The 56581-nt window shown below is 40.9% G+C and carries 69 protein-coding genes and 1 tRNA gene (2 of these 70 running past the window's edge); 17 read left to right on the top strand and 53 right to left on the bottom strand.

Translation table 11 applies throughout. From position 1 onward, the window contains the following. The 4 genes from QRN39_RS08925 to sinR all read left to right on the top strand — a co-directional run. Positions 1-122, top strand: partial view of a DEAD/DEAH box helicase gene (locus QRN39_RS08925; protein WP_106033136.1) — the 3' portion only. It extends 1549 nt beyond the left edge of the window; 122 of the gene's 1671 nt are visible here — the last part of the coding sequence; its start codon lies beyond the left edge, outside the window; it ends in the stop codon at positions 120-122. Between the two features lie 14 nt (positions 123-136). Next, complete coding sequence (locus tag QRN39_RS08920; protein WP_284906908.1) at positions 137-934, top strand: YqhG family protein; 798 nt, start codon at positions 137-139, stop codon at positions 932-934. Positions 935-1116: 182 nt separating this feature from the next. Further along, on the top strand, positions 1117-1281 hold the full coding sequence (locus tag QRN39_RS08915) for an anti-repressor SinI family protein (RefSeq protein ID WP_003217357.1): 165 nt from the start codon (positions 1117-1119) through the stop codon (positions 1279-1281). Positions 1282-1314: 33 nt separating this feature from the next. After that, positions 1315-1650 carry a transcriptional regulator SinR gene (gene sinR, locus QRN39_RS08910; RefSeq protein WP_012010555.1) on the top strand — a complete coding sequence of 112 codons (336 nt, stop codon included), beginning with the start codon at positions 1315-1317 and terminating at the stop codon, positions 1648-1650. A 67-nt stretch (positions 1651-1717) separates the two neighbouring features. Here the strand turns inward: sinR and tasA are convergent, their stop codons facing one another. The 3 genes from tasA to tapA are packed head-to-tail and all read right to left on the bottom strand — an operon-like array spanning position 1718 to position 3727. Further along, positions 1718-2518, bottom strand: a complete 801-nt coding sequence (gene tasA / locus QRN39_RS08905; protein WP_003217403.1) for a biofilm matrix protein TasA — start codon at positions 2516-2518, stop codon at positions 1718-1720. A 57-nt stretch (positions 2519-2575) separates the two neighbouring features. Continuing rightward, complete coding sequence (gene sipW, locus QRN39_RS08900) at positions 2576-3148, bottom strand: signal peptidase I SipW (protein ID WP_284906907.1); 573 nt, start codon at positions 3146-3148, stop codon at positions 2576-2578. 51 nt (positions 3149-3199) lie between these two features. Beyond that, positions 3200-3727 carry an amyloid fiber anchoring/assembly protein TapA gene (gene tapA / locus QRN39_RS08895; protein ID WP_284906905.1) on the bottom strand — a complete coding sequence of 176 codons (528 nt, stop codon included), beginning with the start codon at positions 3725-3727 and terminating at the stop codon, positions 3200-3202. 299 nt (positions 3728-4026) lie between these two features. Between tapA and QRN39_RS08890 the strand changes: the two genes are divergently transcribed. After that, a complete protein-coding gene (locus QRN39_RS08890) occupies positions 4027-4305 on the top strand; it encodes a DUF3889 domain-containing protein (RefSeq protein WP_003217457.1) in 279 nt (92 codons plus the stop codon). Positions 4306-4338: 33 nt separating this feature from the next. Here the strand turns inward: QRN39_RS08890 and QRN39_RS08885 are convergent, their stop codons facing one another. The 9 genes from QRN39_RS08885 to QRN39_RS08845 form a co-directional block, all read right to left on the bottom strand. Continuing rightward, entirely contained in the window at positions 4339-4533 is a 195-nt protein-coding gene (locus tag QRN39_RS08885) for a YqzE family protein (protein WP_034620826.1), read from the bottom strand. A 59-nt stretch (positions 4534-4592) separates the two neighbouring features. Next, positions 4593-4976, bottom strand: coding sequence for a competence type IV pilus minor pilin ComGG (locus tag QRN39_RS08880; RefSeq protein ID WP_253622433.1), 384 nt, complete (start codon positions 4974-4976; stop codon positions 4593-4595). Then, positions 4973-5473 carry a competence type IV pilus minor pilin ComGF gene (comGF, locus tag QRN39_RS08875; protein WP_137054978.1) on the bottom strand — a complete coding sequence of 167 codons (501 nt, stop codon included), beginning with the start codon at positions 5471-5473 and terminating at the stop codon, positions 4973-4975. The genes QRN39_RS08880 and comGF overlap by 4 nt, the downstream gene beginning before the upstream one ends. Next, on the bottom strand, positions 5412-5729 hold the full coding sequence (gene comGE / locus QRN39_RS08870) for a competence type IV pilus minor pilin ComGE (RefSeq protein ID WP_003217390.1): 318 nt from the start codon (positions 5727-5729) through the stop codon (positions 5412-5414). The genes comGF and comGE overlap by 62 nt, the downstream gene beginning before the upstream one ends. Further along, entirely contained in the window at positions 5713-6159 is a 447-nt protein-coding gene (gene comGD / locus QRN39_RS08865) for a competence type IV pilus minor pilin ComGD (protein ID WP_284906903.1), read from the bottom strand. The genes comGE and comGD overlap by 17 nt, the downstream gene beginning before the upstream one ends. Then, positions 6152-6445: a competence type IV pilus major pilin ComGC gene (comGC, locus tag QRN39_RS08860; RefSeq protein ID WP_003217322.1), complete on the bottom strand. Its 294-nt coding sequence runs from the start codon at positions 6443-6445 to the stop codon at positions 6152-6154. The genes comGD and comGC overlap by 8 nt, the downstream gene beginning before the upstream one ends. 16 nt (positions 6446-6461) lie before the next feature. Continuing rightward, positions 6462-7502, bottom strand: a complete 1041-nt coding sequence (gene comGB / locus QRN39_RS08855; RefSeq protein WP_137054977.1) for a competence type IV pilus assembly protein ComGB — start codon at positions 7500-7502, stop codon at positions 6462-6464. Further along, on the bottom strand, positions 7483-8553 hold the full coding sequence (gene comGA / locus QRN39_RS08850) for a competence type IV pilus ATPase ComGA (RefSeq protein ID WP_137054976.1): 1071 nt from the start codon (positions 8551-8553) through the stop codon (positions 7483-7485). The genes comGB and comGA overlap by 20 nt, the downstream gene beginning before the upstream one ends. Before the next feature lie 177 nt (positions 8554-8730). Further along, complete coding sequence (locus QRN39_RS08845; RefSeq protein ID WP_003217438.1) at positions 8731-9603, bottom strand: STAS domain-containing protein; 873 nt, start codon at positions 9601-9603, stop codon at positions 8731-8733. Positions 9604-9701: 98 nt separating this feature from the next. Between QRN39_RS08845 and QRN39_RS08840 the strand changes: the two genes are divergently transcribed. Further along, positions 9702-9772, top strand: a tRNA-Gln gene (locus tag QRN39_RS08840). A gap of 54 nt (positions 9773-9826) precedes the next feature. On the opposite strand, the gene QRN39_RS08835 is transcribed toward QRN39_RS08840, so the two are convergent. Continuing rightward, a complete protein-coding gene (locus tag QRN39_RS08835) occupies positions 9827-10207 on the bottom strand; it encodes a Spx/MgsR family RNA polymerase-binding regulatory protein (protein WP_003217382.1) in 381 nt (126 codons plus the stop codon). A gap of 212 nt (positions 10208-10419) precedes the next feature. On the opposite strand from QRN39_RS08835, the gene QRN39_RS08830 reads away from it, so the two are divergent. Beyond that, positions 10420-10662 carry a DUF2626 domain-containing protein gene (locus QRN39_RS08830; RefSeq protein WP_003217440.1) on the top strand — a complete coding sequence of 81 codons (243 nt, stop codon included), beginning with the start codon at positions 10420-10422 and terminating at the stop codon, positions 10660-10662. A gap of 244 nt (positions 10663-10906) precedes the next feature. On the opposite strand, the gene QRN39_RS08825 is transcribed toward QRN39_RS08830, so the two are convergent. Further along, complete coding sequence (locus QRN39_RS08825; RefSeq protein WP_003217463.1) at positions 10907-11545, bottom strand: MBL fold metallo-hydrolase; 639 nt, start codon at positions 11543-11545, stop codon at positions 10907-10909. 157 nt (positions 11546-11702) lie between these two features. Between QRN39_RS08825 and QRN39_RS08820 the strand changes: the two genes are divergently transcribed. After that, positions 11703-11876, top strand: coding sequence for a DUF2759 domain-containing protein (locus tag QRN39_RS08820; RefSeq protein WP_003217333.1), 174 nt, complete (start codon positions 11703-11705; stop codon positions 11874-11876). Positions 11877-11901: 25 nt separating this feature from the next. Here QRN39_RS08820 and QRN39_RS08815 read toward each other — a convergent pair whose 3' ends face one another. The 11 genes from QRN39_RS08815 to rpmG form a co-directional block, all read right to left on the bottom strand. Then, on the bottom strand, positions 11902-12216 hold the full coding sequence (locus tag QRN39_RS08815; RefSeq protein ID WP_003217504.1) for an MTH1187 family thiamine-binding protein: 315 nt from the start codon (positions 12214-12216) through the stop codon (positions 11902-11904). Positions 12217-12294: 78 nt separating this feature from the next. Next, the gene (locus tag QRN39_RS08810; protein WP_003217413.1) at positions 12295-13548 is read right to left on the bottom strand and encodes an MFS transporter; all 1254 of its coding nucleotides are present in this window, start codon (positions 13546-13548) and stop codon (positions 12295-12297) included. Positions 13549-13703: 155 nt separating this feature from the next. After that, positions 13704-14828, bottom strand: coding sequence for a M14 family metallopeptidase (locus tag QRN39_RS08805; protein ID WP_284906896.1), 1125 nt, complete (start codon positions 14826-14828; stop codon positions 13704-13706). An 86-nt stretch (positions 14829-14914) separates the two neighbouring features. Then, a complete protein-coding gene (locus QRN39_RS08800) occupies positions 14915-16834 on the bottom strand; it encodes an LTA synthase family protein (RefSeq protein ID WP_284906894.1) in 1920 nt (639 codons plus the stop codon). A 213-nt stretch (positions 16835-17047) separates the two neighbouring features. Beyond that, entirely contained in the window at positions 17048-18001 is a 954-nt protein-coding gene (locus QRN39_RS08795) for an ROK family glucokinase (protein WP_003217302.1), read from the bottom strand. A gap of 13 nt (positions 18002-18014) precedes the next feature. Beyond that, positions 18015-18218, bottom strand: a complete 204-nt coding sequence (locus QRN39_RS08790; protein WP_008342322.1) for a YqgQ family protein — start codon at positions 18216-18218, stop codon at positions 18015-18017. 70 nt (positions 18219-18288) lie between these two features. After that, on the bottom strand, positions 18289-19827 hold the full coding sequence (locus tag QRN39_RS08785) for a rhomboid family protein (RefSeq protein ID WP_226803665.1): 1539 nt from the start codon (positions 19825-19827) through the stop codon (positions 18289-18291). 86 nt (positions 19828-19913) lie between these two features. Next, positions 19914-20087, bottom strand: a complete 174-nt coding sequence (locus QRN39_RS08780; protein ID WP_017367602.1) for a hypothetical protein — start codon at positions 20085-20087, stop codon at positions 19914-19916. Positions 20088-20176: 89 nt separating this feature from the next. Further along, positions 20177-20641 (bottom strand): hypothetical protein, encoded by a 465-nt coding sequence (locus tag QRN39_RS08775; protein WP_284906891.1) that lies wholly within the window; start codon positions 20639-20641, stop codon positions 20177-20179. Positions 20642-20719: 78 nt separating this feature from the next. Beyond that, positions 20720-21280 carry a 5-formyltetrahydrofolate cyclo-ligase gene (locus QRN39_RS08770; protein ID WP_284906890.1) on the bottom strand — a complete coding sequence of 187 codons (561 nt, stop codon included), beginning with the start codon at positions 21278-21280 and terminating at the stop codon, positions 20720-20722. Between the two features lie 48 nt (positions 21281-21328). Next, complete coding sequence (gene rpmG, locus QRN39_RS08765; RefSeq protein ID WP_012010579.1) at positions 21329-21478, bottom strand: 50S ribosomal protein L33; 150 nt, start codon at positions 21476-21478, stop codon at positions 21329-21331. A 421-nt stretch (positions 21479-21899) separates the two neighbouring features. Between rpmG and QRN39_RS08760 the strand changes: the two genes are divergently transcribed. After that, the gene (locus QRN39_RS08760) at positions 21900-22247 is read left to right on the top strand and encodes a hypothetical protein (protein WP_003217285.1); all 348 of its coding nucleotides are present in this window, start codon (positions 21900-21902) and stop codon (positions 22245-22247) included. After that, the gene (locus QRN39_RS08755; RefSeq protein WP_003217472.1) at positions 22244-22744 is read left to right on the top strand and encodes an endolytic transglycosylase MltG; all 501 of its coding nucleotides are present in this window, start codon (positions 22244-22246) and stop codon (positions 22742-22744) included. Before QRN39_RS08760 ends, QRN39_RS08755 begins: the two co-directional genes overlap by 4 nt. A 43-nt stretch (positions 22745-22787) precedes the next feature. On the opposite strand, the gene pstB (QRN39_RS08750) is transcribed toward QRN39_RS08755, so the two are convergent. The 9 genes from pstB (QRN39_RS08750) to QRN39_RS08710 all read right to left on the bottom strand — a co-directional run bounded on the left by pstB (QRN39_RS08750) (position 22788) and on the right by QRN39_RS08710 (position 32391). Beyond that, positions 22788-23570, bottom strand: coding sequence for a phosphate ABC transporter ATP-binding protein PstB (gene pstB / locus QRN39_RS08750; protein WP_034620853.1), 783 nt, complete (start codon positions 23568-23570; stop codon positions 22788-22790). A 14-nt stretch (positions 23571-23584) separates the two neighbouring features. Next, the gene (gene pstB / locus QRN39_RS08745) at positions 23585-24397 is read right to left on the bottom strand and encodes a phosphate ABC transporter ATP-binding protein PstB (protein WP_034620835.1); all 813 of its coding nucleotides are present in this window, start codon (positions 24395-24397) and stop codon (positions 23585-23587) included. A 23-nt stretch (positions 24398-24420) separates the two neighbouring features. After that, the gene (gene pstA / locus QRN39_RS08740; protein ID WP_003217489.1) at positions 24421-25305 is read right to left on the bottom strand and encodes a phosphate ABC transporter permease PstA; all 885 of its coding nucleotides are present in this window, start codon (positions 25303-25305) and stop codon (positions 24421-24423) included. After that, a complete protein-coding gene (pstC, locus tag QRN39_RS08735) occupies positions 25305-26231 on the bottom strand; it encodes a phosphate ABC transporter permease subunit PstC (RefSeq protein ID WP_284906882.1) in 927 nt (308 codons plus the stop codon). Before pstC ends, pstA begins: the two co-directional genes overlap by 1 nt. 79 nt (positions 26232-26310) lie before the next feature. After that, positions 26311-27228 carry a phosphate ABC transporter substrate-binding protein gene (locus QRN39_RS08730; RefSeq protein ID WP_003217324.1) on the bottom strand — a complete coding sequence of 306 codons (918 nt, stop codon included), beginning with the start codon at positions 27226-27228 and terminating at the stop codon, positions 26311-26313. Positions 27229-27442: 214 nt separating this feature from the next. Beyond that, the gene (locus QRN39_RS08725) at positions 27443-29578 is read right to left on the bottom strand and encodes a peptidoglycan D,D-transpeptidase FtsI family protein (RefSeq protein ID WP_284906872.1); all 2136 of its coding nucleotides are present in this window, start codon (positions 29576-29578) and stop codon (positions 27443-27445) included. Positions 29579-29700: 122 nt separating this feature from the next. Continuing rightward, positions 29701-30987, bottom strand: a complete 1287-nt coding sequence (locus QRN39_RS08720; protein WP_003217361.1) for an MFS transporter — start codon at positions 30985-30987, stop codon at positions 29701-29703. Between the two features lie 122 nt (positions 30988-31109). Continuing rightward, positions 31110-31718 carry a superoxide dismutase SodA gene (sodA, locus tag QRN39_RS08715; protein WP_003217313.1) on the bottom strand — a complete coding sequence of 203 codons (609 nt, stop codon included), beginning with the start codon at positions 31716-31718 and terminating at the stop codon, positions 31110-31112. 187 nt (positions 31719-31905) lie between these two features. After that, complete coding sequence (locus QRN39_RS08710) at positions 31906-32391, bottom strand: DUF456 domain-containing protein (protein ID WP_003217408.1); 486 nt, start codon at positions 32389-32391, stop codon at positions 31906-31908. Between the two features lie 143 nt (positions 32392-32534). Here QRN39_RS08710 and QRN39_RS08705 point away from each other — a divergent pair, with 143 nt between their 5' ends. After that, complete coding sequence (locus tag QRN39_RS08705) at positions 32535-33305, top strand: DUF1189 domain-containing protein (RefSeq protein ID WP_003217320.1); 771 nt, start codon at positions 32535-32537, stop codon at positions 33303-33305. Between the two features lie 55 nt (positions 33306-33360). Here QRN39_RS08705 and QRN39_RS08700 read toward each other — a convergent pair whose 3' ends face one another. Beyond that, positions 33361-33906: a GNAT family N-acetyltransferase gene (locus QRN39_RS08700; RefSeq protein WP_284906871.1), complete on the bottom strand. Its 546-nt coding sequence runs from the start codon at positions 33904-33906 to the stop codon at positions 33361-33363. Positions 33907-34098: 192 nt separating this feature from the next. On the opposite strand from QRN39_RS08700, the gene QRN39_RS08695 reads away from it, so the two are divergent. After that, positions 34099-34401 (top strand): hypothetical protein, encoded by a 303-nt coding sequence (locus QRN39_RS08695; protein ID WP_137054965.1) that lies wholly within the window; start codon positions 34099-34101, stop codon positions 34399-34401. A 105-nt stretch (positions 34402-34506) separates the two neighbouring features. Beyond that, entirely contained in the window at positions 34507-35619 is a 1113-nt protein-coding gene (gene ispG / locus QRN39_RS08690) for a flavodoxin-dependent (E)-4-hydroxy-3-methylbut-2-enyl-diphosphate synthase (protein ID WP_003217392.1), read from the top strand. A 43-nt stretch (positions 35620-35662) separates the two neighbouring features. Here the strand turns inward: ispG and QRN39_RS08685 are convergent, their stop codons facing one another. Next, a complete protein-coding gene (locus QRN39_RS08685; protein WP_003217474.1) occupies positions 35663-36025 on the bottom strand; it encodes a DUF308 domain-containing protein in 363 nt (120 codons plus the stop codon). 139 nt (positions 36026-36164) lie between these two features. Between QRN39_RS08685 and QRN39_RS08680 the strand changes: the two genes are divergently transcribed. After that, positions 36165-36743 carry a 5' nucleotidase, NT5C type gene (locus QRN39_RS08680; RefSeq protein WP_284906870.1) on the top strand — a complete coding sequence of 193 codons (579 nt, stop codon included), beginning with the start codon at positions 36165-36167 and terminating at the stop codon, positions 36741-36743. Positions 36744-36761: 18 nt separating this feature from the next. Here QRN39_RS08680 and QRN39_RS08675 read toward each other — a convergent pair whose 3' ends face one another. From QRN39_RS08675 to QRN39_RS08655, 5 genes are all read right to left on the bottom strand, one after another. Beyond that, positions 36762-37679 carry an ROK family protein gene (locus QRN39_RS08675; protein ID WP_137054963.1) on the bottom strand — a complete coding sequence of 306 codons (918 nt, stop codon included), beginning with the start codon at positions 37677-37679 and terminating at the stop codon, positions 36762-36764. A 131-nt stretch (positions 37680-37810) separates the two neighbouring features. Continuing rightward, a complete protein-coding gene (gene zur / locus QRN39_RS08670) occupies positions 37811-38239 on the bottom strand; it encodes a zinc uptake transcriptional repressor Zur (RefSeq protein WP_003217433.1) in 429 nt (142 codons plus the stop codon). After that, positions 38217-39077, bottom strand: coding sequence for a metal ABC transporter permease (locus QRN39_RS08665; protein ID WP_003217436.1), 861 nt, complete (start codon positions 39075-39077; stop codon positions 38217-38219). Before QRN39_RS08665 ends, zur begins: the two co-directional genes overlap by 23 nt. Continuing rightward, positions 39077-39853, bottom strand: a complete 777-nt coding sequence (locus tag QRN39_RS08660) for a metal ABC transporter ATP-binding protein (RefSeq protein WP_050943751.1) — start codon at positions 39851-39853, stop codon at positions 39077-39079. The genes QRN39_RS08665 and QRN39_RS08660 overlap by 1 nt, the downstream gene beginning before the upstream one ends. Positions 39854-39988: 135 nt before the next feature. Continuing rightward, positions 39989-40870 (bottom strand): YitT family protein, encoded by an 882-nt coding sequence (locus tag QRN39_RS08655; protein ID WP_003217308.1) that lies wholly within the window; start codon positions 40868-40870, stop codon positions 39989-39991. A gap of 140 nt (positions 40871-41010) precedes the next feature. Here QRN39_RS08655 and QRN39_RS08650 point away from each other — a divergent pair, with 140 nt between their 5' ends. Beyond that, positions 41011-41265 carry a DUF2624 domain-containing protein gene (locus QRN39_RS08650; protein ID WP_284906869.1) on the top strand — a complete coding sequence of 85 codons (255 nt, stop codon included), beginning with the start codon at positions 41011-41013 and terminating at the stop codon, positions 41263-41265. Positions 41266-41313: 48 nt separating this feature from the next. Here the strand turns inward: QRN39_RS08650 and QRN39_RS08645 are convergent, their stop codons facing one another. Beyond that, on the bottom strand, positions 41314-42207 hold the full coding sequence (locus QRN39_RS08645) for a deoxyribonuclease IV (RefSeq protein WP_113387151.1): 894 nt from the start codon (positions 42205-42207) through the stop codon (positions 41314-41316). A 9-nt stretch (positions 42208-42216) separates the two neighbouring features. After that, positions 42217-43536, bottom strand: a complete 1320-nt coding sequence (locus QRN39_RS08640) for a DEAD/DEAH box helicase (RefSeq protein WP_003217519.1) — start codon at positions 43534-43536, stop codon at positions 42217-42219. Between the two features lie 155 nt (positions 43537-43691). Here QRN39_RS08640 and vrrA point away from each other — a divergent pair, with 155 nt between their 5' ends. Further along, the gene (gene vrrA / locus QRN39_RS08635; protein WP_284906868.1) at positions 43692-44390 is read left to right on the top strand and encodes a VrrA/YqfQ family protein; all 699 of its coding nucleotides are present in this window, start codon (positions 43692-43694) and stop codon (positions 44388-44390) included. 158 nt (positions 44391-44548) lie between these two features. Continuing rightward, the gene (locus QRN39_RS08630; RefSeq protein ID WP_003217509.1) at positions 44549-45493 is read left to right on the top strand and encodes a 4-hydroxy-3-methylbut-2-enyl diphosphate reductase; all 945 of its coding nucleotides are present in this window, start codon (positions 44549-44551) and stop codon (positions 45491-45493) included. A gap of 34 nt (positions 45494-45527) precedes the next feature. Here QRN39_RS08630 and QRN39_RS08625 read toward each other — a convergent pair whose 3' ends face one another. From QRN39_RS08625 to glyQ, 10 genes are all read right to left on the bottom strand, one after another. Further along, positions 45528-46649, bottom strand: coding sequence for a Nif3-like dinuclear metal center hexameric protein (locus QRN39_RS08625; protein WP_050943748.1), 1122 nt, complete (start codon positions 46647-46649; stop codon positions 45528-45530). Next, entirely contained in the window at positions 46642-47358 is a 717-nt protein-coding gene (locus QRN39_RS08620) for a tRNA (adenine(22)-N(1))-methyltransferase (protein WP_106029136.1), read from the bottom strand. The genes QRN39_RS08625 and QRN39_RS08620 overlap by 8 nt, the downstream gene beginning before the upstream one ends. Before the next feature lie 120 nt (positions 47359-47478). Further along, complete coding sequence (cccA, locus tag QRN39_RS08615) at positions 47479-47838, bottom strand: cytochrome c550 (RefSeq protein WP_003217503.1); 360 nt, start codon at positions 47836-47838, stop codon at positions 47479-47481. 303 nt (positions 47839-48141) lie between these two features. Beyond that, positions 48142-49263 carry an RNA polymerase sigma factor RpoD gene (rpoD, locus tag QRN39_RS08610; RefSeq protein ID WP_008342392.1) on the bottom strand — a complete coding sequence of 374 codons (1122 nt, stop codon included), beginning with the start codon at positions 49261-49263 and terminating at the stop codon, positions 48142-48144. Positions 49264-49464: 201 nt separating this feature from the next. Continuing rightward, positions 49465-51294 (bottom strand): DNA primase, encoded by a 1830-nt coding sequence (gene dnaG, locus QRN39_RS08605; RefSeq protein WP_251190307.1) that lies wholly within the window; start codon positions 51292-51294, stop codon positions 49465-49467. Between the two features lie 33 nt (positions 51295-51327). Then, positions 51328-51828 carry a YaiI/YqxD family protein gene (locus tag QRN39_RS08600; RefSeq protein ID WP_003217513.1) on the bottom strand — a complete coding sequence of 167 codons (501 nt, stop codon included), beginning with the start codon at positions 51826-51828 and terminating at the stop codon, positions 51328-51330. A 261-nt stretch (positions 51829-52089) separates the two neighbouring features. After that, a complete protein-coding gene (locus tag QRN39_RS08595) occupies positions 52090-52911 on the bottom strand; it encodes a pyruvate, water dikinase regulatory protein (RefSeq protein ID WP_008342399.1) in 822 nt (273 codons plus the stop codon). 25 nt (positions 52912-52936) lie between these two features. Then, positions 52937-53575 (bottom strand): transcriptional regulator CcpN, encoded by a 639-nt coding sequence (gene ccpN / locus QRN39_RS08590; protein ID WP_034620854.1) that lies wholly within the window; start codon positions 53573-53575, stop codon positions 52937-52939. A 166-nt stretch (positions 53576-53741) separates the two neighbouring features. Next, positions 53742-55787 carry a glycine--tRNA ligase subunit beta gene (gene glyS, locus QRN39_RS08585; protein ID WP_284906867.1) on the bottom strand — a complete coding sequence of 682 codons (2046 nt, stop codon included), beginning with the start codon at positions 55785-55787 and terminating at the stop codon, positions 53742-53744. Beyond that, on the bottom strand, positions 55780-56581 hold the 3' portion of the coding sequence (gene glyQ / locus QRN39_RS08580) for a glycine--tRNA ligase subunit alpha (RefSeq protein ID WP_003217487.1). It continues 86 nt past the right edge of the window; only the last 802 of its 888 coding nucleotides appear in the window; its start codon lies off the right edge, out of view; it ends in the stop codon at positions 55780-55782. The genes glyS and glyQ overlap by 8 nt, the downstream gene beginning before the upstream one ends.

Here is a 56581-nt window from a genome sequence, read left to right as displayed (position 1 = left end):
TGCATCAGATTCTCTTTCAGCACGAATCAGACGGTGACATGAAAAAGAAATTAACTCAGTTTGCTTCCTATTTAACAGAAGCAAAAACACCGCTTTTAGAAAAAAGACAGCAAGGCTCATAAAGGAGAGTTGATCAATGAAGCAGCGTGACATACATACCTTTCTTCTCCGTTTCTTTCAGGCAAATCAATGCGACATACTAGAAGAAAGTGCTGGACATATGACCGTACAACTAACCATCGATATGGATAAATTGATTATGAACCGCCCTTTTTATTGGCACTGGCTTGAAAAAACTGGTGGTGTTCCGGAGCCGCGGCAATTGACCCTCATCACCGATCAAAAAAAAGTGGATGATACCATTGAGGGTGAATTTATCCACTTCGGCTCCCCTCGTTTATTCCAAATTTTTGAAGCCACCAAACAGCAGGGCCGATTTATCCGTCTCTATGAACGAGTCACCCCGCTCATGGCCAACCAGATCGCACTCGAGCCCTGGCTTGGTCTCAATGTGAAAATTTCTTATCTCGCAGATCGAAAGAAGGATAAGCTTTTATCACTAGGACTTCACCTAATACGCGGAGAAGTCGTGGAACAATTTCAAGAAAAGCTGGAAACCCGTGAGCTGTCATCTCAAATTCCCGATTACTGCTTTACGATGAGTACAATGATCAAGCCAGAAAGCGGCGTCAAACGGCTCTACAGTTTAATGGAGCATTACGCCCATGAGGAACCAGATGATTGGGCGGTAAGAGCTGTTCAAAAATGGAAAGAAGACACTGAACTTTTAAACCAATTTTATGAAGGGACTTCAGACACGTCTGTAGAATATGAAATAGAAAGACAAGCACTCAAAACTTTATACGAACCAAAAATCAGTCTAACGATTGAAAATGGCGGACTTTTTTACTTACAGCAAAAAAGAGGAGGTTGACCTATAGGTCCCCTCCCTTTCATGTGACGTACAATTTTCGATCAGCCAAAAGCAACGTTTGTCTGTTTGTATTGGGCGGAAAAATGACGCAAGCAAACTATGAGGTCTTACCACCTGTGTCTTTCCATTTCATGCGTTAAGTGCCTGAAATACATGATTCAGTATTTTAGGAGGGTATTTGTATGGAAAAGAAAACGAACATATTAGACAGTGAATGGGTTCAATTATTACTTGAAGCTCGTAAAGCAGGGCTAACAGTAGAAGAAGTCCGTCAATTCCTCAAATCAAGTGAAAAGTCCTCTGAGTCTCACCCTCTGGTAAGAAGTCATTCTATCAAACCTTTCTGAATGTGCTATAATATCGAAAGGAAGGTGATGACATTGATTGGCCAGCGTATTAAACAATACCGCAATGAAAAAGGCTACTCACTATCAGAACTGGCCGAAAAGGCTGGGGTAGCGAAGTCTTATTTAAGCTCAATAGAAAGAAACTTGCAAACAAACCCCTCCATTCAATTTCTTGAAAAAGTCTCCGCTGTTCTGGACGTCTCGGTTCATACACTGTTACACGAAAAAGATGAAACCGAATACGATGGTCAATTAGATAGTGAATGGGAAAAACTAGTTCGAGATGCAATGACATCAGGGGTTTCGAAAAAGCAATTTCGTGAATTTTTAGATTATCAAATCTGGAGAAAAAAGCAAGAAGAGGAGTAAAGCGCACATTTTAGCGCATACTCCTCCAATTGCTATGCAGAACTTGATATCAGTCTAAAGACTGACTTTATTTTTTATCTTCGCTGTGTGCTTTTTCGTTTTCTTTCACGTAGCCTTTTTCATCCGTATGCTTTTTGGGATTGATCGTTAAACCATTCCACTGAGTCGCTTCGAAGGAAAGATCAATTTGAATCGCATCGCCTTGGTATTTATTTTGGATATAGTGACCAGCTTTATCCTTCGTCTGGTCATTGACAAATTCAATGATCATTTCCATTTTATCGTAATCAAACGGGTTCTTTGGTATGCCGTCATACTCTGGAGCCACTGTTCCATCAACAGTTGCTACATTAATCTTCCCACTTTCATGTAAAAACTTCTCATCGACGGCATGACGAAGCTTTTCAAATGCAGTCTGATCCTGTTTTGCCGTTAGTTCATGCAAGTCAAGCAGGTTTGCAGCATCTAAGATAATATTTTTCGGATAACCATTTCCACCTTCGGCTCCAACCGTCAGAACACTCACCTGAAACTGACTGAGAAATTCTTCAGCTGTATTCTTACCGCCATTTTTCGAGGAAGCTCCATCTTGAAACTGGCTGTAATCAAGACTCATCAGCACTTGATTGATCGCAAGTGATCCTTTATTTTCAAAATTAAATTCTTTCTTGATGCGATCACCAGGTTTTAAGTTTGAAAGGTTGATGGCGCCGGAGTTCTCTTTTGCAGATAAATCCAGCTCTCCTGTCGAGTAGACCGCATTTGCCGTTTCTACATCGTTAAACGCCGCCCATGTCCCCCCACCAATTAATGCCAGGCCTAAAGCCCCTGATAATACACCTAAACGAATTGATCTTTTCTTTGCCATGAATGAACCCCCTAATAAATTGTTTTATTGAAACCTAATTAGGTTACAAACGAAAATTTAAGCTTGTTCCTCTGACATCTGTAAATCGGCCGTGTGTCTTCGATGTTTTGCAGCGCCTACAAAATGAAGAGTCGAATAAACGAGCAGCATCACACCTGGTATAATGAGCAGCAACGCGGTTCCAGCCGAAGTCCCTGCATACGAAAGAAGCTTTCCTGCATATGGAATGGTCACACCCGTATACTGCGCAGCCACCTGATCCGCTTTTACTAGCGTGCCGTCCTGATACATATTGTGGTCACCTTTCGTCTCAAAGGCTTTATTTACTCCCTTTCCTTTCACCCCAACAATTCGGTGGGTCACATAAGACTGGTCCTGCTTCGTTTGAAATGTGATAATATCCCCTTTTTTAAGTGCCTCCGGTGAAGTCACTTCTTTTACGACAATGAGTGAGCCAGTCGAAAATTCTGGTTCCATTGAGCCAGATAATACTTGCTTGAATTGATAACCGAAAATTTGAGGATCTCCCCCTGTAGTTCTTGATGACAATACGACAATAATACATGCAATCATCACCGTGAACACCACCACATAAAGAATACTTCCAGACATCTTCATCCATTTTTTCATGACCTCTTCTCCCCTTCGCCTATCATTGTTTCATTTAGAAGACAGCTCCATTTAGGATGCCTTTTCTTGACACTTTGCGAGCTGCATATGTTTAGACCATATAAATGCTTCTCCAGATCCTTCAAAACCTTTAGGGTAATAGATTTTAAACACATAGATTCCATTCGTTTTTGCTTTATCTGTCGTGACAGTCGTTGTTTCTTGAGAAAGAAGGGACTGTATAGAGCCTTTTTCAAGAATATGACCATCTTGTAACGGCTTCTGCTCATTTTTCACTTTATGTAATTCCCATTTCCATTCAGAGTGTGCAATAGGTTGTCCACTATTTTTTAGTGTCATGCTCAAGCTTTGAGGCGCGCAGACTGTTCCTTTGATCATCGTTTGATCAATGAGCTCCAAATGACTTCTATCCCATTTGGAAGGCTGACAATGCTGGTCCGTCTGTTCAAAATTTTCGCATGTTTTCATGACAAAATTTGAGTGCTCAATATCGTTAAAAGAAGCGTTCGTTGTTGAGATCAAGAGTGACGTGAAAATCAAACAAATGGCACAAAAAAGTACAAAGAACGACTGTTTCATTCATTCTCCAACTCCTTGAACGATTGTTCTTTAATAAGAACGATTACATACAGTATAAGGAAATACCTATAAAACCCAAAACGTCAAATTAGTCCATTTTGTTCTTAAACAAGAATGATTACGAGAAAATTCTTCCATTTTCTCATTCTTTCGCCGTATTCAATATTTTTTTGTGTGACATTTGTACTTCTTAAAAATTTACATAAAAGTGCAGCATTTGGTCAGAATAATAGCAGGTGAGGTGATGTGAAGTGAAATATGGAAAGATGATAATCATGCTCAGTTTACTGTTGGGTCCTATGATACAAGACGCCAATCCTGCGGATGCGAGAGGTTTCACTGCCGCCGCAGATCAATGGGAAACGCGGGCAGTCAAAGAAGCAAAGAAACGATATCCGCTAACGCAAGTCTTATTCAAACAAAAAGTATGGGACCGTCATCGTGAGAAGGAATCTGTGAAACAGTATCATATTACGTTAAAAGACCACACCAAAGAATTTGGGGTATTTGTCACTATTTCTTATAACCCTTACTCAAACAAGGTCAATAAAGTGATTGTTGTGGAAGAATACAGCTAAAGGGGCATAAAAAAACCGCCTACTGGCGGCTTTTTACTTTTGTCGATGTCGCTTACGTTTTTTTAGCATCATTGAAAACCCAAACGGCAGAACCCCAAATAAACGCTGTGAAAATGGCGGTTTCGTTTCCATTCTCTCTTGTTTATGTTCTTTCCGTTCGTCACGTGGTGTATTCATATATTTAATGATTTCCTGTGTCATATATTTTACATAGTCATTGGTTTTCAAGCACATTCACCTCTTCTTTCTTCAAGTGTTACCAGGAAGAGGATCATTTTATACACTGGCTATTCACGGTTTGCCCATTTCATGATTTCACGGGTCTTCCAATTCAGCACGAGTTCCCGTTCATCTGATAAACCATCTTTTGTTTTCACCCTGACTAACATGTGGATACGCTTTTTCTTTTGATCGCATGTTATCTTCTTTAATGTCACGCGGCCTTCTTCAGTGTGAATATGAGTTTGCTGCTGTTCACACAAACGATGGAATGTACGGGCAGCTTCACTCGCACCCACCCTGAAAAGCTGCTGTTTTTTATAAAACGAAATCGTCAGCTCTGCACTTCTCAGCTCTTTTTGAAACCCTATCGTCATCGCCCCTAGGATCACGAGAAAAAATAGAATTGCAGCCAGTACATGCGGATAGATAAATCCTCCTTCCCTTTTCACGATGTAGGAACCATCCCTTTATATATGAAAAAAACAGCTTCATACACCTTACCAGACTCATCTGTGACTTTAAGGATAGCTCTATGCTGATTTGTTCTCACGCGAAATTCTTTCACCTTTTGCAATAAAGGGAGATGGCCTGCTTGATCCATTCGCTTCCGAAGCATCTCTTGATATGGCTCAATCGTTACGACTCGCCCTTGATCAGATACATACTCTAACGCTTTACCTCCTTGCACCGATCGAACAGCCGTTGCTCGGCTTAATTCCTCATCTAATTGCAGAACAGTCTGTTTCCACTCCATTTGCGAAAATCGGTTAATCTCTTCAAAAGGACGGGCTTTCTCAGCTGTAGAAAAGATCAGTACACAGCCAAAAGAAAGGAACAAAAATAGCTGCAATTGCCATAAAGCCTGGACAAAGGTAAAACCTTGTTCACCGTTCAGCAACCTGATGAAAGCATATGGTCTGCTTTTTTTGTATGTTGTATGATACACATCCCTTCTCTTTACTCCAATTGAATACATATGTGATGTCGCCTCGCTTCTTTTTGACAGAAGATTTTGTACCCTCTATGAACGATTCATTCATCTGTTCATGCAAAATTTGATAAGCCTCAAGTTTGGCTCTTACTTCATTTTTCCCTATTATGATTTTTTCATAGGCCGGCATAAGCACAAGGGCTGCAAATAGGAAGATATGACAAGCAAACAGCGCTTCTATCGTACTAAACCCTCTATTGCTTTTGAACATGGATTCGCCCGCTTCCTAAATAGATCGTGAGCTTATACGTTTGACTGCCAAATTGAATGATGAGAGACCCGCCGCTGCTTGGATGTCCGTTTACATTAAAATAGATACCTTGTGGAAATGTAGAAGCCTGAATGCTTCCCTTTTGTTGCTGAAAAGAAGCAATGACTTCGCCATCCTTTTGATCGATTACTTGATACGATACATGTGGCGGATGGAATTCAACATATACACGTGTTTTTTTGACAAATGCAGTATTAGCAGCCAATTGAAAATCTTGTTTCATGATGTTCAATTGTTTTTTGGCTTCAGCGTCTTCTATTAAATTTGGGATTTTTACTCCTATGATCGACAATAGAATCGATAGAACCAGTAAGATCATTAGCTGTTCTATGAGGGTAAAACCCTTTTCATGAAAAATTAATTTATTCATGCTTCACATGGCCGTTTTGAATGACAATCGCTTTTCCATTAGGACACGTTAATCCCTTTTTAACATAGCCTTCTTTTTCTAATTCAGCTAAAGATGGTGTCTTGCCATCGTGCTCTAATTCATATGCCATCACCTGAGTGCTCACCATTGATTTAAGCCCTTCACAGCCCTTTGCTTGAATCGTTTGGTGGTGACGAGTAATATTCGGAATGGTAATAAGTAAAAGAATCGAAATCACAAGCATGACAATTAACATTTCTAACAGAGTAAATCCTTTATCATTCATGTCTTTGCCCTCCTCCTTACACTTGCTCCATCAGTTGATACATTGGTAAAAGAATAGATAAATACACAATGAGTATAAGAATTGCCGTCAGTCCATAGATAACCGGCTGCAGCCACGACATCCATTTTTCAATTTTCAGCTCTGCATTCTCTAATAGAAATTGACTGTACGTGTACATTTCTCTTGCAAGCATCCCGCTCGCTTCACCATGCTCGATGACGGCTGCAAAACGTTTTTCAAAAAAAGGAGACAGGCTCACTTGATGTGCCATTCTCTCTCCTTTTCTTAACTCTTTAATCATCTGTTCTGATATTTCTTGAAGAAAGGGTAAGTAGCTTTGCTGCTTAAAAGCTAGCAAGCTCTCGTACATCGATAATCCAGCCTGAAGCAGTCCGCTTAACTGTAGAGAGAAAAGGTACGTATGCATCAGCCGCATTCCTTTATATAAAAAAGGAAACCTGCTGATCACCCTCAGCTTCTCAAGGGTAGATTTTTTCCTAAAAAAGAAGGCATAGTATCCAGTCAGACAAATACACACACAGCCGATGAGGAGGAGAGATACATAAAGCAATTGAAAAATTCCAAACATACCTTGAATCAGCCATGACATTCGGGTATCCATCGAGGAGTACAAGAGAGAAAATTGAGGAATGATCATTTGCTGAACGAGTATGAGCACGATCAAAACCGTAAAGATGAGGAAAATTGGGTAACGTAATATGCGTTTAAACGTGTCTACCTGTTTAATTTTTTTCTCTAAAAACCGTGCGCTTTGTTCAAGTGCTTTTGCTAGACTTCCATGCTTTTCGGAGAAACTTAAAATGGCGATGACTTCCCGCTGAAAATGGAGTCTTTCTAGCACCACATAAAAAGGCTCCCCTTCGAGCAGCCACTGAATGCCCGGTGCTAATTGTTGCTGCTGCTTGTTCGACAACTGGATATTCAACATCGTTAATGCCTCAATCAATGTATATCCAGCCTGAATCAATTGAGCAAGTTTTGATAGACATTCCGCTTGATCCTTTTTAGACCATGCTTTAGAGGCTTGCTTCTTCATAAACCCAGCGATGATAGGTGTTTTTCGATAAATAGCCTAGTGCCACTCCTTTACGAATTAATCTTTGCAATGTTTCATATGACGAGTGAGCATATTCTCCTTTAGCCTCCTTGATACACTCACCAAGCTCCTTTCCGAACAGCAGTTCAAATACATTTGTTCGTCTGACCGGTCGATTTAATTTACAGTAAAGCTGGCATGTTTCTCCGCAAAAAGGACAGGTGAGCTCGATTAATCGCTGCGCAGCAATCGCCACCATCGTTTGTTCGAGTTCATTCATCGTGACACCAAATTCAAGCATACGATAAAGGGCTCCTTTTGCATTTTTCGCATGGAGTGTACTCATCACTAAATGGCCTGTCAGTGCTGCTCTAATTGCCGTTCGAGCCGTTTCAGCATCTCTTATTTCTCCTAGCACAATCATATCTGGATCATGTCTTAAAATAGCGCGTAATCCTGCCGCATATGTGATACCGGCTTTTTCATTTACTTGAACCTGCAGCACTTCTTCATTTCTCGTTTCCACAGGATCTTCAAGTGTAATAATATTTCTGTTGAAATTCTTTTTTGCAAACTGGATCAATGAATAAAGGGTTGTTGTTTTCCCTGAATTGGTTGGACCGGTAAATAAAATGAGCCCATGCGAATGATTCAAAAATGATAATAACCTGGTGGATGCTTTCGGAAATAGTGACAGATGTTTTATTTTTGGAACATGATCCTGCGGCAATATTCTAATCACTAAGCTCTCATCATTTACAGTTGGTAGGGTAGACATCCGAATAAACACCTGACCCCTTCTTAGCATCACAGCTAATGACCCATTTTGCGGTCTCCGTTTTTCTCCGATATCCATGGATGATAAAAATTTAAAATGAGCAATGAGCCGCTCGCCGCTTTTTTTATCAATGGTTCGCTGCTGAATTAAATCTGAGTCTACGCGGAAAGATACCGACGCTTTCTTTTCCTTTGGAACAATGTGCACATCAGATGCTCTCATGCGGCATGCTTCTTCTAGCAGCTCTTGTCCCAAGTATTCAATCCCATACAAATGGTCCACTCCCTTCTCTGACCATATTGTAAGTCAGAGGAACCAGTATGACAAAAGAGCAATTTATCATTTTAATGCCTAATCAATCGAAAAAATCATCAGCTTGCGATGGAAAACGTGGTTTTTTAAAAAAGTGCATATAAAAAAACCTGACTTTTACAAGTGCAGGTTTTTTAGTCATGTGGCTTCTTGCGGCTGTTCTTCAAAAATACGAAATCCTCTTTTTTCCAAGGCTTTTGCAAGGCTGTGTTCTGTATTTACTTTTGAGAAATCAATGCCGAGTTTCACAACGGTTTGAGCAATTTCTGGGCGGATGCCTGAAATAATCGTCTCAATGCCTAGAAGCTTCGCACTATCCACCACTTTAAACAGCTGATAAGCAACCATCGTATCAACGATCGGTACGCCTGATATATCAATAAACAAATGCGTTAGACGCAGTCTTGAAGCCTGTTCTAGCACGGATTCCAAAATAATTTTGGCCCGGTACGTATCAATCTCCCCGATGAGCGGCAAAATTCCGATTTCCTTTGAAACTGGAATAACAGGAGCACTCAGTTCCTGAATCATCTCTCTTTGTGCATTGAGCTGACTCAGTGTCACGCGGTCGTATTCCTCTGATAAACGCTCGATCATATCATCAAACGTTGAATGAAAATGCTGATTCCACCCGCATACATCTTGGAGCGTCACTTCAAGCTCAGTTTCTAGTATGAATTTCTCGATTCTCGAACAGAAAATCTGACGAAATATCTTAAATTGTCCAATGATTTCATATAAAGGCACTTCGTGAACGGCTCGATCACGTGCGATATCAACAGACCACTTTTTCAAATGATTTTCTACTTTGTCTGACAGCGTCACAAGCGTTGCTGCAATGGTTTGAATAAACGCTGTGTTCTGTTCCTTCAACTTCATTTCCGTTTCCTCTGAAGCATGTTTGGAATATAATGAGCCTTCTTCTGTTCTTGTTTTCAGCCATTCTTCGGTCATGACGGGGGCTTCTTTTAGGATAAATTCATATAATTGCTTCGATTTTTCATTTTTCATTTACTTCTTCCGCTCCTTTTTCACTTAAAACTCGTGACATACAACTTTTATGTATAAATGACCGCAGATGGTGAACAATATCATTACACGTTTGATATTGGGCTATAGCCAAGTGGTAAGGCAATGGACTTTGACTCCGTGATCGTTGGTTCGAACCCAGCTAGCCCAGTTCAGCACAAAAACGAAGACGGCTGAAGCATGTTTCAGCTGATCTTCGTTTTTATTAGGAAACTGATTGATGTATCGCTTTCTTTTTTGATAATTTCATGAGTTCGCCTGGATTATAGCCTACTACTAATTTATTTCCATCAATGATAATTGGTCTTCGGAGCAGTTTTGGTTTTTCAATAAGAAGCTGAAGAACCTCGTTTACTTTTAAATCATTAATATTTAAATTTAAGCTTTTAAAAGCCTGACTTCGTGTGGCTAAAATTTCATCCATTCCTTCTGTTGTTAAGGAAAGGATCTTTTTTAATTCTTCTAGTGTTGGCGTTTCTCTGAAAAGGTGACGCTCTTTAAAATCAATTTGATTCGCCTTTAACCAATGTTTTGTTTTGCGGCAAGACGTGCAGCTCGGGTATGAATAAAAAGTAATGTCACTCATTAGTCTTCCTCCTTAGGTCGTTAACCTTTTCTCTTATGGAGTAAGTACCCTCATGTATTTCAGCATAAACACATTTTGATCACTTTTTCAAAAAAATTTTTCTACTCGTAAAATTAATGTTCACACGTTGTCAAAAATGTAAATGTTTACATAACAAGTGGTGATCAGCTATAATATGAATCAAAGGGGTTTTTTTAAGGGGAGGGAAAGAAATGAATCGCATGTTCCGCGTGCTTGGCTTTTGGACGGGTATTTTTGCTGTCATGTTCTATTTAGGGCATATGAAAGATGCATCGTTGCTGTTCTTCGGTCAAACCGTTCTTTTTGTATTTTTATCCTACTTGAATTTATCCGAAAGAATGTATATTTACATTTTCGGAGCGTACTTGACGATTTTCTTTGCCGGATTTACATATTATTCGATTTTCATCATGGTTCCCGGTACCGGACATTAATTGAAAAAAAGCATCGCTATAAAAAGAGATGCTCAGATTGTTGACAAAGGGCTAAAATGATTTTATTTTAGCCCTTTGTCTTCTTTTCAGCGTGATAGAAAACCTTTGAAGTCTAGGAAGGACGAGCATCGGAGCGGAGCGAATTTGACATTCGTGAGCACCGGAGCGCAGACCTGACAACGAATGCGAGGGTTTGTCTACACGCTGAGCATCTCTATAAAAAGAGATGCTTTTTTTCATACGTTTAAAGAGAAAAGCCATTGATAAATGGATTTTGTTCCTGCTCCGTAAGTACAGTGGTTTCTCCGCCATGTCCACTTAAAACAAGAGTTGATTCTGGTAAAGACAATAATTTGTTATGAATTGATTGAAGCAGCACTTCTTGACTGCCCCCTACTAAATCTGTTCTCCCGATGCCGCCTTCAAATAGCGTGTCACCAGAAATCACAAATCCTTCTTCCGCCGAATAGTAAGACACACTGCCTGGTGAATGCCCAGGAGTGTGGAACATCTCTAATGTAAACGATCCAATTTGAAGAGTTCCTTCTGACGTAATTAATTTTTCAGCTTCTTTGACCGTAATTCCATTTCCAATCAATCGAGCTGAACCGTTTAATTCAGCGTTCGTGAGCCATTCTTTTTCATTCTCGTGTACATAGAGTGGCACTCCCCACTCTGCGCGCACTTCATCTGCGGCACCGATATGATCAAAATGAGCATGTGTCAGTAAGACCGCAAGCGGTGTGAGCTGTTTTTCTTTTACATAGGAAATTAGCTTTTGTGCTTCACCGCCTGGATCAAAGATTAAACATTCTCCGTGCTCATTTTTCCAAATATACGCATTCGCTTGTACATAGCCTAGTGGCATTCTTCTCCAATTCATTTTCATCACCTACTTTATTCATTCTTTTTTATTATGAAGGCTACACAATAAAAATTCAAACAATCGTCAACTGGAATCTACTCGACAAGCTTTATGAAAACGGTTAAAATGAAAAGAAAGGAAATCAAGGGGATTGATGACAAAGGGGGACTTTCACATGATGCTCGTCATTATTTTTGGTCTAGTCACGATTTTAGCTGCACTCGGGATCTATCGCTCACTTAAAAAAGTGAACGTACTTGCCATCGCTTTTGCTGGCGCGACATTTTTGGTTTTTGGCTGGTTTACTGTCATGACCATCATCTATAGCGGTTATCCAACTGCACATTAAAAAGCCTGCATTTAGCAGGCTTTTTTTATTGATTCAAGTGCTTATTCACGCTTTCTATTTTACTTGTAAGCGTTGTGGTTTGATCCCGCCTGTCATCAATGCGGATATTGGTCGCTACGCGGTGCAGTCCCTTTTCAAAAGGTGCTTCATGAATGTGCTGAATGACTTCAAATAAAACGGATAATTCACCTTCAATTAATGTATTCATTGGTGTTAGTTGATAATTAATTTTCCCTTCTTTTTGAAAGCCTTCTAAAATTCTTTGTACATCTGCTACATAAGCACTGACACTTGGTGTTTCCGTACCTATTGGAATGATAGTGACATCTGCTATAGCCATGTTTATTGCCCCTTTCCACTCAAATCCTCATGTTTTCTCGTCCTCATTGTAACCTATTCGCAATCCATCATGCCATGCTCAAGTTGCATTTAAAGAAGGTTTGTCCCGTTCTATCGTCAAATCCGCCCTCTCTACCTTCCCAATTTTTGTGAATAGCAGCAGGCATATCCCTGATACAGCTTCAATGATGCCTCCAGCCGCAATGACATATCCGGAACCAAATAATGTCGCCATATAGCCGCCAATGAGAGCGCCTAACGGGATCATGAAGAAGGAGATCATATTGATAATTGCATACACTTGCGGCTGATCCTCTGCTTTTACTGACAATTGAATCATTGTATGTTCAGGCACGTTGACTGCACTGATGGCGGCACCTAATGCAAAAGCTGATATAAATACAAGTGGTAAAAATGCGTTCATGCCTGTGATGAAAAACGAGATTCCATCAACAATCCCGGCACCTATAAACAGCAGCCCATACCGGTTCACTTTTACCTTTGTCAAAACAAACCCCATCAAGAATGCACCTAGTGCCGTTGTGACTTTAATAAATGAATAGATCACGGGTCCACTATGTAAATCCTCTGTTAAATAAATAACAGACAATGCTTCCCATGGTGCGGCAGCAAAGTTTGAGCAGACACAAAAAATCGCCAATGGGAACAAAATATGATGCCTTCTCACAAGTGAAAATCCCCGAATCAATCTTTTGCCGTATGATACCCCTTTTTTGGCTTTATCAATGATGATTTCTGTTTCATATGTAATGATTAATACAAGTAAAGCGGACAAGAGATAAAGAGGAATAATCACAAGCATTGTATATCCTACCCCTACAAACGCAATCATGACACCACAAACTGTGACCGTCACAAGCCTGACTACATGACTTGCTGATTGAATAGTTGCATTCGCTTTTTGTATGAGGTCCTCATGGACAAGCTTTGGAATAATTGATACAGACGCCGGTTCGTAGGAGCCACCAGTTGCCGAATGAAGCAGCATACACCCAATAACAAGTGCTAATGGCGTGAAACCATAAAAGTAACTGACCACAATCACAAGAATTATCGCTCCTCTTGTTAAATCAGCAAAACACATCCAAAATTTCAATTGATGCGGCTTCATCATTGGGGTAATTAGTGGCCCAACAATGGCTTGCGGAACAAAGCTGACCGCAATAAAAAAGGCTGTTCCAATTGCCCCTTTTCCGCCTAGTACTAAAAGCCACAAGATGGTGTTGAAAGATAAACTATCAGCTGTTATTTTGCACATTTTAGACATAAATAAGTAAGTGAAATTCCTTTTCCACAGGCTTTGAGCACTCAATGATCGACATCTCCCTAAAACATATCCTTTTTTTTACATCCATACCTTTCACAATAGCTCACAATTCAGCCTTCGTCAATTGCCCTAACATTATTTTTATTGACAATAAGAAATTGCTTCATGTTCAAATGTAAAAAGCACCTGACAGGTGCTTTTTAACACTTACATGCTTCCCATAACAACCGCTTTGTTTTCTCATAGATCGTGTCAAATTGATTCATGGAAAGAGGATTTTTTCCTAGGCCAAGCTCGACTGTATAGCCCTCATTGTGACATTGATAAATAAACCAATCGCGATAGCCTGCATAGCTGTCAAGATATTGAACCGGTTTATAGCCGCTTACTTGTTCGAATCGTTTGACCGTTTCTTTTGAGATGGCTGGTTCATGACCAAGAAACCCCCAGTATATCTCTTCCCCTTGTGTATGGAGAGCAACAAGCCTGTCAAAGCGTTTTCGTAACGCTAGATTTGCCATCGCTTTCGCTTCTGGCTCTGTTAGCGGCTGATACCCAGGAAAACCTCGATTGGACGGAGCCTTAGTCTCATGACGGTAGTATTCGATCTCCCAATAAGCAGGAAATTGATTGTTCAAATCCATCCCTCGTATATTTGCTTTCCACTCCTGATAGTCAGCATATCCATCATGTAGCGGTGTGAATTCTTCACTGCTCAGACCAAGTGACTCTGGTCCATTTCGTACGAGGTCCACACCATCTGGATTCACCAATGGTACGATAGAGAGAGCTGTGGTTCTCAGAATATGAACGGCTTCATGATGCCTTGCTTGCACCGGGTCAGATGCAGCCAAACACAGCGATTTCAGCCATTTTATTAAAACAGACGTCGTGATCCATTCATTTGCATGAAAAGAGGCATTCAAATGAATAGAATGTAAATGCTGAACAGGCTCTGTTCGGATTTCATAAATAGGTGTATCAAGCACTGAATGACCTATGATGCTCATTTGAAGAAAAGGAAATGCGGCTTTCAAGTGGCTCAACTCTTCTTCTAATTGAGCACTATCATATTCAAAGGTTCCATTGATCCAATCATCGGATTGCTGCAGCCTGTATGGCGCAATAAATTTCTGCAGCTCACCTATGGAAGAAAATGAATGGATGCCTTCCGGAAGTCGATATCCCGGTAAAAGGAGGTACTCATTGCTGATTTGATTGGATAAATGGAAAGCTGCATTCCCTATCCCTAACTGCTTTGCTACATGATCCTTTTCCTCTCCATCTAGCTGCCATTCAATTTTCCCAAACGACGTTGTCTTCATTTACATCCCTCCTCTCATACTATATGAGCCGGCAGACCAAAAAAGAAAACCTCTGCATGTAAAAATAACAGAGGTTTTCTCGTATGTTAGGACGCCTTTTTTAGCTGAGTTTCATCTTCTTTTTTGGATGGAGAATGGTCCGGGCTATTCCGGTCATAAAATCTAAGGAGATCCCCATAGATGATTTGATCAGAGAATTGGAGCTCTTGCTTTGCCTTCTCTTCATAAGACTGACACACAGTCTCATCATCTCTTGGCTCACCCGTTTTTTTATTGTAGCAAACACCATCTGTGAAAACACTGTCCTTCGTAATAAAACTGCCATCACGAAGCACGGTAAAATCATTCGTATCTTTCGATAAAAGATCATGGCCAAATTGAATTTGTTTACTTGTATCAATTCCTAATAGATTGAGTACAGTTGGGCGGAGATCGACCTGACCACCTACCGTATCAATTTCTTTTGGATGTTGGTCTGTGATCCCTGGAATGTGTACAACAAACGGGACTTTTTGAAGCTGTACTTCTTCAAATGGCGTAATCTCTTTATTTAAAAATTGCCCCATGGCTTCGTTATGGTTTTCAGAAATTCCGTAATGATCCCCATACAAAACAAAAATGGAGTTATCGTATAACCCAGCTTCCTTCATCTTCTTAAAGAAAAGCTTAAGTGCTTCATCTTGATAACGCACTGTAGGGAAATATTTGTTTAGCGTTTTGCTCTTAGAATCATATTCATCAATGAGCTTATCTTCTTCATCTAGATCAAACGGAAAGTGATTCGTTAATGTAATCAATCTCGTATAGAAAGGCTGCGGGATCGATTTCATCAATTCCGCTGACTGTTCGAAGAATGGACCATCTTTCAGCCCCCAGCCAACTGAATTTTCTTCATTTACATCAAATGATTTAATATCAAAAAACTTATCGTAGCCAAAGCTATCGTAGATCAGGTCACGGTTCCAGAAACTTTTGTTATTCGCATGAATGACAGAAGAATGGTACCCCTCATCCTTTAACAGCTCAGGTGTGGCTGTAAACTCATTGCTTGGATTTGTGAAGAACACAGCCCCTCTTCCAAGTGGATAGAGAGAGTTATCAACAATAAACTCTGAGTCAGATGTTTTCCCTTGACCTGTTTGATGATAGAAATTAGTAAAGTTGTAGCTTTTCTTGATTAATTTGTTTAAAAACGGGGTGATTTCTTTCCCGTTTAGTTTTTCATTGATCACGAAACTTTGTGTAGATTCAAGTGAGACAAGAATGACATTTCGTCCTTTTGCTTGACCAAACGTCTTTTCATTACGGTCGGTTTGATTTGCACTTATATAGTTTTCAATTTCTGTTAAGCTATTGCTGTCAGCAAGGGCTCGTTGAGCAGACTGCTTCGATTGCAGCACTCCATCATAAATATGGAAATTATATAAGCTGATATTTTTTACCAGCATCTCACGGTCAAATGAGCGAGTGAGCAGTTCTGGTCTCTCTGTTTCAGCCAAACCAAGGTTAAAGAAGAAAGTCGCTGCCACAAATAAATAATAGGCTGCTCGTTCTTTTCGTGAAGTGGTGACATCCGTTCTAAAAGAAGGCTGCTTTTTATAGAGCCACATTAAAATGATAATATCAACGAACATTAGAAAATCGACTGGTTCAATTAAAGAGGTAATACTTGACCCGAGGTCACCCATATTGTTTGTTTGAAATAGGACGGGGATGGTTAAAAAGTCACTATAGAATCGGTAAAACACAATGTTAGCTAACAAAATAAATGTCAGAATAAAGCTCGTCACGATGATATATCGATTGCGATTTTTTTCTTTCATAAATAAACCGATTCCGAAGATAAACAAGATAAAGCTAAGCGGATTAATAAACAGGATGAACTCCTGCATGAAATTTTCTATTTTAATATTGAAGCTAGATTTATAGATAACATAGGTTTTGACCCACATGAGCAATGTCGCAATCAGTAAAAATGAAATCGCCTTTAATCTTTTCTTTCGCATTGTAACCTCCTTATGCTAAGCGAGCACTCAAGCTAGGGATACACCCTAATTATTGGTGCTTCTTCAAAAATAACTAAACTATATCTTATCCTGTATGTGCTGGAAAATCAATGTCTTTTTCCTCATGACAAACTTATGAATATGCTAAACATTTCATTTCATGCCCATCTATCGCTTTTTTTAATAAAAATGACATCATGATGACTTTTTTGTTTAAGACAACCATTTGTTTTTTGCCATCCATGCACCGCCGATGACTCCTGCATCGTTTCCGAGAGAGGCAATCACGACTTCGACATCATCAGCGCAAGGCGGAAATGCGTGATGCTTAACAACGCGCTCTACTTTACTGCGAAGGAGCTCACCTGCTTTTGAAACACCGCCGCCAATCACGATTTTTGTTGGGTTTAACGCACTGGCAAGATTCGCTAACACAAGCCCAAGATGAGTCGTCACTTCTTCTACGACACGCATGGCAAGATCATCTCCACTTTCAGCGGCCTTAAACACTTCCTTTGCAGTCAGTGAAGTGAGCGTGCCAAGTGAAGATGTATGCTGCTCTGTTACTAATTTATCCTTTGCAAGCCGGACGATGCCAGTCGCAGATGCAATGGTTTCAATACAGCCTGTTCTCCCGCAATTACAAGGTGCTCCTTGGAATGGAACGGCACAAATATGGCCAATTTCTCCGCCAGCCCCTGTCTCACCTTGAACAACTTCACCATTTACAATAATGCCGCCGCCAACACCTGTGCCAAGTGTGACCATCAGGATGTTTTTTGCGCCATCGCCTGCACCCTTCCACATTTCACCGAGTGCAGCAATATTCGCATCATTTTCGATGACAGATGGAAGTCCGGTCTCTGCCTCTAGGTGATCTTTGAGTGGATAGTTTGTCCAGCCGAGATTCGTTGTTTTATAGACAATCCCAGATACTTTATCTACAGGCCCAGGTGCACCCATTCCAATCCCAATTAGCGCTGATTTGGGCATACTGATTTCGACTAGTTTGTGGTCAATTGATTTGGCAATATCGACTGTGATCGTCTGCCCTGATTTATCCGTAGGAATCTCCCACTTATGCTGAATTTCACCATATAGATTAATGAACGCAAGCTTAATTGTCGTACCGCCAAGATCAACTCCTACAAACCAATCCCCGATCATATGCCCTCCACCTTCACATTGTTTTTCGATTTAATTTGGCTAGTTCCATTTGAAGAATCGTCATTGCGTTTGACCATTCTGTCCGGTCAATAATGCCCGATGTATACATTTCCTTCAGTTCATCTGCCATAAATTCTAATTCCACTTCACGATCTCCGAAATACACATAATTTCCAAATCTCATGAGCAGCTGCTGTACATCATATAACGTTTTCATTGTTTCCACCATTTCTTCTCATCAACAGATAGAATAAGCGTATTCATAAATGCGCTTTCAGTCAAGTCATTCAATGTGTTTGCGTGTTTTCAATATATTGTTTCAGCTTTAAAAATTGATCATTTTTTGGATCTTGGTCTAACCCTTTTTCTATTAGATCCTCTGCTTTCGCTGTCTCTCCTTTTTCTACGTACAACAACGATAAATGATACAGTTTATTTGGATCATCTGGATTTTTTTTAAGCGACTTTTGTAAAAATCCAATCGCTTTGTCAAGGTGTCCGAGCTGGGCTTCCGATAGTGCATATATATGTAGAGCCTCAGCTGATGCATCCTTTTGATGTACATATTCCTCTAGACGTTTACTTGCTTCGTTATAGTTCTTGTCATCAAATAAACTTGCTGCCTCACTTACTGCTGCCGCTTCCTTTTGATCGTCTGAATGAAACCCTGTATACAATCCAAAACCACCAATCAACAGTAGAACAATACTAGCAAGAAACATTTTGACAGGCTTCACTTGTTTAGGAAGCCGGACAGCTAAAGCCGCTAAAAAACCGCCAACCAGACCGCCAAGGTGCCCTGCGTTATCAATACCTGATACGGTAAAGCCGATCCCTAAATTGATGAGGATGATCACAATAATATTTGTCCCCATCGTCCGGAAGAAGAGCTTGCGGTTAGAAATTGCCAAATATAATAGTGCACCTAAGCATCCAAAGATCGCGCCTGATGCACCGGCTGCGATGGCCGTATTAAAGACAAAGCTCGCTATGGAACCAAAAATGCCGGAAATGAAATAGATGAGCAAAAATCTCCATGAGCCATAAATTTTCTCAACAGCCGCTCCGACAGACCAAAGAGCAAATGTATTAAAGAGTAAGTGTGTCAAGCCAATATGCAAAAACATTGGTGTAATCAGACGCCACCATTCTCCATCTAAGATCAGCCCATTATTTTTAGCACCAAACGCTGTCAAAGTTGCCGTATTGGTACTTCCGCCAAATAGTTCAAGTAAAAGAAACATCACCACTTGAACAGCGATGAACAGGTAGGTGAAAATCGGTCTGCCATTTTGAAAAACGGCCCGTTCTCGTTCACGCTGCTTTTCCTGATCATCAAATGCTTGAAGTACGCTCACTTTAAGCTGGATGACATCTTCAGCTGTGTCTCTTTTTGCCTCTTCTACATCCACTGTCAGCGATGTATTGAGCCATTTTTGCAGCTCATTTACGTCGTGTTGAAGAGTGTCTGCATTCAGTAATACAGGTGTAACCGTCACCTTTTGCTTTTTTTGCGGTTGACCGTTTAGGTCCTCCCAATCATCTACAGGGTCGTCAGCTGTAAATTGGAGCTGTAAGAGATGCAGAGAACGTTTACGCATGGCCTCTCTCAGCTGATCCATCCGATACGTCTGTTCTTCGATATCTCGAACGATCTCCTGTTTAAAATTCACATCTTTTCTATATAGACGGATGAGATCATACCCTGAGTTTCGTGGTGCTTCAAAAAATATTTCATCTTCTGGAAACGGACTTTGAATCATCTCGTACCCTTTTTGTCTTAATTCATCAACAACTCGCCAAAATAAACTATCTATGACATTCATTCATTCGCGCTCCATTTTTTACATTATTATAACAAGAATCGTTCTGATCCGCATTTCTGAACAAAAAAATCCCGGCGTCTGCGGGATTAGAATGCTTGGCGAATAAATTTCGTCCGAAAATATGGGATTTTCATCAGCCACTTAATAAAAAAGTGACGCACTTGATTTTGACCTAAGATCAAATTCATCAGCCGGTAACGATTTTGCACGAGAACGAATGCAAACAATGTGAACACAATGCTCCAAATCATTTTATTCATCATATTCCCTCCTATGTTCGTATCGTGGCTTAAATAGGATGTGTTTATGCATGAACCATCATTTTTATCGCTTACCATGCGATATGCTTTCACACTCTAATCCCTTGTTCTTTTGATTGAATATAATAGACCTCTTCACACTCAGATTGATCATAAGAAACGTCAAATTGATGAAGATCGATTAAATCCTTGAACGTATGAGGCAGCTTATAATTCTGCTCTACCTCTTCCATCTTGTGAGGGAAGTAACTGTCGTATGGATTTGGTGTATGAACATATACAGCGTCTAAACCAGGGTCATGTTCGTGAATACAAATCCATGTTTGGTATGGCTTTTCAAAGCCTTCAAGCTGTTTTAACAGCCTATGATATAAAGCGATATGGGCTTTGATATGCTCTCTTCTTATTTTTAAGCTATTTTCCCCGACCCCAAAAAAATCAAGGTGTGTATGCCAAAAATAAAACCATGAATCCTGATCAAGTTTGAGGTCACAAGTATTCACTTCCTCCCACATATTGCGGAAGTATCTTTTCTTTCCACGAAATTTTTTCAAAACGGACCTCCTATCAGCTCACATGACATGACCTAATGAAACACGAAAAAGCCTGTTCTTTGGACAATGAGCGGACTTTTACTTTTGATATGACGTGCCTTTTTCACTGACAATCATAGACACCGGTATGTCGTGCGCTTCAGTCGGCACATCCCTGATTTGCTGTAAAGACAGACAAAGTGCAATGGTTACCCCGTGATAGTCAGCTAAGTAGCGGTCATAATAGCCGCCCCCAAATCCAATCCGGTAGCCTTTTTGATCGAAGCATACCCCAGGCACAATGATTAAATCAATGGTTTCTTTATGTACAGCTGTTGATACTTGAGGGTCTGGTTCCAATAGCCCAAAGTAGCTGGATGTCATCTTTGTTTCGGGTGTATATTCATAAAACATCATCTCTTTTGTTTTCGGAAAACAGGTAGGGATACATACTGTTTTTCCTTCTTCCCTCGCTTTTTCAATTAGAGGCATTGTCGGTATCTCTTTTCCTCTAGACATCGTCAAAGCGATCGTTTTCGCCTGTTTCCATGCTGGTAGCTGCAATAAGTGCTCATGAAGTAAAGCCGTGCTGCGCTCAAATTCTTCAGGGCTTATCTGATCAAGCTTGGCTAATGTTTGAAGGCGAAGCTCCTTTTTCATACAGATCATCTCCCATCATAAAAAAACAGCAGGAAAATTCCCTGCTGCTTACTTTGTTTCACGATGTACAGTTTGTTTTTTATCACGTGAGCAATACTTTTTGAATTCAACGCGATCTGGATTGTTTCGCTTATTCTTTTTAGTAATATAGTTACGCTCACCGCATTCAGTGCAAGCTAGAGTAATATTTACGCGCATATTTTTCCCTCCAAACTAAAATCAATTCACATTCAGACCTAACTATAATACCACTTCTAGCTTAGGAATGCTAGAATGTTTTTTCACCAATTTCAATTTGAGTGCATCCACTTACATATCGCATGCTTATGTCATGAAAAATCGTCTGCTCCCCTATAAAACCTGATCCTTTGTCGTACTGTATACATGAGAGACCCTCTTCTCCCCGCCGCTTTCATTTATTTTGACAGCGAGGCAAGGTTTTCATACCCGTTTTACATATAAAAAGAAAAAAGATGAAAAAAAGGTGATTTTCTTCAGCAATTCCTTTTGAAACTAGCTTTTTTATGGTATAAAAAAGAAGGGTCGAAAACTGTCTGAAACAATCTTGGAAGCCTTTTATGGCTTTCAGCATTAAAATATGAATAAAAGGTGATGAAACATGGAAATTGCAATTATCGGATTGCTTGTTGTCAGTATTGTACTGATCGCATTCTCATATTTTCAAAGAGAGCCGATTAAAGAAGTCGAGCAGGAACTTGAAACACTTCAACTATCTGCAATGCAAGAAATCTATAAACTGAAAAAGAAAATGAAAGTGCTTGAAGAAGAATTACTTGAAACAAACATCGTCGTCCGCAAGCATTCAGAAATTGATCCATCCATCGCAAGACAGATCATTTCAAAGCACCAAAATGGCATGTCTCCTGAGGCCATTGCGCGCGCTGAGCATGTATCTGTAGAAGATGTCAACATGATCATTAAAGACAACGAGAGGGTGCTTGTATGACGAAAAAAAGCATCCAAACGTTTGCAGCAGGTATGATTCTTGCAACTGGGGTTCTTGCGATTGTCTTTTTCCTCACTGGGAAAGACGAGGCAGCAGCTGATACAACAACAAAAGAAACCCTCGCACAGAAAGTAACAGACACTGACGTGAAAAACTATTTAGACTCCAAAAAAGAAGTCACTGTCAGCCGTGAAACGTACCAGCAGCTTCTTGACTATAAGGAAAAAGCGCTGAAGGCAAATGAAGACGGAGATTCTAAAAGTGATCAACAAAAAGAGGACAAGCCTAAAGGCAAATCGATCAAATTTGTGATTAAAAACGGTATGAGTACAAGTGATGTTTCAGACATGCTTGAAAAGGACGGCATCATCAACTCGTCTAAAGATTTTAATGATTACGTAATTGACGCCGGCTACCATAAAGAAATTCGTGCAGGCAAGTTCAATTTAAAAACAGGAATGACATTCAAACAGATTGTCAAAGCCTTAACAAAATAACAACAAAACCCCCCTGGCGGCACTGACCTCCAGGGGGGTTTTCTTATCCAAATCGACCAGATATATAATCATTCGTTCTTTGATCGTTTGGCTCAGAAAACATCACATTCGTATCATTGACCTCAACAAGCTCCCCCATTAAGAAGAATGCCGTTCGGTCTGATACCCGAGCCGCTTGCTGCATGTTATGCGTCACAATGGCAATCGTATATTTCTCTTTCAATTTCATAATCAATTCTTCAATCTTTAATGTTGAGACAGGATCAAGCGCTGATGTTGGTTCATCCATTAATAAGATGTCTGGGCTTGTAGCAATGGCTCTTGCAATACAAAGACGCTGCTGCTGACCGCCAGAAAGGCCTAGAGCGGGAGCACTTAATCGATCTTTCACTTCATCCCAAAGTGCAACATCTCGAAGCGCTTTTTCCGCGATTTCTTTCAATTGCTGCTTGCTCTTAACTCCATGAATTCTTGGTCCGTATACGACATTATCAAAAATTGATTGAGGGAATGGATTCCCTTTTTGAAACACCATACCGACATTTTTACGCAGCTCGACTAAATCGACACGACCTTTTAAAATGTTGTCATCTTTATACATCATATCCCCGGTGATTTTCACACCTGGCACTGTTTTGACCATAAGATTTAACGTTTTAATAAACGTTGACTTTCCGCAGCCGGACGGGCCGATAATCGCTGTGACTTCATGCTCTCTGATCGCTAAGTCAATATGCTTCAATGCATGATGCTGTCCATACCAAAGATTCATATCATTCACACGAAACACTTCTTTTTTTGCTGCTTTAGTTGCTACTGCATTCATCAAATCCACCCGCCTTATCCAAATCGACCATTGATATAGTCTTCTGTTTTTTGCTGTGCAGGACGTGTAAAGATACGTTCTGTGGCATCATATTCTACTAGATCTCCGTTTAAGAAAAAAGCCGTACGATCTGATACACGGAGCGCTTGCTGCATGTTGTGTGTCACAATGACGATTGAATAATCATTTTTTAATTCGCCTAATAGCTCTTCAATTTTCGCATTTGAGATAGGGTCTAGGGCAGAAGCCGGTTCATCTAATAATAAGACACTAGGTTTCATCGCAAGTGTACGTGCAATACAAAGTCGCTGCTGCTGACCGCCTGACAATGACAAAGCAGATCGGTGCAGACGATCTTTGACCTCATCCCATAACGCCGCCTTTGTTAAGCTTTCCTCAACCGCATCATCAAGCACAGATTTTCTTTTTTCCCCGGCATACTTTAACGCATGGGTGATGTTATTGTAGATCGATTTAGGAAATGGATTTGGTTTTTGGAAGACCATGCCGATTTCTCTTCTTAAATTCACCACATTAATACGGTCATCCAAAATATTTAATCCTTCGTACATGATCGCCCCTTCACTTCTCGCACCTGAAATTAAGTCGTTCATGCGGTTAATGCTGCGTAAAAAGGTAGATTTCCCGCAGCCGGATGGGCCGATTAATGCGGTGATTGCATTCTTCTCAATCTCGAATGAAATGTGATTGACCGCTCTTTTTTCACCATAATAAATGCTTAAATCCTGCACCTGTAAAATCTGTTCTGCTTGAAGTGGAGCCTTTTTCGCTGCAATCTCTTTTTTTTCTGCTAGCATTTGAACCATATCCCCTTCACACCTCTCTCACATTATTTTGACGTAAGCTTTTTATGAATAAATGAACCAAGCCATCTAGCAGCTAAGTTGAATAATAAGACTGAAAGCACAAGTACAGCTGATGCACCATTTGCAATGGCCTCTGCATCTGGAATGATTCCTTGTGTATTGACGTTCCATATATGAACGGCTAATGTTTCTGCCGGTCTAAACACATTCAGCGGTGACGTATCAGAAAAAGGACTCCAGTTTGTGAAATCAAGGCGCGGTGTGGAGAGACCTGCTGTAAAAAGAAGAGCAGCCGCCTCACCAAAGACTCTTCCTGATGCTAAAATCGCACCAGTGATAATAGACGGAAGCGCACCTGGAATAAGGACCGTTTTGACTGTATGCCACTTCGTTACACCAAGCGCTAGTGATGCTTCCTTTTGATCCTTCGGTACAGAGCGCAGCGCATCTTCTGTCACCCTGACCATCACCGGCAGGTTAAACACAGTGAGCGCAAGAGCTCCTCCAATAATCGTATAGCCCCAGCCTGTTAAATTCACAAACATGAGTAAACCAAACATACCAATGACGATAGACGGAAGTGAAGACAACACTTCGATACATGTACGAATAAAGTCTGTGACTTTGTTTTGAGGAGCGTACTCTGCCATATACACTCCGCCGCCGACGCCAAGCGGTACTGTAATCAGCATCGTAATAAACAAAATATAAAACGAGTTAAACAGCTGATCCCTGATGCCGCCGCCAGAGCCAATCGCACTTGAGCGGGTTGTCAAAAAGTCGAAGTTTAATTCTTTTGCACCGTTGAAAATGATATAAGAAAACAAACCAACGAGAATCGCCGTAATAATGGCAGCACATAATCCAAATATAAATGTGGCAAAACGATCGGTCATTTTGCTATTCATTAAATCTTCCTCCTAGACGACAAGTATCTGATAATGAGTATGAACATAAATGATACAACTAGAAGGACAAGTCCCATTGACCAAAGTGTATTGTTCTCAACACTTCCATACGTTGTGTGACCCATGTTTAACGTAATAATGGTTGTTAATGTACCAGCTGTATCCATAATGCTTTCTGGTAAATTACGCGTGTTTCCAATGACCATCTGTACAGCAAGGGCTTCTCCAAATGCTCTAGCCATGCCAAGAACGACCGCTGTCATTAATGTTGGCAGAGCTGCTGGGACAAGCACACGTCTAATCGTTTGCCATCTTGTTGCGCCTAATGCGTACGATCCCTCACGTAAACTTTTTGGTAGTGAACCCATTGCATCAGTCGCAATGGATGTAACGGTTGGCAGGATCATAATAGACAGGACAATCGTTCCTGCTAGCACGCTATGCCCTGAGCCGCTTGACTTGAATTGTCCGATAAACGGCACCAATACTGTAAGACCTATGAATCCGTAAACAACGGATGGAATCCCTACAAGCAATTCAATGACTGGCTGGAGGATTTTACGTCCCCAAGCAGGTGCAATTTCTGTCATAAAGATTGCGCCTGCGATGCCTAGCGGCGCTGCAATGAGTGCCGATAGGAGCGTGACGGCGATTGATCCGAAGATAAAAGGAAATGCGCCGTACTGCGGGTTTTCTGCTGTTGGGTTCCAATTGATACTGGTTAAGAACTCAATTGGGCTTACACCATTTACAATGAAAGATTGTAAACCCTTAATGCCAAGGAAGATGGTAATGGCGATTGATACAGCAATCATTAAGAATGCGCAGAATCTCACCAAAATACTTCCTCTTACTTCATCCATTTGCCTATTTTTCTTCGAGCTGATCAGTCGATCGCTCGCTTCTGTATGTTCTATCTGCTTCATCTTTTTCTACACTCCTATGAATGTCATAAAAGGAAAAGTGAAAAGCTCCACTTTTCCTTCATCAGCAATTCAAGACCTCTTACTTATCTGTTTGTTTGCCTGTTGCGTCTCTTTCTACTTTCATATTAGCAACTGAGATGTAGCCTTGGTCTTTGACGATTTCTTTTTGTACTTCATCACTCATGAGGTAATCTAAGAATTGTTTTGCTAAACCATCTGGCTCACCTTTTGTATAAGAATGCTCGTATGCCCAAATTGTATATTTACCGCTTTCTACATTGCTTTCTTCCGGTTTCACACCATCAATGCTAAGCGGTGTAATTTTGTCATCTGTTAAATAAGAGAATGCTAGGTATCCAATCGCACCTGGCGTTTCTGCAATCAGTTTTTTCACTGTGTTTGAAGAATCTTCTGTGATTCCTTCTGCAGGTGTTGCACCATCAAGTGCATATTTCACAAATGTTGCACGAGTTCCTGAAGAGTCAGGTCTGTTGACAAGAGTGATTTTTTGGTCTTTCCCGCCAAGCTCTTTCCAGTTTTTGATTTTACCAGTGAAGATTTTTTTCAATTCGTCCTTTGTGATGTCCTTGACACCCACTTCAGGGTTTACAGCTGCGGCCATTCCAACAACTGCTACTTTGTGGTCTGTTAAAGCTTTTGCGTCGATTCCGTCTTTCTCTTCTGCGAATACATCTGAGTTACCAATTTGTACAGATCCTTCTGACACTTGAGAAAGTCCTGTTCCTGAACCGCCGGCTTGTACTTGAATATCGGCTTTTGGATGTTTATCCATGAATTTTTCTGCTGCCGCAAGAACTAAAGGCTGCATCGCAGATGATCCTGAGATGGTAATGGAACCTGATGCCTCATCTTTGTTTGAAGCATTTCCTTTACTGTCTTTTGAATCTCCGCTTGAGCTGCTGTTTCCGCATGCTGTGACGAATGCTAACAATGCGATAGTAAGGAAAGTAAGCAGCCATAATTTGTTCTTTTTCATTTCAAGAATACCCCCTGAATAATTTGTCCTACGAGTAATACATTAAAGGTTCTTTATTAATTTCGTTTAAATGGAATGTTAAGGTTTTGTAAATGTCGAAGTTTTGTAGAGATCTTGCGATGTTTTTTATGTATTTTGTCAATTTATCTCGAAAATTTTGAAGAAAACGTAAAAAAACGCCCACAAAAAGTGAGCGTTTTTACCTAGAAAAGGTCTAGTCATTTGTTTCTGCTTCATTTTCAATTTTATTTTTGTTCTTCGCTTGTGTATCATTGCTTTCCTGTTTTGATTTTAGCTCAAAGTATTTGTCTAATACTTGTTCACCGATATCATTTGTAATTGGATAGCGCTGATTGTAGTCTTGATACACCCATGGTACAACGACGGAAATGGCCACTTCTGGATTATCAGCAGGCGCATACGCAACAAGTGTTGTGTTATATGTTGGTGTGCCGCGTTTGCTTTTAATTGGGCCGTCATAGAATGATTGAGCGGTTCCTGTTTTGCCAGCTGGGTTATACTTTTTGTTGCCAAAGTTCGAGTAGGCCGTCCCTCTTGGGTTCTGCATGACAAGCTTGAAGCCTTGCTGAACACGCTTGATCTCATCACCTGTCATGTCTAGCTTATTCAATACGTCCGGTTTGACGGATTCTGTTACAGCACCAATGCCGCGCTGCGGATCTGGCTCTCTCACTTCTTTAACAAGCTGCGGACGTAAACGATATCCGCCATTGGCAATCGTTGAAACGTATTGCGCCATTTGCAGCGGTGTAAACGTATCATACTGTCCAATTGCATAGTCAAGCAGGAGACCAGATTGTGTAGACGTTCCCCGGTAGCCTGTCGCTTCGTTTGGCAGGTCAATCCCTGTTTTGACACCAAGACCAAATTTACTGAAATTATAACGGAATGTATCAAAAGCTTTCGGATCGATTGGGAGCGGCTGGTTCTTACGATACTCCCCTTTTCCAACGGCAATCGCTGTTTTAAACATATACACGTTAGATGAACGTTCGAGTGCCGTTAAATCATTAATGAGTCCCATATTTTGATAGGATTTCTTAGGCGGTGACTGCGCGATATACAGCGGTTCATCGTACTGGGTACTTCCAATATGAATCACGCCTGTTTTATATCCCGTCAGTACAGTGGCCCCTTTTACAGCTGAGCCCATCGCATAGGATGAAGTCATTGTTCCCAGTGCGTAGTCATCAAATTTGTATTTTCCATTTTTGTTAGAAATCTGTTTCCCCGCAACGGAGAGAACTTCTCCATTTCTAGGGTCCATCATGACAACAAACGCACGATCAAGAAGCTCTGTCCCGCCTCTTTGTTTCGCACTTCTTAAGTTCTTTTCAACGATTTTTTCTACTGCTTTTTGCAGCTGAATATCAATGGTGAGCACTAGGTCTTTCCCGCTCTTTCCTTCTGTTAGCACTTTAGAGCTTGTCACATTGCCCTCTTTATCAGTTGTACTCTGCTCTTTTTCCTTTTGGCCTTGCAGGACATCTTCATATTGATATTCTAGATAGCTTTTTCCTACACGGTCATTTCGGCTGTAGCCGAGCGATAAATAATGTTCAAGAAGTGACTGCGGAAGTCCTTCATCACTTGAGGACACGCTGCCGAGCATACTGCGAAGCAGTCCTTTATACGGATAGCTGCGTGACCAGTCTGTTGTGACATCCACACCTGGCAGCTCGTCCAAATGCTCAGAGACGTAAGCAATTTCGCTTGGCTTTACATCATCATTTTTAATGAATTGAGGCGTAAGTGCATAGCCTGCATCCATTTGTCTTTTAATCGCAAGCACTTGTAAGTCTTTTTTCGTCAGTTGATTTAATTCCTTGTCCGTGATGCGTTTCAGCTGAAGCTCATATAATTTATCATCAGCGACCTTATCGTCACCCTTTAATTCCGATTCCATTTGAACAAGCTTTTTCGCTTCATTCGGGTGCGTTAAAATCCAGAAATCTTTTTTGTCACGATCGGTGATTTTTTTCGTACTCACATGAATCATATCCGCTAATTTTGTAGCCACTTTGAGCCGCTCTTCTTGTGAAGTCGTCGAGGTTCTCGTATATGTAATGGCATTTAGCGCTTTATTGCTGACAATCGTATTATAGTTTCGATCGTAAATTTTTCCGCGCGGAGCAGATGAGCTGACATTCACATCCTCTTGTTTTTCTGCCTGCTTTTTATAATCTTCTCCATTGACAATTTGTACAAATCCGAGTCTTACAACAACACCGGTAAAAATAATAAACGCAGCTAAAAATAGTAAATTCAGCCGAAGTGGAAGTGTTTTGCGCCCTTCCTTCGCGTCTTTTTTGTTTTTCTTGTTTCTCATCACATCACCTTTTCTATCAAGAAAGAAATGGCACCCCTTTTTGTGTATAAAAGGTGCCATCATCATTTTAGCGGTTTTTCTATTATTTATCTAGAAATTTGATGTTCCATTGGTAAGAAATTTTACCTTTCTCCCTTAATAAGGTTCGTCTGAGAAACTGGCTTTTGACCGTCTGCCTCTTTCATATCAGCAGTTTTTTCTTTCAAATGAATATCTTTTACAAAGAAATAAATGAGGGTATGTCCCGCTCCAAGTACAACAAGAGATGCAGGTATCCCGAGCTCATCACCAAGTAAAGTGACAGACAGAAGAAACAACACAATGGAACAAATACGGCCAGCATTTAAAAACAGCTCCCTGACCACAATATATTCTATTCGGGCTTTCCTTGCATACCTTGCATGACCGATGACATCGTATGTTAAGGATACATATGGAACAAGCAGAAGCGGATATCCTATCGCGATGGCTACCGCATACATGAGAAGTGATACATAGGACAAGTGAAAGACGATTAAGAACAAGGCGCCGTATAAAATCAGCCCGCCAAGCATAATGGCTTTCTTACGCCATTTTTTCTTAATCAAACGCGTAGCGAAGAAATAAGCGAAAAAGGCAACACCTGAGTTCACCAAACCAAATGTCCCGAGAGCAAGCTCACTGTTTGTTGCGATAAACACAAAGACACTGATTAAGAAGACAAAGACCCCTTCACGAAGCCCTTGAAAAAAGTGAGCTGTTGTAATCTTACGCCAATTCTCGTCGGCATGGCGTTCTTTCCATATTTGCTTGATGATAAATTTTCCTTTGGACTGCCTTCTCTTGAGGAAAAAGCTCATCACAACCGCTAATGAAAACAAAATTAGCGATAAAGTAAAAATCACTGTATAGCCCGTATCATCTGTTAATTGAGAAATGACAATACCCGCGATCAGTGGACCGATCATGCCAGCTGTAGAGGTGAGGACTCCGAGAAACCCATTAAAGAAATCTCTTGTTTCAGGCTCGGTGATCTCAAAGGTAAGTACGTTAAAAGCAAGCCAGTAAAAACCATAGCCGATCCCAAGGACACTCCCTAATAAAACAAGCCGCGCGGCCGCGTGCTCTCCTGCTATTAAGACAATTAAGTAAAAAGCGGCTAAGAAGATCACGCCGAAACGAAGGACAAACGCCCGGTCTATTTTTTTAGCAAGCCGGCCTGCGAATAAAAATGTAATGGGCTGAAGCACAACAATAGCCAGATTGTAAATCGCAAGATCTGTGAATTTCCCAGACTGTTTCCATAAATACACGTTTACAAACGTATTAGAAAGTGCAATGGCAAGTGCGTATAATCCGCCAATCGTGAGGAGGAGCATTAAATCTCTTGTAACATCCATGTCCCCGAACATTTTCTTTAATCTGCTCATATATTTCATTCTCCTTTTCTACACAATAGTCTGTCTCATCAAAAGGCAGATATGTAAAAAAAGGAGGGAAAATATAAAAAGACCTGCTTCTCTAAAGAGCAGGTCTTTTCAAATCAAATGGTTTATTTAGCTTCGCTGTAAAGGCGAGCCACTTCATCCCAGTTCACAACATTCCAGAAAGCTGAAATGTAATCAGGACGACGGTTTTGGTAGTTCAGGTAGTAAGCATGCTCCCAAACGTCAAGTCCTAGAATTGGTGTTTTCCCTTCAGTTAAAGGAGAATCTTGGTTTGGCGTGCTTGTGATTTCAAGTTTGCCATTGTTCACAACAAGCCATGCCCAACCAGAACCAAAGCGTCCTGCAGCTGCTGCAGCGAAATCAGATTTGAATTTTTCAAATCCGCCTAATTCTTTTTCGATTGCATCTGCAAGTTCACCAGTTGGTGCGCCGCCACCGTTTGGTGAAAGAAGCGTCCAGAATAATGAGTGGTTAGCATGTCCTCCGCCATTGTTACGTACAGCTGTACGAACGTTTTCAGGTACAGAGTTTAGGTTAGCCACTAGCTCTTCGATTGATTGATCTTCAAGAGCTGATACACCTTCGATTGCTTTGTTTAAGTTTGTTACATATGTGTTGTGGTGTTTTGTGTGGTGAATCGTCATTGTTTCCTTGTCGATATGTGGTTCTAATGCATCGTAAGCATATGGTAATTCTGGAAGTTTAAAAGCCATGGTTAAATTCCTCCTTAGAAATGTATGTACTGAAATGCTTCCTTAGATCGTAAGCAAGCAATTCACCCTACTCAAAGAGTATCAAAAGAATTGGCTTGTTTCAACGTTATTGCTCATGATCTGAAACATTTCAGTGTTTATTTTGTATTTAGCCCTTTAGAAAGAGTTTTAAACGCCCTTTTTCTATTTATCGAAGAACATAAAATAAAAAGATGCCCAGCATCAGCGCTTGAATCAATCCTTTGGCAAATACACCTGATATAAATCCGATTAACGAGCCTAATCCTACTTTCACACTTGTCTTCACATCTTTTTGATGAACAAGGAGCTCTGCTATAACACTTCCGATAAATGGACCAATGATAATTCCTGCAATCGGAATCACAAAAGGACCGACTAATAACCCAATGGTGCTTCCCCAAATAGCTGCACGGCTGCCGCCAAAACGCTTGACCCCAATCAGGTTCGAGACATAATCTGCCGCAAATAATACCGCGGTAAATACGGCTTGAATGAGCCAAAACGTCAGTGTCAGCGGCTCGAAGCTGAAAAAGAAACCATATAGAATAAATCCGAGAACCATAAAAACCACACTAGGGATAATTGGATAAACAAGTCCAACAAATGCAATGATAAATGCACAAATGATGAGAATCCAATACAGCACGTCCAAGTCACAGCCGCCTCCTTTTTATTTGCTGTATACATTATGCCTCATTCCCTCTATCTTAACCAGCAATGAAGGCCATACTTGTACTTGTTAGATAGACATTGATACAATATGAGAAATAGAAAAGAATGTAGGAAGTGAATTGATTGAACGTATTTAAACTATTGTTAAAAGGCATTTATTCACCAAAAGATATTGCGAAAGCACGGTTTACAGGGATTGGCAAAGCGATTTTATTCATTTTTATCCTTTCGATCATCGCAGCAGTTCCACAGGGCTATCATATGAGTCAAGAGATCTCGAATGCGATGTCAGGATTTCAGCATGTGATCAAAAAAGATTTACCTGATTTCTCAATCGAAAAAGGAAAGCTTCAAGCGGATCAAAGTGAACCGATAGAAAAAGAAGAAAACGGCATTACGATCATTTTTGATCCTGCTGAAAAAATAAAAGCAAGTGAGCTTGAATCAAAGCAAACGGCCATCGCATTATTAAAAGAAAAAGCTGTGATTGCTATTGATGGGCAAATGACAGATATCCCGTATCAGCTGCTTGGTGGGACGCTGACAAAAGACGAACTTGCCCGCGTCACAAATCAGAATCAAGCGATTATTATCCCAGTCATCTGTGTGCTGTTATATCTATCAACTGCGGCTCTCATGTTCATTAGCGCAACTTTCCTTGCGATGCTTGGTACATTTATTAAACGCATGCAGCAAAAAGAGCTGTCCTTTCAAATGCTATGGAAGCTCTCTGCTTACTCACTCACATTAACAACAGTCTTTTTCGCCATCATGAGTGCATTAAACACGCCTGTTGCGAATTCATTTTTATTAAATTGGGTCATTAACTTTATCTTCTTATACCTTGTCGTAAAAGAAATACCCGCTAAACATAAACCACTTGTCAAAAATTAATTTAGTATATGAAAGCTCCCCCAACTTGGAGGAGCTTTTTATGTATGTGCATTCTCTATGATTCATCCGGATGAATGATCGCAAACAAATAATGATCTTCCCATACGTCATTAATCTTTACTTTTTTACGATTGAGTCCCTCATTTTCAAAACCTGTCTTTTCAAGCACACGAATGGAACCTATATTACTCGGCTTTACTCCAGCTTCAATACGATGCAGGTGCAGCTCATCAAAGGCATAATCGATGATTAAACGAATGGCTTCTGTCATATACCCTTTCCCGCCATGCTTTTCATCAAGTACATACCCCAGCCAAGCTCCTTCTGCCGGGCCTCTTACGACAGAATTTAATGAAATTGTCCCAATTAAGGCATCTGTTTCATTTAAGAAAATACCGTGCATGTAGGCTTCATCCTGTACGCATCTTTCCACACTGCGCTGAATTCGTTCAATTTGACGAGATAACGTGAAAAAATCATCTTTGACCAAAGGTGTAAATTGCTGAAAATAGGAGCGATTCTCAAGTTCAAGTGCGAGTAGTGATTGTGCATCTTCTTCTGTTAGCGCTCTCACATATATATGCTGACTGATTTTCTTCATAAACTCTCCCCCCCCTGCTTTTATTTTATCATAATCGTGATAGAAGCTTGAAAAAGCACCGCCGAGCGTAAATTCAATACAAGACACACTAGAACGAACTAGAATCTCCCTTTCCAGCTTTTCTCCTCATGTTGGTTCTATCATTTCGGGACATGCATAGACTGAAGTAAACTCTTAAAAGCGGTGAGTGAAATGCGACGTATTATTTTTATGCTAATCAGTTTGTTTGTCCTCTTTATTATCTTTTTTGATTTAAAAAATGGCACCATTCCCGTTGAAGAAGGTCCAGCTGTCCCTGCAAATGCCTTTCAAACACCTGAGAAAAAAGCATATAAGAACGTCACAGTGAAACAAGGTGAAACTGTCGTCTCTATCGTCCATACAAGCAAGCCACTTGATGAAGTCATTGAGGATTTTGAAGAGCTGAATCAAGGCGTCAAAGCAAACGAAATTCGGGCAGGCAGCACATATAAGTTTCCGGTATATAAGAGATAAAACGTTAATTCCTTGTCATTCATACAAAGAGACTGTTACAATATGAACTGTAAAACAAGACGTACATGGCAAAGAATTGCTTGTACACTAAGGAGCGATTGACAAGTGAGTGAAGTCACACATCGTACTAAAACACGTCCCGTCAAAGTGGGACCTTTAACTATAGGTGGAAATAATGAGGTTGTCATTCAAAGTATGGCAACAACCAAAACACATGATGTCGAAGCGACAGTAGCTGAAATTAAGCGTCTTGAAGAAGCTGGCTGTCAAATCGTGCGTGTCGCATGCCCAGACGAGCGTGCAGCAAATGCGATTGCAGACATAAAAAAACAGATCAACATCCCGCTAGTTGTCGATATTCATTTTGACTACAAGCTTGCACTGAAAGCGATTGAAGCAGGTGCAGACAAAATTCGAATCAACCCAGGAAACATCGGAAGACGAGAAAAAGTCGAAGCGGTTGTGAAAGCAGCAAAAGAAAAGGGCATTCCAATCCGTATTGGGGTAAACGCTGGTTCATTAGAGAAAAAAATTCTTGATAAATACGGCTACCCAACAGCAGATGGTATGGTCGAAAGTGCACTGCACCACATTAAAATTCTTGAAGATCTAGATTTTCATGATATCATCGTCAGCATGAAAGCATCTGATGTCAACCTAGCGATTGAGGCGTACGAAAAAGCTGCAAAAGCATTTGACTACCCTCTTCACCTTGGAATTACAGAATCAGGTACATTATTTGCAGGTACGGTTAAAAGTGCAGCTGGTCTCGGCGCTATCTTGAATATGGGGATTGGGAATACACTCCGCATCTCATTAAGTGCTGATCCAGTTGAGGAAGTAAAAGTAGCACGTGAACTGTTGAAATCATTTGGTCTTGCAGCAAATGCAGCCACACTGATCTCTTGCCCAACTTGTGGACGAATTGAAATTGACCTCATTAGCATTGCAAATGAAGTCGAAGAATATATCTCCACGATTAAAGCACCGATTAAAGTAGCTGTTCTTGGCTGTGCTGTAAACGGTCCAGGTGAAGCGCGTGAAGCTGATATCGGAATTGCCGGAGCTAGAGGCGAAGGCCTATTGTTCCGTAAAGGTGAAATTGTTCGTAAAGTGCCAGAAGAAACAATGGTCGAAGAACTGAAAAAAGAAATCGATAAAATTGCTGAAGAGCATTATGCAAAAATGGAAGCTGAAAAAGCAAAAGCCAACGCATAACAAAAAACGCCTGACGTCACTGTCAGGCGTTTTTCTGTTCTTGTTAAAAGAACGGGGTGATAAATATGCCAAGGATGACGGAAACAATTCCGATCCCGATTGACCATGCGCCAAGCGCATGTGCTCCTTTTCTTCTTGCAATATAACCAACGACGATTGCCGCTACTCCTAATAGCACCGGCAAGACAAATAACGAGATAATCGCAATCGCGAGTGCTGTATAGCCTATCCCCTTACTGCCTGAATCGTCACCTACTTGGTCACGTTCTCGTCTGTCTACTCGATCTCTTGAAGCCTGATATGGCTCTGCAATTTCAGCAGCTGTTTCCTCTAGATAGCCATCATCATTACTAAAGTGTGTGTCGATTTCACGATCATTTCTTCTGAAATCTTCGTCTCTTTCCATGATCAATTCCCCCTTTTGGTTAATAGAAAGGAGCTTTTTTAGTATGAGCAAAAATGTCTGTTTCATGTTTGCTAAAACTTGCTGGAATTGTGAATTGATTATGTTACACTTTAAGAGTATAAAAATGAGGAGTGTGGGCATGTTACGTTTAGGAATTGATATAGATGGCACAGTGACGGCGCAGGACACCTTTGTTCCCTATTTAAATGAGTCGTTCCAATGTGCCATGACACTAGATGATATGACAGAATATGATTTGACGAAGCTTTTAAATATTTCTCAAGAAGAGTTTTGGGGCTGGATGAATCAGCATGAGCCTCTTATATATAAACAGGCAAAGCCTGCTAAGGACGCAAAAGAGATGCTTGATCAAATGAAACATCAACACAGGCTGATCTATATTACAGCGAGAAGGCAGCATCATGCGGATATCACCTACGAGTGGTTTCACAAACATCACGTACACTATGATGACATTGAGCTGGTTGGCGGTCATCATAAGCTCGAAGCTGTTCAAAAGCACAAAATTGATGTGTTTTTCGAGGATCATCATGGAAATGCCACAATGATTGCAAAAGAGGCTGACATCCCGGTTATTCTTTTTAACTCCCCATATAATCAAATGCCCATTGACGAGAGGATTATACGTGTCAACAACTGGCAGGAAGCATCTCAATGGATTAAACAATACGAGCAGCATTTGGAAACTGCTTATTAATACAGAAAAGCCGATACTCTAATGTATCGGCTTTTTTGATGGAGCAAGCTTCCCTTCTGTCATGAGAAAATGGTACAGCGCTCCCTTCATGCCTGCCTGATTCAAGTAATAGCACGTTTCCACCTTCACTTGAATGTTTTTCCACGCAGGCAGAGTATGTAAATGTTTCTCAATGTTTGATAGCAAATCTGGTCTTGCGCTTACACCGCCACCAATGAGGATTTTCTCAGGATTAAGGACAGTTGCTACATTGTAAATACCAATGGCGATTCGCTTGTACCACTGATCCACTAGCTTTTCAATGGACGGATCATGCTTTGCCTTTTCAAAAATGGCTTGACCGTCTATTTGCGTGCTTTGCGGAATTCCTTGCTTTTCTTTATAGCTGCGAATTAAACCAGCTGTTGAAGCACTACTGTTGAGTGTTGTAAATTGTCCATTGTCTGTCTCTGTCAGCATCATGCCAAATTCACCGCCGCGGAAGGAAGCCCCGCGTACAAGCTGACCGCCAGCGAAAATACCACCGCCAACACCTGTGCCAAGCGTCATACAAATAAAACTGTCACACTCTTTCGCATGGCCACTGTATTTTTCTGCAAGAGCTGCACAGTTCGCATCATTTTCGACTTCAACACGAAGAGAGGTTTTCTCTTCTAAAAGAGTTTTTACATTTTGACCATTTAAGGCAATGATGGCTCCTGCAAATTCTGTATAACCTGTTTCACTGTCCACAAAGCCCGGAAGACTAATGGCGATTCCGCTGACATCTGACGTTCTCTGATATTGTTTGACCACATCCGCCATCGCTTCTAAAAACGGTTCAAGCTGACGGCAATTCGTTTCATAGTCACCGCTCGTGACCAGCCCCCCATCCCGATCCATTAATCCATGTTTTGTTCTCGTCCCGCCTACATCAAACACGACATAATACGCCACTTTTGACCCTCCCTTTACTCCAAAAGACACAAATTTCTTCAGTACCTTGTTCTCATTTTAATGAAACAGCCGCCCTTTGTAAAACGTTTTCAAAAAGACAAGAGAAAAAGCCAGCTCTGCGGCTGGCTGTTTTATGAGTGAACTTCCTTCGGTTCGCAGGAAGGACATGTTCCGTATATTTCGAATTTATGTCCGCTAATGTGATAATCCTCTAGATCGGCGTCTAACTTGTCCATAGGGCAGGCATCGATCTCCTTTGTTTTACCGCATGTCAGACAAATAAAATGATGGTGGTGATGAGAAAAGGAACATTTAAAACGAAAAAGCTTCTCACCTGACAATTCCGTTGTTTCTAATATACCTAAGTCTTCATATAGCGACAGGTTTCGGTAAATCGTATCAAAGCTAAGACCCGGGTAGTCTTCACTTAGTGCCGTCAGCACATTTTTAGCAGTCAAATATTTATCAGAATCAGAAAACAGTTGAAGCATGTCTTCACGTTTGCTTGTATACTTGTAGCCTTTTTCCTTTAATAAATCAAGCGCTTCTTGTACGTTCATGATGATTCCCCCTTTTGAATTTTCCAATAAAAATACATCCGATTAAAATCAAAATGGACAGCATCACAATGGTTCCGCCTGGCGCTAAATCTAGATAATAGCTTAAGATCAATCCCGCCAATACAGACAATTCACCGAACAAGATCGAAAGGAAAATCGCCTGTTTGAACCCTTTGGCAATGCGGATACTTGCCGCAACAGGAAGTGTCATGAGCGCAGAGACAAGTAGTGTACCTACGATACGCATCGATGCCGCAATGACAAGTGCGACAACTAAGATAAAAATAAAATGAATCCATTTCGCTGAAATACCAGAAGCCTTTGCATGCTCTTCATCAAAAGAAAGTAAAAATAATTCTTTATATAAAAGCACGACAACTAACACCACAACGAGTGAGATCCCAACAACAATCCAAAGATCTAATCTCGACACCGCACTGACACTTCCGAACAAATAACTAAACAAATCTGTATTAAAGCCATTCGCTAGTGAAATGAAGATGACGGAAATCCCGATACCGCCTGATAAAATAATAGGTATCGCCAGCTCCTGATAATGCTTATACACAGAGCGCAGGCGTTCAATAAATAACGAACCGGCAACAGAAAACGCCATCCCTAAGTACAGCGGGCTTACCCCTGTCAAGAGGCCAAACTTTTTATCAAGAAATAAACTAGCTGCAATACCGGCAAGTGATACGTGACTGAGGGCATCTGCAATCAGCGAGAGCCTTCTCACGACGATAAATACACCAAGCAAGGGCGCAATAAAACCGATCAGCATTCCTGCGATAAACGCATTTTGTAAAAATTCATAATGAAAAAATGGAAATAGCATTATTCATGTCCCCCATGATGGTGATGATCGTGATGAATCACTTGAATGTCATGTCCGTAAAATTGAGATAACGCCTGATCATCCATTGAATCAAACGTTGCTGCATCTCCGTGGAAATGAAGTGTCTGATTTAAACAAGCCACATGGGTGACTTTATCAGAAACGGTGCCCACGTCGTGTGTGACGAGAATTAAAGACATTCCTTTTTCTTTGTTTAATGTTTCGAGCAGCTGATAAAAGCCTTCTACTGTCCGCTGGTCTACCCCAACCGTCGGTTCATCTAAAATGAGCAGCTTCGGCTGACTGACGAGCGCACGTGCAATAAAGGCACGCTGCTGCTGACCGCCTGAAAGTTCCCCGATGTTTTGGTGCTTTAAATCTTGTATCCCAACTGAACGAATGGCTTCCTCAACTTGCCATTTGTCCTGCTTGCTCATTCGTTTGAATAAACCTATTTTCGCCGTCAATCCACTTGCGACGACTTCGTAAACAGAAGCAGGGAAACCTGTATTAAAACTATTCGCCTTTTGAGAAACAAATCCAATTTGATCCCAGTCTCTAAATTTTGAAGCAGGCGTGCCAAATAGCTTTAATTCACCTTGCTGTGGTTTAATGAGCCCAAGCAGGCACTTTAATAAGGTTGTTTTACCAGATCCATTCGGTCCAACAAGTGCTAGAAAATTTCCTTCCTCGACTGTTAAATGAATGTGATCTATGACATTTCGCTGTCCATACGAGTACGAAATGTCCTTCATTTCAATAATTGGCTTTGCCATGAATCTTTCCACCTTTAATCAATATAAAAAGAATGATTACGATTTATACAACAAAAAGAAAATGGCTTTTGCCATTTTCTCTGTCCATACATACATTTCATTATATAAAAGAAAGATTAAAAAGTAAAATAAAAGCTAATGAATGGCTGTTTTGAACTTACCGCCTTTTGTTTCATGCGTATCCATAATCGTAATAAATGCTTGACTATCAATTTCAAATACAATGGATTTTAGCTTTGTGATTTCAAGTCTTGTGACAACGGCGTAGATGACATCTTTTTCTTCATCTGTATAACCGCCTTTCCCTCTCAGCTTTGTCGTTCCCCTGCCAAGTCGATGAAGAATCGCATCTGAAATTTCATCATAATAATCTGACACGATAATGACAGCTTTTGTTTCATCAAGCCCTTGAATGACAGCATCAATTGTTTTCATTGCCAAATAATATGTCATAACAGAATACATAGCCTGCTCTGGTCCGAAGACAAAGCCTGCCCAAATAAAAATGAACACATTGACGATCATGACAAACTCACCGACGGAGAATGGAATTTTTTTCGTTAGCAGAATGCCTAAAATCTCTGTTCCATCCATTGAGCCTCCATTTCGAATGACAAGTCCCACACCAAAACCAAGTAATAGCCCGCCAAATACAGTGGCTAAGATTGGCTGATTTGTAAATGCCTCTACATGATGAAGTGAAGATTCAATCACGGCTAAGCTGACAATCCCAATTACTGTGGAAACCAGAAAGGTTTTGCCAATATGTTTGTATCCTGATATCATAAATGGAATATTCAAAATGACAACAATCGTCGCAAAATTGATGAATGGGTTATCTGTAAAGAGATAATCCAAAATAAGCGAAATGCCGATGATGCCTCCATCGATAATATTGTTTGGCACTAAAAATAATTCAATGCTGACTGCTGCGCATGTAGCTCCTACTAGAATCAGGAAAATTCTAAATATAAAATGAGGCACTGATTCCTTTCTATGCTGTTTACTATTTGCCATACGTTCTCCCCTCTACACAACTTAAATTTTCAATGAACATTTTATTCACTTTACTATTTTATCATTTCACAGGGTAAAATAAAATTTTTTGCACATTTTCCGTTTTCGCCCATACATTGTTACAGAGGGGAGGAATGGAATTGATTTTAATTCAAAAAATTGTCCTGCAACGGCTCAATCAGATCACAGCAAATGATCTGTTAAGGTATGCGAAGCAGTATGGTGTCAGTTTAACGTCAAACCAAGCTGCTGAGGTGGCCAAACTCATGAATGGGAAGAACATCAATATTTTTAATGATGCAGAGCGTAGCCAGCTTCTTAAGCAAGTAGAAGCGATTACATCTAAACAGACAGCTCAGACTGTCAATGATCTGTTTAATCAGTTTACAAGTTAAACAAAAAAGGGCCGCATTTAGCGGCACCTCATGATGTTATATGCTTTTTTACTGATTCTTAATTTTATCTAGTAAGCCTTCGTCAAATTGCTTTTCTTTTAGCATTGCAATTTCGAATTTGTAAGGTGGCTTTTTGTTCTTTTTATCTTCACCTACATAAGGCGTTTCTAAGATTTTTGGTACATCTTGAAGCTGCGGATGATGCACAATATTGTTCAGTGCATCGAAGCCAATTTCACCAAAGCCGATATTTTCATGTCGGTCTTTTCTTGCGCCTTGTACGTTTTTACTGTCATTAATATGAAGAACCTTGATTCGGTCAATACCGACGATTCGATCAAATTCTTCTAACACCCCATCAAAGTCAGTCACAATCGGATAACCAGCATCGTGTGTGTGACACGTATCAAAGCAGACAGAAAGTGCTTCGTTATGTGTCACTCCGTCGATAATTTGGGCAAGCTCTTCAAAGCTTCTTCCGCACTCTGATCCTTTGCCAGCCATTGTTTCAAGTGCAATTTGAACCTTTTGCCCTTTTACGATGACTTCGTTTAAACCTTCAATGATTTTTTGGATTCCTGCTTCTGGTCCTGCTCCGACATGTGCACCTGGGTGGAGAACAATCTGCCTCGCACCTAGCGCTTCTGTACGTTCAATCTCAGAGCGAAGGAAGTCCACACCAAGCTCAAAGGTCGCTGGATTGACGGTGTTCCCAATATTAATAATATATGGTGCATGCACGACGATATCTGTCATACCATGCTCTTTCATATGCGCTTGTCCAGCTTCAATATTGAGGTCTTCAATTTTTTTACGGCGCGTATTTTGCGGTGCACCTGTATAAATCATAAACGTATTCGAACCATAAGAGGCAGCTTCTTGACTCGCTGCAAGAAGCATATGTTTTCCGCTCATGGATACATGTGAACCAATCTTCAACAATGTTTCCCCCTACTTTCCATTACGCTTTGACTTTCTACGTTCCTGTCTTTTGATTTTGTCCATCTCACGTGTCATTTTCTTTTTATATCCAGGTTTGACGGCTTTCGGTTTTCTCACAAGACGCTTTGCTTTTTCTTCAATTTCATTAGGTGCTTTTTTACGTCTTTGACGCTTCAAGCGGTCATCTGCATCTCGCCATTCGCCATGAACAATGGTTTTGTTTTCAAACACAACGCCCATTTTCTCAATTTGAATGAGTGCATCCTCATCAGCAAGCTCATAAATAGTCATCGCAATTCCAGATGAACCAGCTCGAGCCGTTCGACCAACACGGTGAACATAAAAATCAAGATCAGATGGAAGTTCATAGTTGATCACATGGCTGACGCCTTTAATATCAATTCCGCGGGCTGCAAGGTCAGATGCCACAATATAAGTGAACTCTAAATCATCAATTTGTTTCATCACTTTTTTACGTTCGCGCGGCGTTAATCCACCATGAAGCACTCCAACTTTCATTCCTTTTTCTTGTAGGAATGATGCGATTTCATCAACGGTTGTTTTTGTATTGGCAAAAATGATGCCTAAATAAGGCTGTACATTCGTCACCATTTCATGGAGCAATTTTAGCTTGTCGCGCTGTTTAGATGGGACTAAAATATGCTGGATGTTTTCAGCTGTAATCCGTTTTGGTTCAACATGGGCATATTTTGGATTGTCCATATATTTTTTCAGGAATGGCTTTAGTTTTTCTGGAATCGTTGCTGAGAACACAAGCATTTGCAGCTGCTCTGGCATTTGTGAACCAATACGGTCCACATCTTCTAAAAAGCCCATATCCAGCATTAAATCCGCTTCATCAATGACAAGAGATGTCGCTTTGTAAACGTTCAGCGCCTGCTCATGAATGAGGTCCGCAATACGTCCAGGTGTGCCGACAACCAAATGCGGCTGGTTTTTTAGCTTTTGAATGGATTTCTGCTTGTCCGTTCCGCCAATGTAAAGCTTTGCTTTAATTTCTTCTTCTGGAGAGGCCTTCTTTAAGATCGTTTGGGCTTCTTTGAAAATTTGATTGGCTAATTCTCTTGTAGGTGCAGTAATCACGACTTGTACGTGCTCTTTGCTTGGATCAATTGAATGAATAAGCGGCAATAAGTACGCGTGGGTTTTCCCTGTTCCTGTTTGTGATTGACCAATCACGCTTTCTCCTTTTAACACAGCAGGGATAATTCTTTTTTGAATATCAGTTGGCTCATAAAAGCCCAGTTCATGAATAGCATCTATTATAAAAGACTTTAATTCATATGTCGTAAATTTTGTTTCGTTCATGTTTTCACTCCTTAAGGCAATGCCTTTTTGCTCATCTCCTCATTATAGCTGATTTTCAGCAAAAAAACCATGTCCGCTTTTCTTACAGGAAACCAATTGATGCTTCCTTGCATAACCTATGATTAGAAAGAGAATGCAGTAAGGGAGGTACAAGTATGTTAGGGCAAAGGCCTATGGGCGATTTTCAGCCGCACCGTCCCTCACGCCGGCATCTTGGAAATGGCGGACAGCCCGGAATTTTTCAAAGGAGGCAGCAGGCTCCTATCGAACAGACTTTTCAAGGGCAAGGCAATCAATTTCAGCAAATGATGCCTCGCTCCCCGTCTGTACAGGGAGGCGGTGTACGCGGAATGGGCGGAATTCCAGGAGGCGAAAGCCGTGCACTAGGCGGCGGAGCAGGAATGAAAGGCTTGCTCTCTAAATTTCTTCCTGGCGCAGGGGGAGCAGGGGTTTCTGGAGGTGGTGCGGGATTACAAGGAATCCAGAGCTTCGCAAATCCTGCAACCCTCTCAAGCATGTTGGGAAATGTTCAAAAGGTGCTCGGAATGGCGCAGCAATTTACGCCAATGATTCAGCAATACGGTCCTTTAGTCAGAAATTTGCCTGCGATGATTAAGCTGTACAGCCAGCTTGGCAGTGCAGATGATGATGAAACAAGTACAGATGAAGAACCTAAAGAAATCGGCGAGGAAACAGAAGTGCAAAAAGAGGTTGCATCAGGAGATGATGAAATAGAAGAAAACGAAGAACCAGAGGACATCCTCGTCAAAAAAGCAGCTCCTCACACATCACCTGCTCCTGAAGCAAAACCGAAAAAAAGACCTGGCAGCTCTGTTCCAAAACTATATGTCTAGTGATCTTTTAACGGCGAAGTGTCCCCTGCGTATAACAATCTTTGATATATACGCTTACTTTGGCTATAATGGAAGCTAGAGAATGATAAAAAGCCGTTTTTCCACGGCTTTTTATATTGTTCTTCTCTAGCAGCACTTCCCTACAGGAGGACGAATAAATGAATGTAATTAAAATTTCGCCGCGTGGCTATTGCTATGGCGTTGTAGATGCAATGGTCATTGCTAAAAATGCCGCACTTGATAAAAACTTGCCACGCCCAATTTATATATTAGGTATGATTGTGCACAACAAACACGTGACAGATGCCTTCGAAGAAGATGGGATCTACACACTGGACGGCCCAAACCGCTTGGACATTTTAAAGCAGGTTGAAAGCGGAACAGTTATTTTCACTGCTCACGGCGTTTCACCTGAGGTTCGTCAAATTGCAGAAGAAAAAGGTCTTGTCGCCATTGATGCAACCTGTCCCGATGTAACGAAAACACATGAACTCATTTCAGAGAAAACAGCCGATGGGTATGACATTATTTATATCGGAAAAAAAGGTCATCCTGAGCCAGAGGGAGCTGTCGGAGTAGCCCCTGACAAGGTGCATCTTGTCGAATCAGAAGCGGACATTGAGGCGCTCGATTTAACATCAGATAAATTGCTTATCACCAATCAGACAACGATGTCTCAGTGGGATGTCCACGATCTGATGGAGCTCATAAAAGAGAAATATCCTCACGTCGAGTACCATCAAGAAATTTGTCTTGCGACACAAGTACGTCAGGAAGCTGTATCTCAGCAAGCTGGCCAAGCCGATCTTACCATTGTTGTCGGCGATCCAAAAAGTAATAACTCCAACCGTCTGGCACAAGTGTCAATGGAGATTGCTGGAACGCAGGCTTACCGTATTGGTGACCTAAGTGAGCTCAAGCTGGAGTGGCTGCAAGGCGTAAATACCGTTGCCATTACTGCTGGCGCTTCTACACCAACGCCTATTACAAAAGAAGTGATCCGTTTCTTAGAAAACTACGAGCCGGATGATGAATCAACTTGGAAGATTGAACGATCGGTTCCTCTTTCGAAAATACTACCGCGCGTGAAAACAAAGAAATAAACGTCAGAGCTTCTATGCTCTGACGTTTTTTTGTTTACATAAATTGAAATGGATTTGTGTTTGATTCAGAAACAAAGAGCTGTACATCATACTTTTTCTCTGAACATAGCGATTGAAGCTTCGCCTTTACGCCCTCTTTCATCATCTTTTCTGCATAATGCCCTGGGTCCACTACGTTCAGCCCGAGCATCATGGCATCATGGGCGACATGGAAATAAAGGTCCCCTGTCACATATACATCAGCACCCATTCTTTTTGCTTGATGAATGTATTTATTTCCGTCTCCGCCAAGCACAGCTACTTTTTTCACAACAGCGTCCTGATCACCTACAAAGCGAGCACCATTTACATCCAGCTTTGTCTTCACAAATCGCGCGAAGTCTCCAAGGGTCATAGGCTCTCTTAGCTCCCCTATACGGCCAAGCCCTTTTTGAATAGGAGGAAGGTCTGTCGTGTGTACACTATAAGCGACTTCTTCATAAGGATGTGCTTTGATCATTTCACGAATGACTTTTTTTTCAATACTTGCCGGGAAAATGGTTTCAATCCGTACTTCTTTAACAAATTCCAATTGACCGGTCTCACCAATGAACGGGTCCGCATCTTCTGATGGCAAAAAGCTGCCTGTCCCTTCATTTGAAAACGCACAATGGCTGTAGTTGCCAATATGGCCGGCGCCCGCATTTCCTAAAGCTGTCCGGATGGCTTCTTCAAATTCCTGCGGGACATAGAGGGCAAGCTGTTTGATTTGATCTTCATATGTCGGGACTAACACACTTGTTTCTTCAAGCTCTAAAGCCTCCGCAAGCAAGTCATTGACTCCTCCATCAGCCACATCTAAATTCGTATGTGCCACATATACTGCAATATCATGTTTGATGCATTTCTCAATGATTCGTCCAGCTGGCTGATCTGTCGCTACATGTTTTAACGGACGGAAGATCGGCGGATGGTGAGCAATCATGAGATCCACATTTTTTTCGATCGCCTCATCTACCACATTCTCTAGTACATCTAAGGTGATCATGACATTGTTAACCTTTTTATTTAACGTCCCAATCTGGAGACCGATTTTGTCACCTTCCATGGCATATGCCTTTGGTGAAAATTGTTCAAATAATTGGATGATTTCATGTCCGTTTACTGTTTTAGCCAACAGTCAAAACCTCCTTTAGAATCTTTATTTTTACATGCAGCTCTTCAAGACGCTCCTTGTTCTCTTCTGTTCGCGCTGCCTGCTGAATTTGACTTTCTATCTTCTCCATATGCTGGAGCTCTTGCATCCACTTGCGCCGGAAGACGTCATTTTGCTCTTTCGCAAGAAACGGACCAACTAGCATGCCTGTTTCAATTGACATCCCTTCATAGGCTTTATCTTTGTCGCCTTTTTCGGCGATGATGATTTCGTATATTTTGCCATCCTCTTCTAAAATGACTTCACCCATCAATTCATACCCCTCTTGATAGAGCCATAAACGAATGTGGTGAGCATGGATATTCGGCTGAAGAATAAGCCTTTCATGGCCTGTGAGCTTATGCTTGCCGTCATGTAAAATGCTTGCGATGAGTGCTCCGCCCATACCTGCAATCGTTACAGCATTCACTTCGCCCTTTTCAATGACTTCAAGACCATTACCTTTTCTGACCGAGATCTGGTCATCTAATTCAAGTCTATGTACTTGCTGCTTCGCCGATTGAAGCGGTCCTTCTGTAATTTCACCAGCAACCGCTTTTACTGCTTTTTGATGCAGGATCGCATAGCACGGCAAATAGGCATGATCTGAGCCGATATCAGCAAAGACAGCCTCATGTGGTAAAAAGTCTGCGACTCTTTTTAATCGTTTTGATAAATTCATTTCATTCATACGTATCACTACTTTTCTTTAATGTTCATACTTGTCTATCTTATATAAATTATGGACTTTTTAAAAGTCGTTTTCAAATGAAAAAAGCTCTTCTGATCAAAAAGAGCTTTTTGCGTAACATTATTTAATTTTGGATACCCATTCTGACATTTCATCGAGCTTTTCATTCGGGATTAGCCCGCCTGGCATCCCGTTGCCGCCTTCTTGAATTTTCTTCTTAATGTCTGCTACTTCAAGCTTGTCTCCAACACCTTTTAATGCAGGACCAGCACCGCCTTCATAGTTTTCCCCGTGACAACTCAGACAGTTTTGCTTATACAATTCTTCCGGCGTCGCATTCGCTGTTTCTTCTTGCTTTTGCTCCTCGCCTCCAGAGGCGATTTTGTCTTCATCTTTCAGCCCCTTCATTGATAAGAAAAAAGTGAGTCCAATACCTAAAATGGCAATCAATAAAAATGGTATAAGTGGATTCCGTTTCATTTCTTTCATCCTCCCCTTTGTGAAAACCCCTTTAAGACTATACAAACAATTCTAATTCTACTTTAATTTTACAAAAAGTAAACGAATTATGATACAAAACTTTGGTCAAGTTCACAGATTAGACAAAAATGATGCAAAGATGAGAAATGAAGCCTTCAGCACATTTTGATGTATTTTTTATACATCTTTTCTCTAAGAACGTTGCAAATTTATTATTTATTCAGTAAAATATAATCAGATTGAAAAAAGCGTTTTCATTTTTGATGAAGAAAGAACGGATCTCTTTCAAGATCCGTCCAGTTTCTACTCTAAGAAGTCTTTTAATCGTTTACTTCTGCTTGGGTGTCTTAATTTACGCAGAGCTTTCGCTTCAATTTGGCGGATACGCTCTCTTGTGACGCCGAACACCTTTCCAACCTCTTCTAACGTACGTGTTCTTCCGTCATCTAGTCCGAAACGTAGTCTCAGTACATTTTCTTCACGGTCCGTTAGCGTGTCTAGTACATCTTCAAGCTGCTCTTTTAACAATTCGTATGCAGCATGGTCAGATGGAGATGTCGCCTCTTGGTCTTCAATAAAATCACCAAGGTGCGAGTCATCTTCTTCACCAATAGGTGTTTCTAAAGATACTGGCTCTTGCGCAATTTTAAGAATTTCTCTAACCTTTTCTGGCGTTAAATCCATATCTTCAGCAATTTCCTCTGGCGTTGGTTCTCTGCCTAGGTCTTGCAGAAGCTGTCTTTGAACACGGATCAATTTATTAATGGTTTCTACCATATGAACCGGGATCCTGATTGTTCTTGCCTGATCGGCAATCGCCCGCGTGATCGCCTGTCTAATCCACCAAGTCGCATATGTTGAGAATTTGTATCCTTTGCGGTAATCAAACTTCTCAACTGCCTTCATAAGACCCATGTTTCCTTCTTGAATCAAGTCAAGGAACAGCATACCACGTCCGACGTAGCGTTTCGCGATGCTGACAACGAGACGAAGGTTTGCTTCCGCTAATCTTCTTTTTGATTCCTCATCGCCTTCTTCGATCTTTTGAGCATACGTAATTTCTTCTTTAGCAGATAACAAATTGACGCGTCCGATTTCTTTTAAGTACATACGAACAGGATCATTAATTTTGACACCTGGTGGTACGCTTAAATCATTTAGGTCAAATTCTTCTTCTGCTTTAGCCAGCTGCTGAACATTTGGGTCTTCTGTCTCTTCGTTTTCACTAATGAGCTCTACACCCTGTTCGCCTAAATATTCATAGTATTCATCCATTTGGTCTGATTCAATTTCAAAGCTAGACATACGCTCTGCAATTTCTTCGTATGTTAAAACGCCCCGTTTTTTACCCGTTTCAGTGAGCTTATCTCTCACCTGTTCAAAGGTTAATTCAGTTTCGGTTTCGTGGGCTTGTTTATCAGCCATTATGGATCCCTCCTTCCAAAGCTTGCAACGAATTCTAAAGTAACTTGCGATTTGCTTCCGCTCTGCTTTTCTCTCTTTATCAAACAGATGAGCAAATAGGAATAAAATAAAAAATGATGAAGGCAAGATGCTTGCGGTCTTATGCTCCTCCCGTAAAGGATTCATTGCCAGCCGTAAGTCTTGTCATAAATATTAGACGTATTACTTCAGCGAACGGTTCAACTGAACAATTTCTTTTGCAAGTGTTGCCGCTTTGAAGAAATCTTTTTGCCTCTCCGCTTCTGCACGTTCTAGTTCTTTTTCCTTTATCATTGACAAATTCCGATGATTCAACACTTTTTTTACATAATCACTTAATTCAGCTTCACTTAGTTCGTCTCCAACTTGAATCATGAATATATCCGTCAGAAGCTGATTGATGATATCATCTTCTATACGGTTCATCAGGTGCTGCGGCGTTGGTTCTTTGCCTTCTTCATACAAAGCATAAATGTACGTGGCCAGCGCCCTGTGAGAATCTATATTAAATTCAATCCCTACTCTGTCAAGTACTTTTCGGATCACGTCATCGCTTTTTAACATATGAGCAAGCAGCATTCGCTCTGCATTTTCATATGCTGGCCGCAGACGCTTTCTTCGTACCTGTGTTGACAGATGTGCACGCCGTTTTTCAAGCCCGCTTTCTTCCTGCGTGCTTTTGTCTTCTTGTCGCTGCTGTTTTTCAAACAGCTCCAGTTGTTCCTTTAATGAATCAAGTGAGATCGAGAACTCTCCAGCAAGCTGTTTCATGTAAATCTCTTGTTCCAAGGAACCGTTTAATCGGCTAATTTCTCGGAGTACCTGCTTCATATAAGTAAGCCGGTCTCCTTCATCAGATAAATTCTTTCCCCTACGGAAAAAGTTCATCTTAAATGTCATTAATGTCACACTTGCATCTATGATGTCATTCCTAAATTTCTCGCCACCATATTTACGAATGTAATCATCTGGATCAAGTCCATCTGGTATCATGGCAACGCGAACTTTACATCCTCTTTTTCCAAGCAAATCTGATGCTTTCATGGTGGCTTCATAACCGGCCGTGTCAGAGTCATAGCAAAGAATGATCTCTTCTACGTTCCGTCTGAGAAGTTTTACGTGCTCTTCTGTTAGAGACGTACCCATTGTTGCAACACTTTCGCCGACACCTGATGTGACAGCTGAAATGACGTCAGCAAATCCTTCGAAAAGAACCGCCCGTTCGCGTTTTCGAATATGCATACGCGCGTCATGAAAGTGATAAAGCAGCTTACTTTTATGAAAAAGTGGCGTTTCAGGACTATTCATATACTTAGGCTGCTGATCACCAAGCGATCTTCCGGAAAAAGCGATGACTGTCCCGTGATGATCATGAATGGGAAACATCACACGATCCCTAAAGCGGTCAAAAAAGCCTGTTCCGTTTTCACGTTGAATCAAAAGACCGGCCTTCTCCATCATCGCAGGATCAAACCCTCGCTTTTCTAAAAACTTGGTCACGAAATCCCAAGAGTCAAGAGCATATCCGATCTCAAACTTGGCAATTGTTTCATCTGTAAAGCCTCTCGCCCGTAAATAATCGAGTGCATTTTGACCTTCCTTTGTATTTACCAGCAAATGGTGGTAAAATTTCTTAAGAAGCTCATGCGCTTCAATCATTTTATGATCTGCAGTGTCCTCTTGCTGTGAGGAACTGATCTGAGCATTTGCTACATGATCAGGCAAATCAATATGGTACTTATCAGCAACATGTGAAACGGCTTCAATAAATGAGTAGCCTTCCATTTGTCTGAGGAACGAAAATACATTACCTCCTGCACCACAGCCAAAACAATGGAAGATTTGCTTATCTGCTGAAACAGAGAATGAAGGAGTATTTTCACCATGGAATGGACAAAGACCGAAATAATTTCGACCTTGCTTTCTAAGCTGTACGTATTCTCCAATCACTTCGACAATGTCTGCGTTTTTTTGGATTTGCTCCAAAAGTTCATCTGGTATACGTTTGCTCATCCTAATAACACTCCGTCGTACATTATTCGCCTTTTAATTCAAAAATCCTTCATGATTCGACAGGATTTTTTGTAGTTGCGTAATAAATCGCTTTTTATCCTCTTCTAAAAGCTTTTTGGGACCTTTTCCATATACACCTTTTCTTCGCTGTTTACTGGAAACATGTCTGCGTTCCAAATCAAAATCAATTGTTTCGTTTGTGTACATCCGTCCTCTTTCAGACAGTACAATGACCTGTCTTGGAAGCAGTAAGGAAGCAAGACCAATGTCTTGGGTGACGACAATATCATGCGCTGAAGCTGAGTTCGCAATGACTAAATCCGCTGCTTCCTTATGTGTATCTACAAACCGCCAATCTTCAAGTGGAGATCTTTTGGTTTGAAAATGCTCATATGAAGCAATGAACGTCACAGGTACTTGAAATTGAGATGCGACAGAAAGGATTTCGTCTTTTACAGGACAAGCATCTGCATCGACATAAATCGTCCTCTCTTGTTTATGTTCATTCAGGTGACTAATTCTCCATCCCTCCACCTTATTCCTGCTTTAGAGAAGCAAAAAGACCATACTTTTCCCCCATATAGCAAACAACAGTAAAACTCATTTTGTCGAAAAGTTATGTTCAGAATCACTTGACTTCTGCCAATATTAGTTTATTCGTTCTTGACTTAACTTAAACCTAAAATCAATCATTTTATCACAATTTTTTATTATAATACAAATGCAGCAAATATGCCATTGTTTTTGTTTACCCGTTTCCCACCATAGGAAAAACCCAGGAGGAGCATCCTGAGTTTATTCGGAACCTCTTTTGGTCAGCATTTGATGAATGACATTTGCCGTTTCTTCAACTGCTTTATTCGATACATCAACAACTTGACAGTTAATGCGGTCCACCACTTTTTCAAAATACTCTAGCTCTTCTTTAATCCGTTCAATGTTCGCATAAATCGCGCGATCATTTAAACCTAGAGATTTCAAACGCTCTTTACGAATATGATTTAGTTTGTCTGGACTGATTTTCAGACCGATGCATTTCTTTGGATCAACTGAAAATAACTCCTCTGGCGGATCTACTTCAGGAACAATTGGAACGTTTGCTACCTTCAGCCGTTTATGCGCCAAGTATTGAGATAGTGGTGTCTTAGATGTGCGTGATACACCGATGAGCACAATATCAGCCTTTAGAATGCCTCTTGGGTCTCTGCCGTCATCATACTTCACTGCGAACTCAATGGCTTCAACCTTTTTAAAATAATCCTCATCTAATTGACGTACACGCCCCGGCTCATGTTTCGCTTCATTTCCATAAGCAGTCTCCATTTTATCGATCAGTGGTCCGATGATGTCATAATAAACGACTCCGTTTGCTTCTGCCTCTTCAATTAAGAATTGGCGCATTTCTGGCACAACAAGAGTAAAGCAGACGATTCCGTTATCTGCTTTCGCCAGTGAAATGACTTCTTTAATCGTACCGACATCCTCTACATACGGGATTCTTCTGATATTTGAATGGTCTGATGAGCCGCCATCAAATTGGCTAAGTGCCGCTTTGACTACGAGCTCTGCCGTTTCTCCTACTGAATCTGATACCACAAAAATTACGCGATTACTCATAACATCCCCTCGCAGTCTTCTGTAATTAGATTATTTCATTCTCCGATAAGTTAACAAGTATTTTCGTCATGTTTGTTTTCGTAATTCTGCCGACCACTTCAAAGCCTTTATCCGTATCTTTTATAACAGGAAGTGCGTCTATCTGCTTTTCAATCAAGTGCTTCGCCACACCCATAATGAAATCTTCCTTGCGACAAACGGTAATGTTCGGCATTCTTGTCATAATAATATGGACAGGAATAGATGGAAGCTCCTGTTTTCCAATACTTGCGCGAAGGAGGTCTTTCCTTGACAACACGCCTGTTAAAATAGAGTGATCGTCCACAACGAATAATGTGCCCACATCTTCTAAAAACATCGTACAAATCGCATCATAAACTGAAACATTCTCATGTATCACCACTGGAATGGATTGAAAATCTTTCACTTGAAGTTTTTTCAACTTATCTGCTAGAAGCTGCGTACCTGTTTTTCCTGTGAAAAAGTAGCCGACCCTTGGTCTTGCTTCTAAAAAGCCTGACATCGTTAATATGGCTAAATCCGGTCTGAGGGTCGCCCTAGTTAAGTTCAGCCGATCGGCGATATGCTCTCCAGTGATCGGACCATTCTCTTTGACAATCTGTAAAATCTGCTCTTGCCGTTTATTTAACTCGATTGTACTCACCACCTTTAAATAGAGAGAGCGAATCTTTACTTTATGTATATCATTTTCATAACTCATCATATTATAGCGCATCTTTGTCCGAATGAAACAAAAATCCACTCAAAAACCGTGAATTAAATGAGTAAAAAACGATTGCCCTTCAAAAAAGGCAACCGTTCTTAGGTATTTATTTTACTATTAAATTGTTCATATTCGCAAATGATTGAATGACTTTTGCTAGTTTAACCATTTGTGCCAAACGATTTCGCTTCAGCTTTTCATCATCTGCATGAACCATTGTGTGATCGAAATAATGAACAATCGGTGTTTTTAACGTATCAAGCGCCTCAAGTGCTGCGCTGTATTGCCCTGCTGCTACATGTTCATTGACAGCTGTCTCTACTTGCTGATACGCCTCATATAGCTTTTGCTCATGCTCATTTTCAAACAGCTCAGGCTGAATCTCTGCGTCTTCCCCTTTTTTACTGATTGAAATGACGCGTCCTAATGCTTCTGCTGTTTCTTTGAAGCTTTCTTGTTTCACGCTCTCTTCAAGAACAGCTGCTTTTTTCACGACTGCATAAGGTTCAATATTTTCAACATCCAGTACTGCATCGACAACATCATGACGGATATGCTCTGCTTGAAGGACATATTTTAAACGGTGTGTTAAAAATTCAATGAGAGCCGTTTCATGTGCTGCTTCTACTTGAGCAAGTGCCAAAAGCTCTTTGAATGAAATGTTCCAATGACGATCAAGCAGAATTTGAACGATACCGCTCGCTTGTCTTCTTAGTCCATAAGGATCTTGAGAGCCCGTTGGAATGACATCAATTGAGAAGAAGGAACAAATAGAATCCAGCTTATCGGCTACTGCCACAATCGCACCAATTAAAGTGGAAGGCGCCTCATCACCGGCAAAGCGCGGCATATAGTGCTCATTGATGCTCTTTGCCACTTCTTCATGTTCACCAAGTGCTTTTGCATATTTCTCGCCCATGATTCCTTGTAATTCTGGGAATTCATAGACCATTTGAGTCACAAGATCAAATTTCGAAATACTTGCGGCTCTTGCCACACGCTCTGTCGTTTCGTCATTTGCACCGACATGCGCTGCTAGACGCGTCGCAATGTCTGTCACTCTCTTGAGCTTGTCGCCAATTGTGCCAAGTTTCTCATGGAATACAACCTTATCAAGCTTTTTAATATTGTCTTCAATGACTAGTTTTTCGTCTTCTTTATAGAAGAAGGCAGCATCTGATAAACGGGCACGAAGTACTTTTTCGTTCCCTCTTGCGACATTTTCAAGCGCCTCACTGTTTCCATTTCTCACCGTAATAAAGTGAGGCAATAATTCACCTTGCTCATTTTTCACAGGGAAATAGCGCTGATGCTCTTTCATTGTCGTTACCAATACTTCTTCCGGCAATGCAAGGAATTCTTTTTCAAAGGAACCAGATAGTACCGTTGGGTATTCTACAAGATTGTTGACCTCTTCTAGAAGCTCAGGATCAACAGGTATCACCCAGCCTTTTTCTGAAGATAGAGCATTTAGCTGCTCGGTAATGGATTGTTTTCTTTTATCTGAATCTGCAATGACAAATTGATCGCGCAATGTTTGCTCATAAGAAGCAGGCGAGTCGATGGTGGCTGCCTTACCAAGGAAACGGTGTCCTCTTGTCTCGCGACCGCTTTTCACCCCAGCAATGTGAGCAGGTACAATCTCCTCTCCAAATAAACAAACAATCCATTTAATCGGACGGATGTAGCGTAAATCTTTGCTTCCCCATCTCATGTTCTTTGGAAAACTTAATGAAGCGGCGATCTCACCTAATGCTGGCAGAAGGTCTTTGACTTGCTTTCCTTCTTGAAACTTCTGGACATGGACATAATCTACTCCTTTGATCTCTTTAAAATAGAGATCATCTGTTGAAGCACCTTGTCCGCGGGCAAAGCCTTCCGCTGCTTTTGTCCAATTGCCTTCCGCATCTTGTGCGATCTTTTTAGCCGGACCTTTTGCTTCTTCTTTGATGTCTTCTTGTTTTTCTGCGACACCTTTCACAAGTACAGCAAGACGTCTTGGTGAGTTAAATAGAGCAACATCTTCAAATGAAATGTTTTGCTCTTCAAACCACACTTTTACTTTCTCGCCTAGCTGCTTTGTGCTTTCTGGCATGAAACGAGCCGGCATCTCTTCTAAGCCGATTTCGAGTAATACATCTTGTTTATTCATGAGAAGCCGCCTCCTCTTTTAGCATAGGGAATCCCAATTTTTCTCGTTCTTCATAATATGTTTTGGCTACTTTTCTTGCTAACTGGCGCACTCTTCCGATATATCCAGTTCGCTCAGTAACAGAAATTGCGCCCTTTGCATCGAGCAGGTTAAACGTATGAGAGCATTTGAGCACATAATCGTATGCCGGGTGAACAAGCCCTTTGTCCATTTGGCTATGCGCTTCTTTCTCATAGGTTGTAAATAAATCAAACAGCATATCAGTATTAGATGTTTCAAATGTATAAACAGAATGCTCATATTCAGCCATTAAGAATAAATCTCTCACCGTGAATCCGTCAGTCCATTCAAGATCGAAGACATTTTCTTTGTCTTGGATGTAGGAAGCAAGACGTTCAATACCGTATGTGATTTCAACGGAAACGGGCTTACATTCTAAGCCGCCGACTTGCTGGAAATACGTGAATTGGGTGATTTCCATCCCATCAAGCCATACTTCCCAACCAAGCCCTGCACAGCCAAGAGATGGGTTTTCCCAGTTGTCTTCTACAAAACGAATATCATGTTTCAGCGGGTCAATACCAAGCGCTTTCAAAGATTCAAGATACAATTCTTGAATATTGTCAGGTGACGGCTTAATGATTACTTGGAATTGATGATGCTGATACAATCTATTTGGGTTTTCTCCATATCTACCATCAGCAGGGCGTCTTGAAGGCTCTACATACGCTACCTTCCATGGCTCTGGACCAATGCTTCGCAGGAACGTGTATGGACTCATCGTTCCGGCACCT

Source organism: Bacillus sp. lyk4-R2A-2 (genome assembly GCF_030209735.1).
GTDB lineage: Bacteria > Bacillota > Bacilli > Bacillales > Bacillaceae > Bacillus > Bacillus pumilus.
The sequence above is the reverse complement of the archived record's forward strand: the minus strand, read 5'-3'. Positions and strand labels throughout refer to the sequence as shown.

Coding starts and splice junctions, on each gene's coding strand:
- QRN39_RS08920 (WP_284906908.1), top strand. CDS start 137: ATGAAGCAGCGTGACATACATACCTTTCTTCTCCGTTTCTTTCAGGCA.
- QRN39_RS08915 (WP_003217357.1), top strand. CDS start 1,117: ATGGAAAAGAAAACGAACATATTAGACAGTGAATGGGTTCAATTATTA.
- tasA (WP_003217403.1), bottom strand. CDS start 2,518: ATGGCAAAGAAAAGATCAATTCGTTTAGGTGTATTATCAGGGGCTTTA.
- sipW (WP_284906907.1), bottom strand. CDS start 3,148: ATGAAAAAATGGATGAAGATGTCTGGAAGTATTCTTTATGTGGTGGTG.
- tapA (WP_284906905.1), bottom strand. CDS start 3,727: ATGAAACAGTCGTTCTTTGTACTTTTTTGTGCCATTTGTTTGATTTTC.
- QRN39_RS08890 (WP_003217457.1), top strand. CDS start 4,027: ATGATACAAGACGCCAATCCTGCGGATGCGAGAGGTTTCACTGCCGCC.
- comGE (WP_003217390.1), bottom strand. CDS start 5,729: ATGTTCAAAAGCAATAGAGGGTTTAGTACGATAGAAGCGCTGTTTGCT.
- comGD (WP_284906903.1), bottom strand. CDS start 6,159: ATGAATAAATTAATTTTTCATGAAAAGGGTTTTACCCTCATAGAACAG.
- comGC (WP_003217322.1), bottom strand. CDS start 6,445: ATGAATGATAAAGGATTTACTCTGTTAGAAATGTTAATTGTCATGCTT.
- comGB (WP_137054977.1), bottom strand. CDS start 7,502: ATGAAGAAGCAAGCCTCTAAAGCATGGTCTAAAAAGGATCAAGCGGAA.
- QRN39_RS08845 (WP_003217438.1), bottom strand. CDS start 9,603: ATGAAAAATGAAAAATCGAAGCAATTATATGAATTTATCCTAAAAGAA.
- QRN39_RS08835 (WP_003217382.1), bottom strand. CDS start 10,207: ATGAGTGACATTACTTTTTATTCATACCCGAGCTGCACGTCTTGCCGC.
- QRN39_RS08830 (WP_003217440.1), top strand. CDS start 10,420: ATGAATCGCATGTTCCGCGTGCTTGGCTTTTGGACGGGTATTTTTGCT.
- QRN39_RS08825 (WP_003217463.1), bottom strand. CDS start 11,545: ATGAATTGGAGAAGAATGCCACTAGGCTATGTACAAGCGAATGCGTAT.
- QRN39_RS08820 (WP_003217333.1), top strand. CDS start 11,703: ATGATGCTCGTCATTATTTTTGGTCTAGTCACGATTTTAGCTGCACTC.
- QRN39_RS08815 (WP_003217504.1), bottom strand. CDS start 12,216: ATGGCTATAGCAGATGTCACTATCATTCCAATAGGTACGGAAACACCA.
- QRN39_RS08805 (WP_284906896.1), bottom strand. CDS start 14,828: ATGAAGACAACGTCGTTTGGGAAAATTGAATGGCAGCTAGATGGAGAG.
- QRN39_RS08800 (WP_284906894.1), bottom strand. CDS start 16,834: ATGCGAAAGAAAAGATTAAAGGCGATTTCATTTTTACTGATTGCGACA.
- QRN39_RS08795 (WP_003217302.1), bottom strand. CDS start 18,001: ATGATCGGGGATTGGTTTGTAGGAGTTGATCTTGGCGGTACGACAATT.
- QRN39_RS08790 (WP_008342322.1), bottom strand. CDS start 18,218: ATGAAAACGTTATATGATGTACAGCAGCTGCTCATGAGATTTGGAAAT.
- QRN39_RS08785 (WP_226803665.1), bottom strand. CDS start 19,827: ATGAATGTCATAGATAGTTTATTTTGGCGAGTTGTTGATGAATTAAGA.
- QRN39_RS08780 (WP_017367602.1), bottom strand. CDS start 20,087: ATGAATAAAATGATTTGGAGCATTGTGTTCACATTGTTTGCATTCGTT.
- QRN39_RS08770 (WP_284906890.1), bottom strand. CDS start 21,280: ATGAAAAAGGAGCTTCGCCTTCAAACATTAGCCAAGCTTGATCAGATA.
- rpmG (WP_012010579.1), bottom strand. CDS start 21,478: ATGCGCGTAAATATTACTCTAGCTTGCACTGAATGCGGTGAGCGTAAC.
- QRN39_RS08760 (WP_003217285.1), top strand. CDS start 21,900: ATGGAAATTGCAATTATCGGATTGCTTGTTGTCAGTATTGTACTGATC.
- QRN39_RS08755 (WP_003217472.1), top strand. CDS start 22,244: ATGACGAAAAAAAGCATCCAAACGTTTGCAGCAGGTATGATTCTTGCA.
- pstB (WP_034620853.1), bottom strand. CDS start 23,570: ATGAATGCAGTAGCAACTAAAGCAGCAAAAAAAGAAGTGTTTCGTGTG.
- pstB (WP_034620835.1), bottom strand. CDS start 24,397: ATGGTTCAAATGCTAGCAGAAAAAAAAGAGATTGCAGCGAAAAAGGCT.
- pstA (WP_003217489.1), bottom strand. CDS start 25,305: ATGAATAGCAAAATGACCGATCGTTTTGCCACATTTATATTTGGATTA.
- pstC (WP_284906882.1), bottom strand. CDS start 26,231: ATGAAGCAGATAGAACATACAGAAGCGAGCGATCGACTGATCAGCTCG.
- QRN39_RS08730 (WP_003217324.1), bottom strand. CDS start 27,228: ATGAAAAAGAACAAATTATGGCTGCTTACTTTCCTTACTATCGCATTG.
- QRN39_RS08725 (WP_284906872.1), bottom strand. CDS start 29,578: ATGAGAAACAAGAAAAACAAAAAAGACGCGAAGGAAGGGCGCAAAACA.
- QRN39_RS08720 (WP_003217361.1), bottom strand. CDS start 30,987: ATGAGCAGATTAAAGAAAATGTTCGGGGACATGGATGTTACAAGAGAT.
- sodA (WP_003217313.1), bottom strand. CDS start 31,718: ATGGCTTTTAAACTTCCAGAATTACCATATGCTTACGATGCATTAGAA.
- QRN39_RS08700 (WP_284906871.1), bottom strand. CDS start 33,906: ATGAAGAAAATCAGTCAGCATATATATGTGAGAGCGCTAACAGAAGAA.
- QRN39_RS08695 (WP_137054965.1), top strand. CDS start 34,099: ATGCGACGTATTATTTTTATGCTAATCAGTTTGTTTGTCCTCTTTATT.
- QRN39_RS08685 (WP_003217474.1), bottom strand. CDS start 36,025: ATGGAAAGAGACGAAGATTTCAGAAGAAATGATCGTGAAATCGACACA.
- QRN39_RS08680 (WP_284906870.1), top strand. CDS start 36,165: ATGTTACGTTTAGGAATTGATATAGATGGCACAGTGACGGCGCAGGAC.
- zur (WP_003217433.1), bottom strand. CDS start 38,239: ATGAACGTACAAGAAGCGCTTGATTTATTAAAGGAAAAAGGCTACAAG.
- QRN39_RS08665 (WP_003217436.1), bottom strand. CDS start 39,077: ATGCTATTTCCATTTTTTCATTATGAATTTTTACAAAATGCGTTTATC.
- QRN39_RS08660 (WP_050943751.1), bottom strand. CDS start 39,853: ATGGCAAAGCCAATTATTGAAATGAAGGACATTTCGTACTCGTATGGA.
- QRN39_RS08655 (WP_003217308.1), bottom strand. CDS start 40,870: ATGGCAAATAGTAAACAGCATAGAAAGGAATCAGTGCCTCATTTTATA.
- QRN39_RS08640 (WP_003217519.1), bottom strand. CDS start 43,536: ATGAACGAAACAAAATTTACGACATATGAATTAAAGTCTTTTATAATA.
- vrrA (WP_284906868.1), top strand. CDS start 43,692: ATGTTAGGGCAAAGGCCTATGGGCGATTTTCAGCCGCACCGTCCCTCA.
- QRN39_RS08630 (WP_003217509.1), top strand. CDS start 44,549: ATGAATGTAATTAAAATTTCGCCGCGTGGCTATTGCTATGGCGTTGTA.
- QRN39_RS08620 (WP_106029136.1), bottom strand. CDS start 47,358: ATGAATGAAATGAATTTATCAAAACGATTAAAAAGAGTCGCAGACTTT.
- cccA (WP_003217503.1), bottom strand. CDS start 47,838: ATGAAACGGAATCCACTTATACCATTTTTATTGATTGCCATTTTAGGT.
- rpoD (WP_008342392.1), bottom strand. CDS start 49,263: ATGGCTGATAAACAAGCCCACGAAACCGAAACTGAATTAACCTTTGAA.
- dnaG (WP_251190307.1), bottom strand. CDS start 51,294: ATGAGCAAACGTATACCAGATGAACTTTTGGAGCAAATCCAAAAAAAC.
- QRN39_RS08595 (WP_008342399.1), bottom strand. CDS start 52,911: ATGAGTAATCGCGTAATTTTTGTGGTATCAGATTCAGTAGGAGAAACG.
- glyS (WP_284906867.1), bottom strand. CDS start 55,787: ATGAATAAACAAGATGTATTACTCGAAATCGGCTTAGAAGAGATGCCG.